This is a genomic window from Vibrio sp. AND4 (assembly GCF_000171815.1).
GTDB lineage: Bacteria > Pseudomonadota > Gammaproteobacteria > Enterobacterales > Vibrionaceae > Vibrio.
In genome coordinates, this window is sequence record NZ_ABGR01000003.1 from 57,672 (window position 1) to 115,342 (window position 57,671).

Consider the following 57,671-nt stretch of genomic DNA (forward strand, 5'->3'; position numbering starts at 1 on the left):
CCGAATTCATCAAGCAATAGCAAAACGATTGGTAGAGAGTTTAAGGATGAAAGGAAGAAACATTGCGGCATTTGCCATTGTGGTGGCAGCATTTGTGTTTGGTTATAGCTTTAAAGCTCACCAAGAAGCAAATGGTGTCATTTACCCAACTTTTAAGAAGGAGTTTAATCTCTAATGCCTAAGATTACCCTTCTTCTACTCACAACAACGGTAGCCATGGGCGTTACCGGCGCTGCCTTCTGCGTTGGTATTACGTATACATTTACGCAACTGCCAATCGAACAAATTTTATCGCACTTATAAAATAGTAGAGCATGTCTATGCTCTACTATTTGCTATTTGCTATTTGCTATTTGCTATTTGCTATTTGCTATTTGCTATTTGCAGCTCAGTATCTGAATTTAGAAACGAAAAGCTCAATCAAAATTCTTTGTTCATCTTCTGTAAACAGACAAACAATATTGCCTGATGTTCAGGGTCGATATTACGCGTTAAGTCTTGAACCAAATCTAAATGCAACTGATTGTGATGACGATGAATCTCCTCACCTGCTGGTGTAAGCTTAACGACGATAGCACGCCGATCCTCTGGATGTGGACAACGCTCAATAAGTTCTGCTTTCACCAGCTTTTCAATTTGTACGGTCAGGGTGCCTGTTGTAATACCGAGTTTTTCGGCCAGCTCTTTCATGCGCAACGCACCATGCCCACCTAATACTTCAATCGTGTGGATTTGGGCCAGTGAATAACCGGTGTCTTTTACTACAGATTGCTCCCAAGAAGACATTTTGTCATAGAACTCGGTAAGCGTTTGATTCAGCTTTTCTAATTCGCGCATCAGTCAGTCGTTTGAACTTCCAAAGTTAGGTGGTTAATCTTATCAAATTTACTCAATAATTGCTTAAATTCATCCAACGTTTTGTCGCTGTGGTTGTACAGCGCAATTGCCGCAGAGTAATGATGACCACTCACCTTCCAAATGTGTAAATCAACAATTTCAGCATAAGGGGCAAGGGTCTCAGCAATCTCATTTCGGTAGGACTTGTTGATACTCTCATCCAACAATACGGGAGCCGTTTGCTTCACTAAACCCAGAGTCCATTTACCGATGACCAAGGCACCAACAATCCCCATCATGGCATCCAACCAAACCCAACCGTAAAACTTACCGACAATCAACGCGACAATCGCCAGCAAAGACGTCAGCGTATCCGCCAACACATGCAAGTATGCTGCGGTTAAGTTGTGGTCATGATGGTGTTCGTGCCCATGAGCATGGTGATCGTGAGAATGATGATCGTGAGAATGATGATCGTGATGGTCATGACCATGATGATGGTGGTCATGCAGAAGTAACATACTTGCAAGGTTCACCACTAAACCAATCACCGCCACCATAATGGCTTCGTTAAACTGAATGCTTTCTGGGTTGAAGAGACGATGAATCGACTCGACCATCATCATCAATGCCACAATTCCCAAAGCAATCGCGCTAGTAAAACCCCCTAGGACACTAACCTTACCCGTTCCAAATGAGAAACGGTCATTACGAGCGTTTTGCTTCGCGTAGCGGTACGCAAACAAGGTAATACAAAATGCTGCTGCGTGGGTGCCCATATGCCAACCATCGGCCAGCAACGCCATTGAGCCAAACATGGTCCCTGCAGTAATCTCCACCACCATGGTGGTTACTGTGAGGATCAATACATAAAGCGTGCGTTTTTCACCCTTGTGGTTATGAGTTACGAAATCATGTGAATGTTGCGATACAGCCATTGCGACACTACCTTCTGGATTTAGTTTGATTGTCAAATTATTTGAACTTAATTTAGTTTGACTATCAAACAATGTCAATGCCGAACGTCATCATTACCAAAAGATGACGTTAGTGGCACTCAAGGAGATAAGAAGACAAACACAGAGGGAGATGAAAAAAGAAACGCGGGCATTAATGAGAACAATGCCCGCTTAGTCTTAAACCAATTCGCAAGAGAGAAGCTCTGTTTCAAATTGCTCATCGATGTTGTTTGCAATCAGTTCAATTCGGCTTTCAGCGCAATCATCCAACTCCACTTCCTGTAGCCCATCCGGCGTTAGGTTATAGCCATAAATGCCATCGCCAGTAATAAACACCGCTTTCATGCGCTCCACTTCCAACTCGACCAACAGAGGGATCAGCTTGCGGCGATCGAACACTTTATCGGGAGCAAAACGCCAACCGACACTCTGGAAACCTTCGCCTGAATTGGTCGCTTTGAGCATGCCACTCTCAGGCATTGGCATGTCTGAAGCCAACGGCTTATCACTCGCATGATGATGATGGTGATGGTGCGGCGGATGCTCATGAATGGTGGTCTCACCTTCAAATTCAGCAAACGGAATCACACCATGCTGAGCAAAAACCACCTTAGTATTCGGGCGCCCAACTTCCGCCACGTAAGCTTCTAGCTTTTGGGCATCACCCTCTTGATACAGGTCGAGCTTGTTGCCCACCACCGTATCGGCAATCGCAATTTGTTGGTTGAATGTGTCATGGTGTGTGTAGCGCTCATCTGCAAGCTTACGCGCGTCGACCAAAGTGATGTTCTTTTGTAGCGAAAGCACTTGGCGATAATGATCTGTCGACAACACTTGCAGTACTTCTTTCGGGTGACCAAGCCCAGTTGGCTCAATCAGCAGACGGTCTGGCTTCGCTTCATTGAGCAGTTGGTTTAGGGCGATTTGCATGGGCAACCCCGCAGCGCAGCACATGCAGCCGCCGGGTACTTCACGAATAAACACTTGCTGATCCTCGTTTTGTTGCCCTTGAACTAAGCTGCCATCAACACCGATTTCACCAAACTCATTCACTAATACCGCCCAGCGTTCGTTCTCTGGCTTATTCGCCAGTAAATTCAAAATCGCTGACGTTTTTCCTACGCCCAGAAACCCAGTAATGATGTTAGTAGGAACACCAAGTAAGGGTTGGTTCTCAGAGCTCATTGGCAATTCTCCTGTAGCCTTGCACCAGCTCATGGTTTGCTGAAACCACAGACTCTGAAAACGCCGAGTATTCCGGTGGCACTTTCGAGATACTGTTCAAATCAAAATCGACGCCAATATTGGTCATTGGCGGAACATGGAAATTCTCTGGCAAGTCTAGACCATCCACCACGCAGTTGTGACGAATAACGCATCTCTTGCCAATCACAGCATTAAACACCACCGAGTTAAAGCCAATGAACACATCATCGCTAACTTCACACGGACCATGAATAATCGATCGATGCGCAATGGATGAGCGCTCACCAATGGTCACGGCAGCGCCTTCTTTTGAGTGAATGACCACGCCATCTTGAATGTTAGTATCACGCTTGATGACGATGGCTTCCATATCGCCTTGCTCGTTCACTTCATCGGCGCGTATCACCGCGTAAGGACCAATAAAAACGTTATCTTCAATGATCACTTTGCCACAGATGATCGCCGTCGGGTCGATGAAGGCCGTTTCTGAAACGTCAGGCATGTGACCAGTAGGATTTCTTCTTAACATATTGATTTCTCTTAATTCGGTGTCATAAAGACACTCAAGCTACGACAAGATGATTTCTACAAATCGGACTTAAACAAAACGTCTATATTTAAGCTTCCGAAAAAACGCACTATCTATTTGTCGAACACCAACCGCATCGCCTTAGCTGCCTGTGCATTCACTTGCTGGTCGGCATACACCAAGCTGCCATTGACCCAAGTTTTCTTGATTTGTGCGCTAAACTGATGACCCGAAAATGGCGACCAACCACAGTGGTACAAGCAGTTTTCATTGGTCACTAAGGTCGGCGTATTTGTATCCACTAACACCAAATCCGCAAAATAGCCTTCACGAATAAAGCCACGTCGCTCAATACCGTAGCGAATAGCTGGGTTATGTGCCGTCTTTTGCACAACTTGTTCCATTGTCATACGCCCACGAGCAACGTGATCAAACAAAGATAGCAGTGCGTGCTGCACCAAAGGTAAGCCCGCTGGTGCTTGCTCGTAAGGCACCTGTTTTTCTTCCCATGTGTGAGGGGCGTGATCAGTGGCGATAATGTCAATTTGGCCAGCATTCAACGCTTTTAGAATGGCTTCGCGGTCACTTGGGTATTTCACCGCTGGATTACATTTGATTTGGTTACCACGCTCTGCATAATCTTCATTGCTAAACCACAGATGATGAACGCAAGCTTCTGCGGTAATGTTTTTGTTCTCGATAGCGCCAGCCTCAAACAGTGCCAACTCTTTTGCTGTTGTGATGTGCAGAACATGCAGCTGACTGTTATGCTTCTTAGCCAGTTCTACCGCATAAGAGGACGACGCATAGCATGCTTCGTCATCACGCAGAACCGGATGATCTTCAATGGTGAATGCCGACTTATCTTTTCGTAGTCGGTGTGTGTTTTGCGCAATCACAGGCCCACTCTCACAGTGCGTCACAATCAACACAGGTGAATCGCGGAAAATTTCATCTAAGGCTTGTGGCGCTTCGACCAACAAATCACCCGTAGAAGCACCCATAAACACTTTCACGCCGCAGTGCTTCTTCGGATCAAGCTGTTTGATTTGCTCAAGATTATCTTCTGTCGCACCTAGGTAGAAAGAGTAGTTAGCAAGCGAATTTTGCTCGGCAATCGCAAATTTGCGTTCCAACGCTTCTATAGTAGTGGTTGCGGGGCTGACATTTGGCATTTCCATATAACTTGTAATACCACCAGCAACCGCAGCCCGAGATTCTGAAGCGATTGAACCTTTGTGCGTCAGCCCCGGCTCACGAAAGTGCACTTGATCATCAATCATACCCGGAATCAGATAGCACCCTTTCGCATCAATCACCGTATCTTCCGGTTTAGCCGCGATGTTGGTTGAGATAGTTTCGATTCGCTGATCGACAATTCTCAAGTCAGTCTCAGTAATGGTTCCTTCGTTGACGACAAGAGCGTTTTTAATCAGTGTTGCAGGCATAGCGGTTCAGGGCTCCTTGCTGATGATGCTAGTAATTGGAAGGGATAAATGTTAACGACGTGGTGGTGAGTGCGTAGGTAAGAGGACATTCAAAAACAAACATATCTACTTGGGTTTCGCGCAGTCATCACAAACACCATTGATCTCTAGTTGAGGGCTGATAACGGTGAAACCTTTTTCTTTTGCATGGGATTGCAGACCATGAATCAAGGTTGGGTCGATGGCTTGCTCACTGATTTTGTTGCACTCAGAACAAATGAGGAATTGGGGCACTCCATGCTCGTGCTCGCAGAGAATATGAGAGCAAACGATGTATTTATTGGAGGCTTTAAGCTTATGAGCTAAGTGCTCGCCTTCAAGAAAATCCAAGATCCGATAAACTGACATAGCCGAAATATTCTTATTGAAATGGTTTTTGCAATAATCCACCAATTCATAAGCAGAAAGGGCATTATCAGCATGGAGCAAAGCTTGCAACACCAGTTTCCTTTGCGAAGTTAACTGCTTCCCTTGAGCTTTAAAACTAACCTCTACATGCTCAATAATGGCGTCAATATCGCTCATTCTCACCTCACACAAGACACACACCGCTGAATAACATTCATAATTGTTATGTTATAACATAAATACAAAATTCTTCAAGATAACAACCAAGCGAAGACAACTTGGGGAGTAGCATTAAATCCGTTACTCTAATGGGATAGTATTTAAATCAGAATAACCGAAACGGATGGCTAGGATGGAACAGGTTGGTTCTCGAGCGCTGATTGTCGAAGGAGGCGCAATGCGCGGGGTATTCTCCTGCGGCATACTCGATCACTTCATGGAACAAGACTTTTCCCCTTTTGACAGCTTTTGGGGCGTCTCGGCTGGCGCAAGTAACTTAGCGGCTTACCTCGCAAAAATGCCGGGCAGAAACCTCAAGATCTACCTAGATTACAGCCTACGCAAAGAGTTTATTTCACCCACTCAATGGATACGTGGTGGCGATATGATGGATTTAAATTGGATGTGGGAAGTCACACTCAAAGAGCTTGGCATTGATAGGTCAGCGCTTTCTGCCGATCCTCGGCCATTCTTTTTAGGTGTCACTCGCCAAGATAACGGGCAGGCAGAATATCTTACGCCTTCTGTAGACATGCTGGCAGAAACCATGAAAGCCAGCAGCGCGTTACCGATCATGTACCGCGATGGTGTGTCATTAGATGGCGTAAAATATGTAGACGGTGGTGTAGCGGATGCCATTCCTGTTGCCGAAGCCATCCAACGAGGCGCAACAAAAATCATGGTATTAAGAAGCCGCCCTGCCAGTTATCGTAAATCCAAACCCAAGTTTGCAAAACTCATTTCTCGTTTACTGAGAGATCATCCGGCGTTGGTCGAGCCAATGCTTACACGTCATATTCGTTACAACCAGACTTTGGAATTAATAGAGAATCCACCCGCTGGCATTGAAATCATGCAAGTCTGCCCACCAGAAGGCTTTAAGTTAAAGCGTTTAAGCCGCTCACCCGACCCTTTGCGTGAAGCTTATGAAATGGGGGTTAAGCAAAGCAAGCTCGCCATTGAACGCTGGAAGAAAACCGTCAAAGGTTAAGGTAGTCCTATTACCTCCATTTTTTAGCACGAGAAGAAATTGAAAATAAATGTAGCTATTTTCTAAAAAAGAGGTAATATTGAACGCGGCTCTAAAAAGAGTTGTTAATGCTACATTTAGTTTAAGTTCCTTCTCAGTAACACCTTGAATCTCTGATTCAGATACCTGCGTAAAACTTCCTCTTGATTGCACATTCAATAGCTTAAAAAAAGAACCAACCAAAAACGTATATTATTGTTTAAATTCAGAGGTTTTTATGTCTAAAGTAACTGGTTCAGTAAAATGGTTTAACGAATCTAAAGGTTTCGGTTTTCTAACTCAAGATGATGGCGGCAAAGATGTATTCGTACACTTCAACGCTATCGTTTCTGACGGTTTCAAAACGTTGGCTGAAGGTCAGAAAGTAAGCTTCAAAGTAGAAGAAGGCCAAAAAGGTCCTCAAGCTACTGAAGTGACTCCTTTATAAGAGTCCTTTCTTGGTGCAGTACTCCTTTGCTGCACCAAACACCCCTCTCTCCTTTCTAAAATTCCTCATTATTTAACTCAGCAAGTGTACTTTTGCGCGAGCTTTTGCTGCCTGAAATAAATAGGCCGCGAACCAATCTAGTCATTATTGGAATTATATTTACTTAACATCAGGAAAAATCATGCAGAAAAGAACAGGTCGTCAAAGACACTGGTATCAACTATTTATTAAAGAAAAAATCACTAAAAAACAGGAGAATAAATGATAGAGATTAAATTCCATTTAAACCACCCCGACATTTCTTGGAACGCTAAAATTCATCAGCTTAATGGTGATATATTAATGCGCCATATATTGCCAAAACTCCAATCCACTCGTTACCTCATAAACTTTAAATACTGTGAGAAAACCAACTCTGGCGACATTCTTTGTGACGCAGGTTCAAAGCTAGGAAGTTTTATTATTAAATAAATCAATTTCCATGCATTAATGCATGATTCAGAAATTTTAGAAGAAGTTCCTCAGGTAAAAACAATGGCAAAGAAATGTAAAAAACAGAGCGCACAAGAAAAAAAAGCCTCTGAACAAAGTGCAGCAATGATTAAGCAGCAAACTCGCCGCAGAATTGAGGATATCATAGATCAAAGAGAGTTCGACAAAATGTTCAACCTATAGTGGCATTTTCCTCCTACTCTTTTATTCCTCCTCCTCTCTATCTACAACATTGACATGCAAGGTATCGCTCACCCTTCCTCAGCTAAAAATGGGCAACGCACAATAACCTAGATAGAAATTCCATTATTGCTCGCATTGGGATATTTGCTCTCGGCTCCTCAGGTGTACGCTGACAGCATAATTGTCATACCATCGATACATTATAAAGTTCAAAGATACTAATAATCCCTAAGAACTTTCCATCTCCCCATCAACCTGACTACATCTCTAAAAGTTCGAAGATATTTGGGCGATCCAAACTCACGTTATTTACACCTACGTTGGGTAGATGAGAAACAGCCCTGTCGACACATCGCAAAGCTCTAAATCCTGTATCTTGAAGTCAGTTGGGTATGTTAACGCATGCGCACGACACTGGTTTCTTGCTTACGCTGCATTTCAGCGAAAGTCATAACAAATGGAGAAGATTGTTTAACCCGGCTTGGCAATGAGGACCGCGCATTGTAAGCATCCTGCTTCGTTTTAAAGTCTCCGACAGTGACGGTATACCAACGAGTGCCACGACTATTCTTCCAATTCACCCAAACTGGGTGTTTAGAATCGATGTAGCGAATGTACTCTTTCACGTCTTTTTCTTTCTTCAACGCCAACACCTGCATGGTGTAATGGTTTGGGTTTTGGTATCCATAAGCATCTTGAGATGACATCACCCCCATACACTGCCCAGTATTGACAGTTCCATGCTGTGGCATAACACAGCCAGTAAGTGACATGGCCAAGGTCAAAGATAGAATCTTGCGCACGCATAACTCCGTTTTTATTCTGAAGATTTCTCTTAATGAGTTTCAAAATAAAAGGGCGACCATTTCGCTCACCTTAGTAAATTTAATATCGGACAATTTTTAGTTCACTGGCTATGAATATTGAGCTAATACCATAAAAAAACCCCAAGCTCGTGTGAGTTGGGGCGATAAAAGCAAGGAGTTAATGGTTAAGGGATACTCGCTTACTGCTAAAACAGCGTTATCATCCCTTTGTTACGCAGTTCTCCTTAAAAGCGATCAAAAAGGTATACCGTGGCATCCCTTTTTTCTCTGAGAAGTATTATTGCGGTTTCTTCATAAGTGCCGCGTCAATGTCTGCTGCACTATGGCGCTCTGCGACTTGATCCCACTCTTCACCCCAAACACGGTTAACAATACGACCACGTTGCACGGCTTCACGTTGATCAATGACTTTTGCCCAACGAACAAGGTTCTTGTAACTGGCTACATTTAAAAATTCGGCTGCATCGTAAATTCGACCTAATACTAGGTTACCGTACCATGGCCATGTTGCGATGTCGGCTATACTGTAATCGTCACCCCCCAGAAATTCACTATTCGCAAGCCGCTTATCTAATACATCTAACTGGCGCTTGATCTCCATGGTAAAACGGTTGATTGGATACTCAAACTTCTCTGGGGCGTACGCATAAAAATGGCCAAAGCCGCCGCCTAAGTATGGCGCAGAACCCTGCAGCCAAAATAACCAGTTCATGACCTCAGCGCGCTTCGCGCCCTCTTTTGCCAAGAAGTGACCAAACTTCTCCGCGAGGTAGAACAAGATGTTGCCGGACTCGAAAACGTTCACGGGTTCAGCACCTGAACGGTCAACCAAAACAGGAATCTTCGAGTTCGGGTTTACAGATACAAAACCAGAACCAAATTGATCACCATCACCAATCTTAATCAGGTATGCGTCGTATTCTGCTTCTTGCACGCCGACGGCTAGTAGCTCCTCAAGCATGACCGTTACTTTCTGACCGTTTGGTGTACCCATTGAGTAAAGCTGGAACGGGTGATTACCAACAGGAAGCGCTTGCTCATGACGGGCGCCGGAATCCGGACGATTGATACTCGCCCACTGACCGCCACTTTCGTTATCGTTTGTCCAAACTTTTGGTGGAATGTATCCGTTAGCCATCGTTATCCCTTTTACGGTTGAATGCTTATTAACATTGACGCATCTAACACGCCAACAAGCATGCTGAAAATCTTCCCTCTACCATCGACTTTGGGCATGACCAAAATGTTAGATTACACCCTTTGTTGCCAATGAGGTGCTTACCTTTACGTCAAGTAACGAACACCAAAGCAGACGGTTATCCAACAACTCACTGGTGATGAATTTATCAACTGCTAAATATCAAGTTTATCTCTAATTAATTCTATAAGAATACATTAATTTGAGACTTTGTTCCGCACACTGAAACAAAAAAAAGCGGCTAAGTTTTATACAAATCTTGGTTGTTGATAAGTTAGTTCTTATAGGGTGAAGGCTCTATTAATGATAGAAATTAAAATAAGGACTTTTTATGAGAGCATCTTTTTCAATCTTCATAGCGCTTTCTGCAACAGTTGTTGGGTTCTATTCTCATGCAGACAGTATCAATACAACCGGCTCATCAGTGACTTCAACCAAAGCTATTGTACAAAAACAGTCATTAGCATCGCTTATCAGTGAAAACTACGCCGATCTTGAGTCTTCTTTAAGGAAGCAAATCACCGAGAATAGTTTATCTATACCGATAGACAAGTTGAACTCTATCCAGAACCGTTCCAATTTCTCTATTAAAATGCAGAGAGCCGATCTTAACTATCGTAAGATGAGAGGAATTAGCGACTTCGTTGATTCCGTCCTTGAAATACGCATCGCTGATGAAACCATGGTTGAAGCTTGGAAAGAGGGGGTAAGTCCGCTGTTTGCATACGAACCGCCTGGTGATGAGGCCAACTGGCAGTACATCGAGGCGTATGACGTTAATGGGCAAGTTCATGAATTAGACCTCTACCAAATGCCTAACGTCCCCGTATTTGTTATTGATAGCAATGGCAAAAAAGAGCTCAAAGCAAGCCTTATGGCCATGCAAGCAGAGATGAATCGGCTCGGTATCACGACCCAAATCAATGCTGATAATGCTTACGTTGACACCAGCTCCGCGCAAAAAAAGCCAATTAAAAGTAACACACATCACTCGCTATCCGAACAGGAAGAGCTCAATACGACTCAGCTTACGAAAATTCGTTTAGCGGTAGATAACGAGCCTTGGATCTCTGGTAGAGCAGAAATCTATGCGATTGTGACTGGTGTCGACGCGAGTCGCGTAGCGCCACAGATTGATCTGGTCGAAATGCCCTACTTGGATTACGATAAGCAAACCTACTACCCAAATCAAACCATCATATTTTGGCCTCGTTATCGCTGGGGGGCAGCCGACATCATTCTGATGGAGCATGATGATGGTACCAATTACAAAGATCTCGCAAAACTATTAGTCAACGGCGCTGAAGAAGTACTGAAAATGATTCCGGACCCAGAAGTACAGGGGTATGTCATCATTCCCCAGATCACCAGTAAAATCATTGAACTAATACCTGATCACATATTGACTAACGATGATGACTTCGTGGACGTGTACTACACCCTGTTACAGAAAAATTCTTATGATGATCGTCCAGGCGCGAGTGGAAACGCAGTAGCATCTTTTGAGTCAGTCACCATATTACCAACCGAGTAACTTTCTGATCCTTTAATCGGTCAATAGGTTCTCACTGTTTAAGCTTATGTCGCTACCTGATGAGATAGTTAGAACAAAAAAAGCGCCTTTCCTAGAAACAGGAAAGACGCTTTTTCTCTTCGAAATCTACGCTCGCTAGAGCTCGTTTTGGCTAGGAGTGATGATAAAAAACCGCTAGCTCGCACACATTAACTAGACCACAAACACGAGCATCGAATCTACATGGAATAGTCAGGCAATTGAACCGTCCGCTTCTTTTGGATCTGAGCCATATTCATTAGTACCTTTATCACCCTCTGTAGCTGCAAAGATAATAAGTACAATCAATCCGATAAGCGGGATAAAACTAATTAACACCCACCAACCAGTTCGACCAATATCATGTAACCGACGGACTGAGACCGCAATCCCAGGAATGAGAACAGCTAATCCATAAATAGTGCCAATAAATACCGTACCAAGTAACCCGTCGATAGCCCCAAGCACCAAAGAGAAAATAAGGTTAAACAGAAAAAACATCCAATATTCTTTTCGTCTCGCTCTTCCACTGAACAGCGCGTACTTTTTCAAAACAGTCAAATACCAATCCATTTTTATTTCCTCTTTATTAATAATCTTACTTAGCGCCCAATTAAAGCGTGCGCAATTCGTCCCAAACCATACCACCAAAAAACAAGTTCAATAATGGAATCATAATACTAAATAAAGGCCATCGCTTTTAAATATGTTTTATGCCAGTTTTAGGAAAACTCAACCTCGTGAGTTTTTTTTCGTGCTTTTTCACTAATAACGACTGTGTTAGCTAACTTGTCATGCCAACCTTGTTTACGCCTATCCCACGCAACCCACAAGATGCCAAGCCCAAGTGGCATCCCCGCTATAAAGTAGCCTAAATACCTTATGGTGCACTGTCTAAGTGTCGGCTTCTCTCCAGTTTTCGCATCCACTATTCTTGCAGAAATCGCTATTTTACCGGGTGTTGCCTGGCGATATAACCAAAACCCAATGATTGCAAGCAATGGGAAAATCCAACTTAACATCAGATCAGTAACACCTTGCACTAAGTCGTCGCTTTCAAAGTATGCCCAACCGTATACCGCCACCAAAATTGGGTACGTTAAGGTGCATATTATAACGGTATCAATAAGACTAGCACCAACTCGGGGCCAAAAGCCCGAATACTCATATAAATCGCTCATTTTGGTTGGAGCGTTATCATTCATATCATTTACCTTGTATATAACCAATGTAACCAAATGATACTTAATGCATTTATGATCTCAAGATGAATATGAAATAAATAACACTTCAACTCGGATAAAGGCGATATATTGCAGACCGTTCAATGTGCCACTGACAAAGTTTGCTATCGCTCTAGATTGGCACCTAGACTGCCTTTAACCAAACCTTAACAATATTATTTAGATGTATTTATCTCGTTCATCCAAGCATTCATCTGAGGCCATTTCGAACTCGCGGCATATCCAAGGGCGATTTTCATAGATAGTGCACATAAGGGTATCCCTGTCGAGAGCGGCGCACCATCCATCATACAAACGCTTCATTGTCTCACCACCATACTGATCTCGTTTTATAAATTGCTCTGGTACACCTGTATCAGAAATGATCATGACTTCCAGGCGGCAACAACATGCTTTACAGTTTGAGCAAGATACTTTGAAGGAGTCGTTCGGCTCAGTAGTGATGGGTATGTTCATAGGTAGCTACAGTTCGTTTAATTACACATAATACCGTAAATCAAGAACGATTGATCTTCATTTATGAGATTAACTATCTTGTCATTGGTTTCGCCATAAAAACAGGCAGGTAGAGTATGATGATACCAACACCGAGGAGAACAATGAAAAATAGTAATAGTGTGAGGTTTAGGGGCAGGATTAAATAAATCCAATCATTACCTTTAAAATCAGTAAGTTAATTAAAAATCAAAGTCGAGTGACGCTTGGTGTAAGCCAGATCTAAAAGGTAAAAGGTGACGTTTGACAGCAATCAAAAGTCGTTTGGCGTATCGTGAATAAATACGCAAACCTGATTAGTTTTGCGTAAAAGCTTCTGACACAGTTTAATTTGCTTCTCTGACAGGGCTTGTTTACGGTTAAGTTGGTCAAGAAAACCTGAAAGCATGTCTCTGTCAAAATTACTCAACTTCTCCGAGTATAGGAGCAGTGTCGTATTTATAAGTTCAGGGAGGTTTCTCGAACTCACAATCCCCACTCCTTATCCCATTCCCTTTGTTCCTCAATCTCTTCTATGCGTTTGCGAACCCCCATTGTTTTTAACTCTTCAGGTATCCGCTTAATCCCTTTTCCTTCGGGATTAATACTAAATTGCTTCTGCTTTTTTGTTGGTTTAGGTAGCTTACTCACATATCACTCTATTTTGGTTGTTAACTGAATTTAGCACCGCGCATGTGTTGACTGGAAAGGTATCAGACACCACACAAATGAGGATAGCAATGGATAACAATAATTCAATGACTTTCCGATGATTAGATAAGTACGGATTAGGTCAAGCATTGTAGATGACATAAAGACAGACTTCTAAGAACAAACAGCTTGCCTGTTATTTAGCAAACTATTTATTCTAATATCTTGAGAATGCTTTTTGCGCCATAAATTCTGATTATGGCATACACTCTTAATATACTACGCTTAATGTTTATCTTTATCCAAACCAAATATATCACTGACAACATTGATGCTTATCAATATATAAAATTAGCTATTCTACAAAGAATATTAGATGGCTTAAAGTAGGATAAAGCTTTTATTTTTTATTTATGTATCGCTCAGCATTTGCAAAAAGTCTATCGCATACTTTTTTCTGAACTAGATATTCTGGTGAACCTTCGGTCATTGAGTCAAGATTTTCTTTCGCTTCCTGATACTCTTTTACCATCAGAGCAAATCGCTCTTCAAAGTTGTTTTTTTGGGTTTTCTTACTCGATTTTCTTGCTGGTTTTCTCATGTAGCTTCTTACCTTACTAGAGCCCAAAGTTAATTTTTATTATTTTTCTGGTCTTTGGAGTCTTAATTAACACTATAGTAAAAAGGTCTCATCGATAGAAGAGACCTTTTTAAAAATTCTTACGCTGGAGTAACGTTGCCTGCTTGTGGGCCTTTATTACCTTGCTCAACATTAAAAGAAACCTTTTGGCCTTCAGTTAATGTTTTAAAACCTTCACTAGCAATTGATTTGAAATGAACAAATAGGTCAGAACCACCGTTATCAGGAGTGATGAATCCAAAACCTTTTGATTCGTTAAACCATTTTACTGAGCCAGTTGTTTTATTTGACATAATATATCTCGATACATTGATTAAATTAAATAGAAAGCTACCAAATAAGGAATGAAGAATAAGGTATCGCAGAATGGGTATGACGAATTTAATCGAAAAACTGAGAAGATCTTGAACTAAATATACTATTAATAACTCACCGTTTGAGCTTGCGTCACTATACACTAAGTGAAAATAATAGATATGTATTTCTTTTTTTATTTTTAATCCATTTAAAATCAACAGCTTAAAAAGTGGCATTCAGGTGGCTTTGAGGTGCCTAGTTCAGCAATCAACGAAACACCCTTACTGTGAAGGGTGTTTGTCATCTAAATTTTCTTGGTTAGCTATAGCACTAAACCCCCGTCGATTTTGAGCACTTGCCCTGTAATATAAGCGCTCTTGTCTGAAGTGAGGAAAGAGACACCATTGGCAATATCTTGCACCGACCCCATCCGACCTAATGGGGTTTTGTCCTCCATCATTTGAATGACTTTTTCTGGCAAGTTCTTAGTCATGTCGGTAACAATAAAGCCTGGTGCGACACAATTTACGCGAATCTGGGCACCCTTTCTTGATAGTTCTTTTGCCCAGCCTTTACTCATCGAGATAACACCGCCTTTACTTGCGCCGTAGTTACTCTGACCGATGTTGCCGTCTGTACCCACAATAGAGGAGATATTGACAATACTGCCAGCCCCATGCTCTAACATCACAGCGGCGACACGTTGAGTAAGTAAGAATACTGCTTTTAAATTGACGTCAATCACGCTATCCCAATCTTGCTCTAGCATATCTGGTAACAGCGCATCACGCGTAATACCCGCATTATTGACCAGTGCATCGATTCTTCCATGCTGCTTTACGATACTGCCTACGACTTCGCTGACGCCTGCGGCATCACATAAGTTAACTTGATAACTGCTTAGCTGAGCCGACTGGCTCCATTCTATCGGTGATACATCCAGCCCAACGACGTGGAATCCATCCTCTAGTAATTGCTCGCATATGGCTTGGCCAATACCGCGAGCCGCTCCAGTAACGACTGCTACCTTTTCCGCTTTCATCTTGGTCTTCCTTAAATGTTGAGATTACAAGTTGCTTTTCCCTGGCGTTTTTCATTTTTATGCCTAGCTGCACTTCCCATACTCAGAGGTTTGCATACTGACTTAAACCATAACAACAGTCTGGGAGCCAGATGTGAACTAATCAAGACAGCTTGATGATAATTTGCGAAATAACAAATTTCAGTTGTCGATCTAACAACGCAACAAAGACGCTTTTATTGCACTGCTCACCTTTTAATTTTGCCCGATGGAACTAGCGCCCAAATTGTGCAGCAAAGTCACAATAAAAATGTGGTTTTGTTGTTTTTGTTAGCAAAACTATCGATTACATTTAAAAAGTATGGCGTACTTTTAAATGTAATCGCAAAAATGGACGCCTTACTAATACAGATAACAAAAACTAACGAGAGCTAAAATGAATCAGAACTACACAGATGCAGCAAGAACATTGCTTCAATGCACGTTCGGGCCATCCCAACGCGACATTAATGATCTTGTTCAATCAGGGAATATCGAAAACTGGGTCAATCAACAAACGCTTATTGCCCCATCCTCTTGGTTGGCTCATTTTGAGCAAGATGAGCTCAAAGTTCCGAACTTATCACAAGGCTTGTATTACGCCAGCAGTTGGACGCGCATGACGGTAGAAGGACAGGATATCTTACGCCAGCGCATTGCGTATACCCTATCTCAACTGTTTGTCGTTAGTGTAAAAGATCCCGCGTTTCGCTCGGTTTCTAGACGTCGTTACATGTGTAATTACTTCGATGGGTTACTTGACAATGCCTTTGGAAACTTCCGTGATGTGATTCGTTTTGCATCGAAGTCGCCAATAATGGGTGAGTATCTAACGTTTGTGAATAACGTGTCTAACGAATTTACTGCGCCAGATGAGAACTATGCTCGTGAGCTGTTGCAGTTGTTTACGCTAGGCCCAGTTAAACTGCGTAATAACGGTGAAGTACGTTTGGACAAAGAAGGTAACGAAGAGCCTTCTTACACCCAAGAAGACATCGAACAACTAGCGCGTGTATTCACTGGTTGGAAGTTTATTGATATTCGCGGAGACGAAAAATACAGCCAGCCAATGTTGCCACGCGGTGAACACGACATGGGCGAAAAGCGTATTCTTGGTAAAACCTTTCCAGCAGGTGTGGGAGCAGAGGAAGAACTGGAAGCGGTGATCGAACATTTGATGAACCAAAATACGCTCTACACCTTTGTCACTAAATTCTTCATCAACAAGCTTGTAACCAGTAACCCAAGGGCTGGCTATATTCGCCGTGTACGCCGCAAGTTCAAACGCTCTGATGGCGACATGAAAACCCTAGTGATCGCAATTCTCACTGACAGAGACGCCCTTCAATCTGGCAGCACTGTCGGGAAGTTACGTGATCCGATGACTGTGTTTACGCATGCCATGCGTGCATTACAAGTGAAGCGCCGTGAGGGCGTGATGATGTGGCCAAAACAGTTCAACGGGTATAGCCGAATGTTACCGCTGTCTGCGCCTTCTGTCTTTTACTATTACCAACCAGATGATGCACCGAACCATCCTGATTTTAATCATCTGGTTGCGCCAGAACTTAACGTATACCAATGGCATGACATCTACCAATACGGCATTCAGTTTCGTGAGCTTATCGCTCGTTTCGAGGAGGAAGGCAAAGATTGGTACATGGATGAGACGCTGTTTAGCCGCTACTTAGCGTTTGATGACGAAGGCGTTGTGGATTACCTCAACGAACATTTGTTTGCTTACCAGATGAGCCTGCAAGCTCGTCAATGTTATCTCGATTACCTCGCTCAGTGTCCAAGCCGCCAATCTAAATGGCGCAAAGAGATTAAGAATCTCGTTATGAACGCACTGCTTTCACCAGAATTCATCATACAGGGATAATCATCATGAACTTAACACGACGTCGCTTTTTACAAACAGGTTCTGCTGGTGTAGGCGTATCTGCACTTAATCTTGCTGCCTTTCCTGCTTTTGCAACCTCATTCAATCAGTGCAAAAACGGCTATCGCGCCGTGGTAGGTATCGACCTTGCAGGTGGTAACGATGGCTACAATATGCTGATCCCAACCGCCGCCCCTGCGAACAGCCAATACCAAGCGCTGCGCGGCAACTTAGCTTTGGATGAGACGAGCTGTATACACTTAGATGCTGTTAATGATAAAGCCAAATTGGCATTAAACCCTGCCATGGCAGCACTAAAAACCTGTTGGGATAATGCTAGCCTTGTCCCCGTTGTGAACCTAGGTACGCTAACACAGCGCGTGAACAACGTGGTTTACAGCAAAAATACTCGCCCCGCTCACTTATTCAGCCACTCGCATCAATCGACCATGGTGCAATCTCATGCGACCCAGTCTCTGTCAAAAGAGGGGTTTGGTGCGAAGACATCGACAGAGCTCGGCACCATGCTGCGAAGTTTAAATGAGCTGTCACCTATGTTTGATATTGGCGGCACGCAAGTTTGGACCAACTGCATTGACGCACAATCTAACTCCGTCGGCTCACAACCACCTAGCGATATCTTTAATGATCAACGATCGCGAGGTCTGTTTGATCAGCTTCAAAGCACAGCCAGTTACGATAATGTTTTTCAGTCTCACTATGCCGGTGTCGCGGTGGACTCAACCAGAATGTATCAAGAGTTCAGCGCCATTTTGAATGCCGAGATTACCGACATTTTCCCAGAGACACGCATCGGTAAGCAGCTAAAAGCGGTATTTAAACTGCTACTGCACAAAGATCAGTTCCAGCATCCTGCTCAGTACTTTAGTTGTAAATTAGGCGGGTTTGATACCCACTCTGCGCAAATTAGTCGCCAAACGGTTTTGCTACAAGAGTTGGCAGAAGCCATGGCTGCGTTCCAATTAGCACTAGAAAACAACGGCCTTTATGACCAAGTGACAACCTTCACCCATTCCGAATTTGGTCGTACTTTGATTCCAAACGGTACCGATGGTACGGACCACGGTTGGGCAAGCCACGCATTGGTCATGGGTGGTGGTGTAGCAGGAAAGGCGATTGTGGGTGAATATCCAGATTTATCTGATACAAGTCCTTACTTGCTCTCGCGTGGTCGTGTCATTCCGACCATCTCTTCCGATCAGCTTCATGCAAGTCTAATGGCATGGTTAGGGCTATCTGAAACAGGCATTAATCAATTATTCCCTGCGCTAGATAACACTTTGGCTGATTCAATCAAGCCTCAGACCCTCCCTTTGTTCAAATCTTGCTAATATAGAAGAAGATAAACGAGTAACTAAGCAATTTATTAATAGTATGCATGGTTACTAATAAGAAAAAGCAGTGCTAACCAAAAGGCTCCGTTCTCGCGGGGCCTTTTTATCATTTTGCTTGTGGCCAGGCTGTCTTTCTTCAAAAGAAGCCTATCGGTAGATAAAAATCTAACTCAAATACTTCTTCATGATTAAGAAAATGGTTTTTGTGATAATGAACGTATGCTGGCGTTGAACGTTGCTTAAAGCCCGAGTGCGGTAACCATTTCTCCAATACCATGCTGATCTGCGGTAACAATTCACCATACACACCTGTCAGTCGAAATACCGCATGTAAACCACCCGGTATGGTCATTTGATTCACAACTCCGCGATACTGAAGCGGCTGGTCAATCGCCATGCACGCCACGTAACGGCATTTGTCCAAATCAACCCATGCAGGGTTAGAGTGATGCAAACCGTATTGAGTCGAGAAGTCACGGTGCTCTGAGTTAGCCCAAGCTTTTAACACCAGCCAAGCATTGCGGATAGAACGGTTGTAGCCCTCATGCCTTACATAAGCGGCGAGGCGTTGTGGCACTTCAATAATTTTGGGCTCTGGTAACGCTCGCCTAGCCACTCTGTGATAGCCCGCCGCGACCTCTGGGTCTTTTAAGTAAGGTTTCTCTGCCACTTGCAAATCATGTTTCCGCCAAGCACCAGGGGACAGGTTAAAAGACGCTTTAAACGCTCGACTGAAAGACGACACCGAGCTGAAACCACATTTATTGGCAATCTCCAGCACCGATGATTTGGTATCGAACATCAACTGGTTTGCGGCGTATTCCATTCGCGTTCGACGAACGTATTGATGGATTGATTCCCCGACGGTCTCTTTAAAGATACGATGAAAGTGCTGCTCAGAATATGCGGCTATATCAGCAAGTTTTTTAGCGGGCAACTCTCTACTAATGTCTTGATGAATGTACGACAACACATCATTGATTCTGGAAATCTGTTGCTGACTCATAAATTGATACTTTGATTAATTAGCATAAGTGGACATGTTTAACAGCATAAATGGACACACCAAGAATGGCAATTACCATATAATGTTAATTCAAACCCGACCAATCACAGGAAGTTGTAACCAAGCGTTCTAATAAGCGAGAGTTAACTGTTATTTACTTCGATTGGTACAGAACCAAAATAAAAAATACGAGAAGCACAACACATGGAAATCGCAAAGTCACTGCAAAAAGTAAAGTCATCATACATTCGAGAGATCCTCGCTGCTGCTAGCGATAAAAACGTCATATCACTTGCTGGCGGCTTGCCCGACGCAAAAACCTTTCCAATCGACTTAATGAAGCCAACCCTAGAAAACTTGGCAAACATGCCGGAGGTTTTCCAATATGGTTCCACCGCCGGTTACGCCCCACTGCTTGAATTCCTAAATGGTTATTTCACATTACCTGAAACGCATACTGCAATGGTCACCACTGGCTCACAGCAGGGTTTGGATCTTATCGCGCGCGCTTACGTAAACCCAGGCGACAAAATCGTAATGGAAGCACCGAGCTACCTCGGTGCGATGCAGGTCTTTGGCTTAGTTCAGGCAAACATAGTGACTGTCTCTCAAACAGAATTTGGTCCGAATCTTAAAGAGCTAGAACAGTGCTTCGCGGAACAAAAACCGAAAATGTTTTATGCCGTACCTGATTTCCATAACCCAACAGGGGTTTGCTGGGCACTAGAAACCCGTCAGAAAGTCGCAGCGCTTTGTATCCAATACAAGGTGACTTTTATTGAAGATGCGCCCTACCGCGAGTTGCGTTTCTCTGGTGAAGCACTGCCGCTTGTGTCGGATTTTTGCCCTCAGCATTCCATTGTATTGCGTTCATTCTCGAAAATCGCTTCTCCGGGCCTTCGCATCGGTGTGGTAACCGGTAAAAACTCTTATCTAGAGCCGCTGATCAAAATCAAACAGGGTGCGGATCTGCATTCCAGCGTACCAATGCAAGCACTGCTGCACGGCTTGCTGCAACACGATAATTTTGAAACCCACATCACCACCATTTGTCAGCTCTACAAGTCACGTTACGATGTGATGTACGCCGAGCTAGAAAAACAGCTTCCTAACTATTGTGTATTGAAACCTGTTGATGGTGGCATGTTCGTATGGGTGGAAATTCCAGAATGCGACACATTTGAACTCGCGAAATCACTGTTAGCGAATGGTGTTGCCGTCGTACCTAGCCCTGTGTTTTATCCAGAGGGGTCCAATGCGCGAGCAGCACTGCGCCTTAACTTCACGAATGCAACGCCTGATGAGCTTAAAATCGCCGTGACGCGTTTAGCCCATGTGCTGAACGCGCTGTAATATCAATCACACCTTAAAATATCTTCACCTGCCTTTGAGATGCGAATTAAGTCTCAAAGGCAAGGTTGCAAAAAGTTCCCCCGAAAATTTATTTTTTTCTCTCTAAATCAACTCTCTACGTTAAGTGCCTGTTTTCGTTTGATCCTCTTACCGTCGCAAAAAAGAGACCTTCATCACACATTTGATGCCTTGAAAAGTTACGTCTATCTTTCAGGAAAAGGCATCGACCTTGCGGCACTGTCAATTATTTCAAAGGTTTTTGGGCAAGAGGGCTAATCACTATCTAACATCCCTCGGGATCCGCCAACTCATCATTCTGTGAATGATGTGTACTGCAAGGACGCAATTACAACCATTCTGAATGTCGCCATGCCAACCCGTGATTGGACTGTCGCACGTCGGCTTAGCGCATCATATTACAGAGGGGTTTATCAGGATGAAGATTCGACCACCAAGAGGGCTTGTTATCACAGGCTTGACCACCATACTGTCTCTCGCAGGCGCCCAATCAGCACACGCGAGCAATTCACCAAACTGCAGCGACGTACTTGCAGGCAACAAAACCGCCGTGTCGCAGAAAATGACCGTGTTACTGGGTGAAGACATCACACAATCCAACCTTGTGACGACCGTTGTTCCAGCAAAGAACAATCCATTCGTCACAGAACAACTGGTTTCAGTTTCTAACGATGTGTCACCCAACGGTTTGCTACCGAAGAAGTCTCTACAGGAAATACAGCAGGTCCGCGAAAACATTAAACAAGCAAGCATTGAAGTGAGCAAGCTACAAAGTACCTTTGAAGTCGCGTTCGTCAGCCTTATCGACGGACATTGTCAGTTCTCAACCAATAGGCTCACCGCGAACGCTAAGATTGATTTTGACCACTTAGAAGGTCTATCTGCCTATTCTATTCCCGCACTTTTGACCATGGTCGATAAGTCTTACGCTATGGCCGAATCTCGCATAAAAGCTGAAAAAACAAATGCGGCAGAATTGGAGCGAGAGAAAGAGAGGCAACGTGAGAGGTTAGCTGCTGTGACGGCCGCGCGTTATCAGGATGCGAACGTATTGGTAAGAGTTGAGAAATTTGATGGTTCCAATGTGATCTTCTCTGTGACCAATCTTGCATCTGATGGCGAGTTACAACCGAGTTTCAATACCTTTAGAGCCTATCAAACCGATAAGGGTGAGTTGATTTACAAGTCGGAATCGCTGCTCAGTCTCATCGATCACCAAGGGAACGGCCTCAGCACCATTGGCATCGCGGAGCTCAGCCCTAGCAGCGGAACCGAGGTAACCATCTCCCCAGGAGAAACTCGCAAGTTCATTACCAGCATCAAATCCGAAGTGACGCCAGAAGCAAAATTGCACTTAAAGTTCCCAGCAAAAGTGCTTAACACCGATGAAGCCTTCACCCTATCCTTTACAGATTCTGTTGCGATGGCGACTGCAGGGTTAAATTAGATGGCAAAGACATAAGATCGCCAAGATGGTATCGCTGTATCGAACCCATTCTGTTTCTTTACAGCAAATATCAACACAAAAGCAGGCTTTATCGTCTGCTTTTCTTTTGGTTTTACACTGGTGAACATTAGCGAACAACAAAAGTCGTCATGCTTTCCATCGCCGTCTGTTCAACGATTTTTTTATTAATTTACCAGCGATCAATCGATGAAAAACTAGAACATTATTGGATTTCGTGATCAAATTAGAGTAACACTGAAGAGTAGACGAAAAGAGGACATAAATTTGGCCGCCAAAAATAAACTCATCCGTTATCAGTCCATTGAAGTCAGTGATGTCTTCAGTAAAGAAGATGAGTTAGTCAAACTCGTACAAGCGGATCAACTCTCCCAAGTATTGTTGTTATGGCAAGTAAAAAGCCCAACACTGGTTCTTCCAGCAGGAAAAAAGTGGCCTATTTCGGACGTGCTTGAGCAAGCTCTTGAGGACAAAAACTGGAAACTATTCTCAAGAAAAACAGGAGGCGCGCCTGTCCCACAAGTTCCGGGAATTATTAATCTCTCCCACATTTACCACTGGCCAGAAAACCAGCCGTACGATATTAAGAAGGCATATCTTGATTTGTGTGACGTTCTCACGTCCTTCTTTGAACAGCTTGGGGTCAAGGTCGACGTGCATGCGACACCAAACTCCTATTGTGATGGCGACTACAACCTAAACATTGGTGGTCAAAAAGTGGTGGGCACAGCGCAACGCGTATTACTGAAGAAAGGTGGCGGACAAGTGATACTTTCTCAAGCCTGTATCCTCATTGATGCCGATGTTGAAAAAATCGTCGAGCCGGTAAAACTTTGCAATCAAGTATGCGGCCATACCAATTCTATTCGCGGTGATGTCCATACAACTCTTTTTGACCACATTCCGCAAACGACTAGTGTGGATGGCTTGTTCCAACGTATCACTCAAGCTTTCTTAGATCGCGTAAAGCAAGATTAGTCACTCTTGAAAGCCCCATACCTTTTGGGATCAAAGCGCACGGATAAGCCCCTCCGGCATTGCTTATCGAGTATCGATTTTCCTTACATCACCATACGGGTTGAGCCCTATTCAGCACCAGCACCAGCACCATATTATAAGTATGTGATGTTATAACAGAGATTAATTTTAATTATTTCTCAACCATTATCTCTTAATTACTAAAACCTATATTAAGATCCTCTTCATTAAAGGTTGGTAATATATATTAAATAATATTCACCTTATTTTTATGCAACCAATAACTTGACAGTGTTTTTATGGTTAATTCGTAAAAATATTTTTAACTGCAATATAAGATTAGCTTAATTAGCAACCACTAATGGCTTATGTGACCGCTGTTTAAGTTATTTATATATAAACCATTTAATAACAGAAATATTTTTACAAATTATGCTTTATGTGTATTTTATTTACCTGACAAATACCATAACCCCAGTACCATTTGTCTCATGTATAGGAAATTTTTTATTCACGCTAAAACATAACAGGTAAATAAATGAATACATTTGTAAAAATTACTACGCTATCTGCTCTCACCCTTTCATCTATGAACACTTTTGCCGTGAGCGATACTTTTGACGCGACTCTAGAAGTAAAACAAGCAATCACTATGACCAGAACGTCGAATCTTGATTTCGGTATTATCACTTCAGACCGTACGGCAGATGTTGTGATTGCTCAAGGCGACGCGGGCGCTGCGACCTTTAATATCGACGGTGGTGCCGGTGAAGTCGTTGATGTTGCTATCGCTGGTACTAACCTTGTAAATGGTGCAAACAACGTTGCAGCGACCTTTGACTTTTCTCCTACACTAACGCTAACGGGCGGCACAGCAGAGCTTAAAATTGGCGGTACAGCACAAGTATCAACAGCAACACTTGTTGCTGGAACGTACTCTGCAAGCGTTCCAGTTGATGTTACTTACCAGTAATCAATAGTATCGTTTAATGAAATGGCGGCAATAATATAGTGCCGCCATTATTACTATTAGAATATCATGCTATTAAAAGTCAATTTTTATTTAGGGTTATTTTTATTTACCCACCAAAGTTGCTTGGCATTGACGATCGTACCAGAAAATATGGGTATCTCTTTTCCAGGAATATATTTATCTGGACGAGGACAAAATGCGATTTCTAATCCTGCCCACAATCAACTGTATGTTGTCCGTTTTTATGTTGAAGGTCAACCAGGTAAAAAAATTATCGTCACCGTACCTAATAACCAATATCTTAATCATAACAAGTCATCTCGAAAAATTAAGATACGTCGAATTTTTTACGGGTGTGGCTTATCTAAACGCGGGCGCACAAAAATAAACAGCAATGGAAGAAGCAAATTGCTATGTATCGGCGCAAAGATTCGGATAGGCGCAAAAATTCCAGCTGGCAACTACTCTGGCACCATTCCTTTTGAGGTTAATTATCGATGAAGCACTTAATTCTACTGCTGGCAACAGTGATCATCTCGCTACCTATTCATGCGCAACTTTTGATTGCTCCGACGCGCTTGGTGCTGAATGCAGATCAGTCGGTGACAGAGAAGATTATCGTCGAAAACAGCTCGGACAAACCCATTCGACTTGAAATCAAACCGGTTTATCGCCCTATTACTTTGAGAGGCGTCACCCGCACCGCTCAAAACATCGCGCAAACGGAAGATATTGCGGATTGGATTAAAGTCTCTCCACCTGTCATTCGTGAATTAAAGCCAAACCAACGACGCACCATTCGCTTGAGATTTAGCGCTTTGCCTGCAGATAAAGCCGATGGTGAATATAGAGCGTATTTGTGGTTCTCTCCGATCACGTTGGCCCAAGGCAAAACCACAGACGCTCAAAGCACAGGCCCCTCTTTCAATCTCGACTTCAGAGTGAACAGCTATATCCCGGTTTACGTACAACGCGGCGAGATAAAACAAGATGTGTCCTTCCAGTGCAACAGCGGCGAGTTACGCATTCAAAATAAAGGTAAACATCAGTTTAATGCCATATTAAACATTGAAAATATTCAAGAAAAGTTTGTACTACTTAGACAGTCAGAGCTTGTGAGAACGCTACCGGCTAAGACTAAAGTTCTTATCACACAAGACGAACAATCACTACACGAATGTACCTTGTAACCTGTCTTACATCGATTCACGCACCGAGCCCAATCTGACCAGAATGAGACTGCATTACATTGGGCTGTGCTTGTCGATGATCTTCGCCCTATCCTTTCCTTCATCCGCCAAAGAACCATCTCAATTGGCCTTGTACCCTGCACACATTGAAGTCCGGCTAGGCAATGTAGGAGACAGTTTTTATCGTGTCATGATGGACGATGAGGAAGAGCCCTACCTGCCTATCGAGAGCAGTATTGCTTACTTATTAGAAATGCATGGAGATTGTGTTCAACAGCGATGTGAAATTCACTTGCCACAGGACGTGGCACGAGAGACTCCGGCCTTCATTATCGACCTAGCACATGGTGTGTGTTACCGGTCTAACTCCTCACAACAGCCTATTCAGGTCCTCAATTATGAACAGGAATGGCTTATCCACTGGCGTAGCCTTAACGACTGCTTGCCCGTTAAAGCTCGTTGGTACATCGAAGACTATCAACTTATCATCGACAAGGGCTATAAGTCTCCCTCAGAGCTGGAAGAAGAAATTCAAAAGCTAAAACGCGACTCCCGAGAAAAGGCCAAACAACTTGAAAAACTGGCACGACAACCCGCAGTCAGGCCATTATCAACGCTGGGATTCTCCACACGCCTTTCCGCAACCGCGTCATATGAGAGCGATAACAAGGAGGGAGGCTACCTTCTCTCTGACTCGCTGATGAGCACCAAAAACTGGATAGGTCAGCTGTCTGTTGACTCACGGGAAGATCAACCTGTGGCTTACTACAACTTCACGCTCGCCCCACCAAACAATAGTAATCAAGTTCAACTCGGGCATGTGTTACTAGATGGTGGCCTCTACTCCAACCCTGTGATTCTAGAAAATGGTTTTCACTACACCAATCATGAAACAACACCTAAATTTGGCGATCTGCAACTTGAGCGAGCAACGCAGCCAAACATCAACATCGATGTGTTGGTCAACGGGATTTATCAAAGCTCGTATCGCTCTGATGATTTTGGGCGCTTTGTCATCGAAGAGAACAATATCGCACCAGGTGACACACTCACGTTTCGCTATTACTTGGCGAAAGGCGTTTGGCAACAAGAGGAAGTCGTTATCGCAGGCTTGGATGGAGGTTTCCTTCCGAAAGGAAAGTGGGGAGTAGATGCCATCGTCGACTTTGAAGACGCCAAAGTTGGAGCGGGTATCATAGAGTACGGCATAGATGACTATCTAACCTTTGGAACCACCGCGTTAATCGCGGAACACGACACGCTGTTGGCTTTCCAAACACGTTACCTTCTGAGCCACTGGCTAGCCATGCAAGTAGGTTGGATTCCTGAATTACAACACTTCCCTGTAGAGCTAGACATGCAGTTTGGCCGCGCCCAATCGTTAAGCTTAGAGCTCAACAAGTCTGTGAATCTCACACGGAATTCTGACTTGTATGACGCCTTAAAATACAGCTATTCAGGCGATTACTATAACGCCTATCTGGATCTAAGGCATGAAGACGGTGGCTATAAAATCTCACCTCAAGTCAGCATGAGAGTCGCTCGTAATCTTTTTCTCCGCTTTGAATCTAATTACACCCACGATAAGAAAGCGAGTGTCGACGACTTCTTACATACTATCGAACTCGCCAAAAATGGCTTTTCAAATACCTCATGGCGTGTGAAAGGGGCATGGGATAAATCCGGCTCTCTAGAGCAGACTGAAGCTTCATTACGAAATATTTGTACCGATTGCTGGCTCAACCACGGGCAGTACTTCGAGGAAGTCATGTCGAGCCTGTCTGCCACCTATAACAATAGCGATCTCGAATTGTCCGCAATGGTCGAAGTCCGAGTGAACTCAAACTTCAAAATCAAACTGTTTGGCAATCATGAACATTACGGTGTCGAGCTTACGACAGAAGCTGCGGCTCGCAGCCATTTCGACGACAACATTGCCGAGCTGTTAGATTGGAGCAAATACAGTTACGCAAAACTTGTCGGCACCGTCGTCGACCAACAAGGCAACGTAATCCCGAATGTGAGTCTGCGCGTACTTGACCAGTTCGCCATGAGCGATGAAAACGGTGAGTTTGTTTTTCACCAAGTCCCTGCTCACCATAATCTCTCCATCCACGTTGATGAGAGTGCACTTGACCTTAACTTAACTGCGCAGCGTAACCCCATTCTCGTCAATACGCGCCAAGCAGGGATCACACAAATATCCGTGGTTTTGATCGCCTCTTTTGGCGTTGATGGCTTGATAGAAGGCCATCTCGAAAGCAACAGTTACCTGCACTTTAAACACATGGCCAATGATATGGAGTTCTCAAGCAAGATTGAGGAGGATGGCTTTTATATGGTGGAAGGGCTAACGTCCGGCCTCTATCTCATTACTTTAGAAAACGGCCAAGAAAAAAGAATGATGCAAGCGCATCTAGACAATGAATTTTGGATAAGCGGACTTAACTACCAAGTATCCGACTTCTATTGAAGAGCTAACCATTAAGAATGCTGCTGATTTAAAAGACAAATATACAGAGCTCGGCATCACAGACCACTCCCCCTTTTTGAATGAAAAAGCAGTATGCCGAGCCCTAGCTCCGTTGTGCAATTTGAAAATGAGATCTGGCTCAAATATTTATCCATGACGGAAATGGTTGAAGACAGCGCCTAAAAGCCTCAGAATGGCGCACTTTTCGCGTCTAAAATAAATTAGGCGCATTTTATCCAATTCGACAATTGAGAATCATACATATGGGTTTTACCTCGTTAGGTCTATCTGTTCCAATCCTTAAAGCTATTCAAGAAAAAGGCTACGACACCCCTTCGCCAATTCAGGCTCAAGCAATTCCTGCGGTATTGGAAGGGAAAGACGTAATGGCAGCAGCGCAGACTGGTACAGGTAAAACAGCAGGCTTCACACTTCCGATCCTTGAGCTTTTGTCTAACGGCCCTCGCGTCCGCGCTAACCACGTTCGCGCACTTATTCTGACACCAACGCGTGAGCTTGCCGCTCAGGTGCAAGAAAGCGTGTTCACGTACAGCCAGCACCTTCCTCTAAACAGCGCTGTCGTGTTCGGTGGTGTGAAAATCAACCCACAAATGCAGCGTCTTCGCAAAGGTGCTGATGTATTGGTTGCAACGCCTGGTCGCTTGATGGACCTTTACAGCCAAAACGCTGTGAAATTCGACCAACTGGAAGTATTAGTCCTAGACGAAGCCGATCGCATGTTGGATATGGGCTTTATCCGCGACATTCGTAAGATACTTGATTTGCTGCCTAAGCAACGTCAAAACCTGCTTTTCTCTGCCACTTTCTCAGATGAGATTCGTGACCTAGCGAAAGGCCTAGTGAACAACCCAGTAGAGATTTCAGTCAACCCAGCAAACTCGACAGCACGCACGGTAGAGCAAAGTATTTACCCATCGGATGCAAAGAAAAAAGCGCCGATGTTGGTAAAACTGATCAAAGAAGGGGACTGGAGACAAGTACTGGTCTTCACTCGCACTAAACATGGGGCAAACCGTCTAGCGAAGTTCCTAATAGATGAAAAGCTACCCGCTGCTGCGATTCACGGTAATAAGAGCCAAAGCGCTCGTACTAAAGCGTTGGCTGATTTCAAATCTGGCGCGATTCGTGTACTGGTTGCCACGGACATTGCTGCACGTGGTATCGATATTCCTCAGCTTCCTCAAGTGGTTAACTTTGAGCTTCCTAAAGTAGCAGAAGATTACGTTCACCGTATTGGTCGTACAGGCCGTGCTGGTGAAATGGGTAAAGCGATCTCATTGGTGTCTGCACTGGAAGCGCCAGAGCTATTTGCTATTGAGCGTTTGATCCAACAGCTACTGCCTCGTAAAGAGCTAGCCGGCTTTGCACCAACCAATGTGGTACCAGAGTCTAAATTAGACACTCGTCCAATCAAACCTAAGAAACCGAAAAAGCCAAAGAGCCCATCAGCAGGCGGCGGCAGTGCACAAGCGAACGAAAGAAACGCAGCAAACAAACCTAAACGTCGTTTTAACAGTGACAACAAAAGCGGCCGAGGTGAAGCAGTTAAGAGTGGCAACGGTGGCAAGCCATCGGGTAATCGTAAGCCTAACAGCGGTAACTCAGGTGGCGCCAAGCCTTCAGGACAGCGTCGTAAGCCACGTCCACAAGCTGCAAAGTAATTTGATACCAGAATAAACCAATAAAGCCGCTGCTCCCCTCAGCGGCTTTGTTTTATCCCGCGCATGTACATCCCCCAATAACAAGAAAACACCGTCGTTATAACTAGTCATACCGTGGCTTTGAAACTGTTCTCTGCTTTTATTTTTGCGTAAAATATGCCCATAAAGTAAAAGGAATACCAAATGAAAAACAGATGGTTAGGTATGGCTTGTGTGCTTCCTTTACTGGTTGCGTGCAATAGCGACAGTTCAGCAATCGAGGTGTCTAGCGAGACCGTCTCTCAACAGCAAATCGATACGATTGTGTCGAACATCAATAAGCTTTATCCAGAAGCAACTCAAGAGCAGAAGCAGAAAGCGGCAGAAGTGGTAGTTCGCGCTATCGAGAACATGGTGTTCGTGGAGGGTGGCAGCTTCGATATGGGTGATTTCAAGATGGATTGTGATTTCCCAACAAAATCAGAAAACCGTTTAGATTGGTCTCCTAATGCGCAGTGCTTTAACTTTGCCACCAATCTCTCTGGTGCGCAACATTTACATAGAGTCACTCTCGACTCTTATTCGATGTCTAAATATGAGACCAGCTTTATGGATATGGAGTGGATGCGTCAAATAAATGAGCTCCCTGTCGCTGCTGGAATCATAACAAGTTATAAGCCATTAAAAGATAAACAGATGCTTAGAACAGATGAAGAATACAAAAGAATCGTTGATTCGGAGACAAAACATAACAAAGCGGCGTCAACTAAAAGCTGGCAAGAGGCTAAAGATTATTGCCTATGGCTAGGAAAGGTATCTACTTTATCTTTTGATCTCCCGACTGAGGCTCAGTGGGAATTCGCCGCTAGAAGTCGTGGACAGCACTATTATTATGCTACTAATGATGGCTATCGCTCCCTCTCAGAAGATCAATATTTCGATGTAAATCTTGATAAATATGTTCAAGTTTCTCCTTCAACTATTAACAGCAGTACAAAAGAAGAGAAGTATATTGGTTACTGGCCAGCAAACCCACTAGGTATCTTTGGGATGAACAACAGCATCAGTGAATGGGTCAATGATTGGTATGAAAAAGATTATTACCTTAAGTCACCTAAAAAAAACCCTCGAGGCCCCAAGGTTGGTCAACTAAAAGTTATTCGCGATGGCTCGGGAAATGTTATGACCTTTGACCGTTTCGGTGAGGAACCTGTTCTAGACCATTATTTTTCAAATGGAAGCTTTCGATGTGCTGTTCAACAAGACTCTCCACTTAGTTCATTATGAAACAAATAATATATAGACCAACACATCTCCCTCCGGTTGATTCAAACATTATCGCCTGTTCTCTCGTACCAAAATAAGTGCCCATATTTAAGCTTATCACTGCACTACTTCTTCTCCTTTCAAAGATCAAACCTGAACACCGTCGTTATAACTAGTCATACAGTGTCTTTGAAGTTGTTCTCTCCTGCTCTTTTTGCGTAAAATATGCGCATAACGTAAAAGGAATACCAAATGAAAAACAGATGGTTAGGTATGGCTTGTGTGCTTCCTTTATTGGTTGCGTGCAATAGCGAGAGTTCAGCAATCCCAGTGTCTAGCGAGACCGTCTCTCAACAGCAAATCGATACGATTGTGTCGAACATCAATAAGCTTTACCCAGAAGCAACTCAAGAGCAAAAATTGAGAGCTGCAAAAACCGTAGTTCGAGCGATTGAAGAACTTGTCTTTGTTGAAGGCGGTAGCTTTGAGATGGGGGACTTTGGTGCTCCATGCGAAATCCCAAGCGGCACACCAAATCGTATGGATTGGTCACCGGATGTACAATGTTTGAGTGATCCATCCAGCGGTGAAACAGGGGCTTATAACCTGCACAAGGTAACATTAGACTCGTATTCCATTGCAAAGTTTGAAACACGCTTTGTCGATATGGAGTGGATGCGATGGATCAATAAGCTGCCAGTGGCAGAAGATGACTCTAGAGATCGCACTCACGTCCCTCGAGACTCTGTTAAATATAAATACTTGCTAGAAGATAGACAAAAGGCTGCCGCTTCAGCAAAGCAGTGGCAAGAAGCGAAAGATTACTGTCAATGGCTGAGCAATGTCAGTGCACTGCCTTTTGACTTACCAACAGAAGCACAATGGGAATATGCGGCAAGAAGCCGCGGGGGAAAGGTATATTTCGCGACTAATAATGGCTATCGTCAAATGTACAACTCACATTATTTCGATCCAGAGGCCGGACATTACGTGGACTACAAAAAGGATGAGGTAAATAGCTCAACAGATATCGAAAATGTTGACTCATCCCCCCCGAACCCGTTAGGTGTCGCTGGCATGTCTAATCAAGTGAGCGAATGGGTGAATGATTGGTACTCACCGACATATTACCAGAATTCACCGGAAAAGAATCCGCAAGGCCCAGACTCTGGCACAGAAAAAGTGCTCCGTGATGCGGCGGGAAGGACGATGGTATTCTCACGCATTCATAAGACTACTAAGCTAAAAGGGTACTTCCCATCGGTGAGTTTTCGCTGCGCCCTTCAACAATCTATGCCAGCTAAATAATTACGCAAAGTAAGAGGCTATAACAACCTAGCCTCTTACTTTTGGTCGCGATTACCGATACGGCAAATACTCATCAGCATGAGCTGCTGTTTGAACTTTCTTACGTGCGGCTATTTGGTCTCTCTTACGTGCAAGCGCATCACCACTAAGTGGGGTATAAGGCTGACCAGTCGCATCACTCTTGCCTTTTTCTGCCAGTTGAGTGACCCACAAGTTGAAATCATGCTGTTGCGTGTTATCCAATATAGCGTTGATACGCGCAAGGTTATCAAACATCACTTTATCACCCAAGACAGCTTGACCCTTTGGATTCATACATTGCAAAATCTCTTCAAACTTATGCCAGCTGTAGGTACTCTTTCTCAGCAGCTTATATATCGCACTCTCTTGCTGCTCATTGAAACTAAACAAAAATTCTTCAATTAAGGTATCGAGCATAATGCCAATTGCTTCCGGTAGCAGCTGTTCAAACGATACTCCGGATAACGTCGACTCATCAAGAATGCGATCCGCCAGCACTAATGCTTTCTTTTGACGCTCTCCAATTCCATTAAAATCCTTCATCCACTCATTTACTTGGTCCTCTCCACTTAGTACTATCGTCTCAAATGTTTGACTTGGATCAGTAATCAAATCTCTAGTAAAAGTAATTAGTGTTGAGTTGAGCAGATACTTATATGCTTCTTCACTTATATTGCTCAAGTAACGATAATCGACATATTGCAATGCCTTTAAAATGACAGTGACGAGGTCCCACAGCTTTTCAGCATCGACAAGTACACCAAAACCACCACCACCACCACCGCCCCAGACAAGCTGGCCGGAACACATTAAGTAAAATTTACCACCAGTGAGTGCGAGTTGAAAGTCTGCATCAAAACCAGCGCCCACGCCGATATTTGCTGCTAAGCTGACCTTTGCAAGCGAATCAAAACGGGCGGACTTTCCCCCTCCCGGAGCTTGCCACTCTATTGCTCCGGCTAATTGGCCACTCACATTGCCTCCGGCAAAGCCTTGAACTTTGAATCCCACCTGTCCCTTTGTCGATGTGGCCATATTAATTCGAGGGGTAAATAGAACGCCTACACTTTCGCCGTTTTCGTCATCCCTAGAGCCCAGAGTCGTTTCCCCCTCCATTGCTAATCCAACAAAGCACCCAATGGTTAGCGCCCCATTGAGGCGAAAGCAACCAAATGAATAAGTGGCATCATCTCCATTAGCATCGCGATAATTTAACCGAGCAGCAAAACCACTTTCATAAGGTAGGAACAAATTCGCTTCTGCTTTGGCTTCAAAAAACGATATGCTTGCGTCAGCACCGATGCCTACATCTATTTTGCCTTTCGCAGGTTCAAAGTTACTAGCTGCGGTCGCCTGAGCTCCCCATCGAAAAAGCTGCGCCTCACCGCTGACGGCAAAAATGGCATTACCTTCATACTCCAATAAGTTGTGAGTCGTCTTCCACTCAGCCAATTTATTACCCTCGGCTTTCCACTGCGCTAACTTCGTCGCAATTTTAAGTTTATTTTTTCCCTCTTTAATATCTTCGGCAACGGCGTTACCAAAACCTTTGTAATCTTTTTGCTCAAGGGCCTTCATCGCATTTGTATGTTTGTAGGAGCGTTGCCAACGTTTTTCCTCGCGCTCATGAAAACGTGAGCGCATATATACATAACGACCTTGTTTTACAGAATAGACTTCAGCAACGTGCGTTTTGACCTTACGTGTTTTGAGTTTCTTTTTTTTCGAATTGCCTACGGGGTTAACTTTTGTAACCGCCTCCTCATTTTTTTTGCTTTCCGCCTGCTCCTCTAAAACGCGATAATAATTAATTTCATTTTGAATATTTTCTAAGACTTGTTTTCTTAACGCTTCTGTCGAGCCTTCAGAAATGAAAGTGGTCTTATGATACTTTTCAACAAACGCTTTACGATCCTCTAATGATTTCTTAGATGACCTCGCCCGCTGTAAATTGAAGTTAGTTGGAGGCTGAGTTTCTTTTATTTGTGCCACTCGTCGACTTGCAGGGTTATTCTGAACCTCTTCCGTCGCAAACATTTCGGCATAGTTTGCATCAGCAAGCCAAGCTTCTTTCTTTCGTGCATGTGCCTCCATCGCCTCCCGAGTGATGTTGCTCCCTTTTGGTGCAGATTCTAATAGTGTCTTGTAGTTATCCAAAAGAAGGTCTGTCTTTTGACTTTCTTGCTCAAGTTCCTTGGCTGCTTTCTCATCTAGTAACCAATATTCAAAGGGACTATCCCCAGTTAAGAAAATAACATCATGAACATCAATAGGTTGGCAAAGAGGGCCTGAGCATAAGGGGCTGTCTGAAACTAACTCTCGCATATCTGAAACAGGCTCTACTGGATGCTTAGGCTCGACAACTTCTGTTGGTGTATCGTCAGGTAGCGTAAGTACCTCTCCGACACGAATAAAATCAGGGTTCTCTTGGTATTGAGGGTTCAGCTCAAGCAGCGTCGTGAAGTCCACCTCTTGCTCAATCGCGATTTTAAGTAGAGTATCGCCGCCTTTGATGGTGTAAGTTTGGCTCATTAGGTGTTCACTCCTTGCCAGTGAGCTAAGATTGCGTTCATGGTTTGTGTTTGCGACTCGGTTAAATCCCAAATCATTGGAATGTTCTGGCGTTGATCTAACGTGTGCCATGAAGTGTCTAACCATTCACGATCAAACCATTGAATGCGATTTAGTAATGGAAAAAACTGCTGCCTTTGGTGCACATTCATGGACCCCATGAGAGTGACAAGTTTACGAGGTTCATAAAAACGCATCATAGCTTGTGCCTTTCCATACTGTACAATGAGTCGATCTCGTAAAGACGAAGCAAGACTTTCTGTATCTATTGAACTTACGGCAACAATAAGGCAACCAGAAGGCGTCACTTCTAAATGGCCTTTTACCGTATTTAGCTTCTGTTTATCGGTAACTTCCACCAATAGAGGGCCATTACTCACTGCTGCGAATCGAGTTTTGGCAAAGAGTGGAACAGCTTCACTTTCAGGAAACAAGTCCTCCCATTCTGGCCATAACATGGGCTCAAACAGCACATAAAGCTTTTCGTCAGACGACGGGAACAGTGGTGGTGTAAGTTGAATGTCCCATTCAGGGTTTAACTGTGCAATTGACATGTTCTTCCACTCCCACAATCACAAATTTCTTGAAGTAAACTGCCTTCTTCAACCAATCCGGCGTAAGACGCAGGTGACATCAAAGGCATAGGTTTCATTGCCAGCGATGGTTTCTTAGGCCTTCTTGTAGAAACGCTGTTGTTTCCGTTCGCAGCGCCACCCGGGTTGATGTCCACTTTGCCGCCCTTTACAGCGACACTACTTGCACCATCAATCATGATTGAAGTGCCGTTTAAATGGATGTTGCCACTGCTTTTGAGTACTAGACTGGAAGCACCAACTAAGACTCTGATTTCATCAGCTGAAATAACCGATGTCTCTCCGTCAGAACGAATGGAAGTATTGCCATTTACTTCAACACTGAGGTTATTACCTATGCTCTGTGTATCGTCTGCACCAACATCAATAGAGCGTGACGCCATAACGACAGTATTGTGCTCTTGTCCAATCTCCGTTGAGTCATCTTTGCCAATCAAGGTACGGCGATTTTCATCAATATATAAATCGCGGTTGTTGGTGATTTTCTCTGATTCATTCGCGTTGTAAGTAACGTGAACATCTTTCTCTACCTGCTCCATAAAGGTTTGCTTGGTAGTGGAGGTTTTATGCCCATCAATCACTTCTTTACGGTCGCCTAAGATGTTGTTTTCTTGATTGTTGCCGACCTTCAGCTCTTCATCATTGCCGATGTCTCGGTAACGGTTATTGAGCACTTTGGTTTTCATGTCTTTTTGAGCGCGGAAATGTACCTCTTCTTGGTCATTTTCATCCTCAAAATACATTTCGTTGTAACCCTCCGCCTTATGGCTTTGGGTTCTGAAAACCGTACGCGTTTTGTTTTCTGGTAATGGGTATGGCGGCGTGTGTAAACCGTTGTACACCGCGCCCGTCACTAGTGGACGGTCTGGGTCGCCTTCTAGGAAAGTCACAATCACTTCATGCCCAATACGAGGTAGATAGACGGCTCCCCAGTTGGGCGCTGCCATTGACTGACTGACGCGCAGCCAACATGAGCTGTGTTCATCGCTTTGCGCATAGCGGTCCCAATGGAACTGAACTTTGATGCGACCATATTCATCGGTGTAGATTTCTTCGCCCGCAGGACCAACCACAACCGCAGTTTGAGGACCATCAACGACAGGTGAAGCCATTTTAGGCGCCCGGAATGTTACGTCTCGTGGTAAGCAGACAAACTGATTGTGATAAGTCGTAGGCTCATCGCTCGATTCTTCTTCGTGTACACGAGGGTTAAAGCCCGTGTGCATCACAGTCAACATGAGATAATCACGGTTGATGTTTGAGCGAGGGTGCTGGCTGATATCAAAACTGAAACCGGCGGTGAGACGCATGATATCGCTTGCCGCTTCAACCTGATGGCTGTCCACCGTGTATTCAGACATCCACTCCGTTACACGCTGCTGGCCTAAATCCGGGGTGGTGTAGCGACCAAGATAGTCGTAACGCTGCAAATCAAAGTTTGGTCCTTGATCGGCGCACTTACCCTGCGGGATTTTCGGCGTGAGATAATTGTAATCACCGTAACTGACTAGGCCAGTGCGAGTTCGATTGATTTGCTCTAGGTCGAAAATGTGTTCTCGGTCTGACGTGCCGCCACCTTGGGCATGATACACCACCGGACCTAAGTAAGAGGCATTGATAGGCGAACTGACAAGCGCTGGTATCGCATCATTACTGTCGACAATCACCATGGTATGCCCAGCAGTGCCGTGCTCAAAGTAATACCAAAGGCCATGCTCTGCCATTAATCGCTGCACAAAATGCTGGTCATTCTCTCGGTATTGAAGAACGTACTCTTTCGCCTCATATTGCGCTGACAGCTCAAAGCGGTAATCGCTCATGCCTGCATCATCAAAAACCTGACGAATAATGTCAGGCGCCGCTTGCATCTGAAAGATACGACAGTCTTGGCGCTGAGTAAGAAACCAGAGATTTGGGACTAAGGTGATGTGATACCGCGAGAAACGACGACCAGTGCCTAAATAGCGCAGCTCAGAGATGCTTCCGTTAAACTGGCGAGCAGTGCCCATGCCTTGACCAAACAGGCTCAAGACGCCCATTTTTCGACTTAACGCATCAAACGAGATTGCATCGTTATCCGATAACACCGTCAGGTTCATTTCAAAGGGAGAAGAGACCGCTTCCGTTATGCGAAAGCTTTCTACTTTAAATGCACCGAGAAAACCAGGAACATAAAAAGTAAAGTTTACATCATTAACCATACTATTCGGCTCTTATGACAACGAGGAAGTGAACGGTATATCTGTCACCGCTGCACGCTAAATAGTCGAACTGTATCAAGTTATTAGAGGCTTATCACCGTGATGATTTAACAGAAATATCATGCATTAAGCTTGGTTTTTCACCAAACAAAACACCCAATTCATCTACAACATCAAAAATATGACTTTTTATCTAGTTATTTGGTCGAGTACATACCGACATTGGTTGTGTCAGTATGTGATATAACTCCGCAGAAAAGCGATAGAAGCTTACAAATAGGCTTGTTTCTACCCCTGAGCCGCATCTAGATCTACCTCTACAAGCGTCCAAATATAAAAAAACAGCCCCTGGCTCATTAGGGGCTGTTGTTCTGAGGTTATGGCTAGCGACAAACTGACATTAGTGCCATTTCATCTCACCACTTAGCACTTTTGCACCCAGCTCAAGATCCCCTTCGGTGGCGGTAAACGCTGGGTACTTGGCCTTCATCGTTTCTACGATTTCGCTTGATGTTGGCTTGCTTGATTTTTCTAGCGCCAACTCAATGTCTGCGATGTAATCTAAGGTGAACTGAATGCTTTCCATGCCCTTAGGTACGTCACCAAGGTAATGTCCCGGAATCACGGTTTCTGGTTGCAGCTTTTTCATGCGCTCTAATGATTGGGACCATTGAGTACGCTCTTGTTTCAACGCAGTGTCCGCCATCCATACGTGAACGCCACTATAAACCGACACACCACCAAATACGGTTTTCTCAGAAGGTACCCATAGGTAAGCGTCATGAGAGTTGATCTCTTTCACTTCGATGCGCTTTCCTTCCAGTGTCAGTGTTGTGTCGTTAAGTACGGTAGGCACAACGATGTTTGATGGTGCACCATCTTCCAGAATTGGACCCCAATACGCCAGTTTTGCATCTTTTGTTTTCTCGATATGCTTAACAACCGCTTCGCTGGCTACCACTTTGACATCAGGAAATGCGGCGACAATAGGCTCTAGACCAAAGTAGTAATCAGGATCACCACCACTGATATAAATCATCGACAGCGCTTTGCCGCTCTCTTTTATCTGCTCGACCAATTTTTGTCCGTCTTTGATGCTAAATTGTGCATCAAATAACATCAGCTCTTTTTCACCAGAAATAAGCACTGAGGTTGCAGGAAAGATCGCATCTTCAGCAGGGTTGTAGTGGGTAATCGTTAAATCCGCCGCTGACACGTAGTTCGATGCCGCTAATGCAGTAACCAATAAAGTAAGTGAACGCTTTTTCATCATGTTATTCCGTACTAGAGAACCAACTCATGTGGCTCGTTTAATGTTGAGCCCATCTTATTTGATTAGTTTTAGATAAAATAGACAGTAAATTAACTTTCACTATTGCGAAATCCGGACATATACTGGAGCCGTAATTTTATTAAGGTGAAATAACAGAATGGACAGACTTGAGGCAATGAACGTCTTTGTCACAATCGTGGAGCGAGGAAGCTTGAGCGCAGCAGCAGAACACCTCGACCTTTCACGCACCAAGGTGACGCGTTATCTAGGGGAGCTCGAAAAGTGGATGGACACTCGTTTACTGCACCGCACCACTCGCAGCCTCAGTTTAACCGATGCGGGGAGAGAAACGCTTGAGGTAGCACGGGAGTTACTTGCGCTTGAAGAATCCCTGAGTGGGATTCGAAACCAAAATCGCGTGAGCCTAAAGGGCCAGTTACGCATCACCGCAAGCTATTCCATTGTCAATAGCTTCCTAATTGATGCGATCACCAGTTTTGTTGAACAATGGCCTAATGTTGCGATTGATATCGTGTCGACAGATGAGGCCGTCAACCTCGTGGAATCTCGCATTGATCTTGCGATACGTGTTACTAACGCGCTGCCTTCCAATGTCGTCGCAAAACAGCTCGCCGAGTGCCGTTCCGTCGTATGTGCTTCGCCCAAATACATTGAGCAAAAAGGTACGCCGTTGAACGCTCAAGATTTAGCGGATCACAACTGCCTTTCTTTCAGCTATTTTGGTCGCTCTGAATGGGCCTTTCGTGGACCAAACGGTGATGAATCTGTGTCAATTAAAGGAAGCATCAGCGCCAATACCCCTGAAGTGCTGCTCGCAGCGGCTTTAAATGGGAGCGGGATAAGTTTGCAGCCTTTCCCATCCGTCAAGCACCTACTCGATGAAGGTAAGTTGATTCAACTGTTACCGGAATGGCACCCAAGAACGTTAGGCGTTCACGCCATCTACGGCACGCGCAAACAGGTGACGCCGTTATTAAGAGCCTTCATCGACCACCTATCAGACAGTATGAAGGATGCCGAAAACTGGTAATTTCACTACAAAACAGAACAGGCTTTATACCCAAAGGGGCAGTATAACAAACGCTCTACCGTGTCTCCCAATAAAAAATCACCCCCTACGACAAGGGAGTGATTTTTCGCTGGTTCAGTTTATAAGGTTTGTTTAAGCGCTTGTTTAAGTTCCGCTTCTGCCTTTTCAATCACTTGCTGAGCCTGCTCACGTTGCGCCCTGCCTTCCTTCACTCGCGAGAGTGTATTGTTCAGGGTTTCTATCGTCAGTTGATTTACGGTTTCAAGAGAATCAAGGTCAAGAATGCCACGCTGGTAGTTGGCGGCAATTTGCTCTTCTAATGCTTTTAGTTTCTCGGCATTTTGTACATATTGCTTGTTGGTGTAATCCTTGACCGCGCGCGTCACCTTCAGGGCTTTTTCTTTCTCGTAATTTGAAATCGCGATCAAGAATTGGCGCTTCCACAATGGGAAGGTGTTGTGGACGATATCTTGAATGTCTTCCATCAACATTTTATTGCCTTCTTGAGACAATCGAATCTGAGGCGCGGTTTGGATAGCAGCAAGGCGAGTGAGCTCAAGGTTGTGCACGCGCTTTTCTAAACGAGCAACGGCTTGAGTCGCATCACGGTATTTCTGGGCGTCCAACGCATCACCACTTTGCTCAGATTGTGCCAGTAAACTTGGCAGCACATTCTGAGTCAACTGATTCAACTTGTATTTGCCAGCCGCAATGTACTGCTCCAACCCACCAAGTAGTTCAAGATTATGATCGTAAAGCGTATCGAGCTGGGTAATATCATGAGCTAACTTCATTTCTTGTGCTTCTAAGCGTCCAGAAAGCTGCTCTAGCTGACTCTTCACAGAATCAAAGCTGGCTGAAAACTTTTTGAAGGAATCGAAAAGCTCTCCAACCAAAGGAAGTCTCGACAGCAAGCTGGTTTTGCCTAAATTAGAGAATTCTGCGCTGTCCATGGAAGATACCATCGCATGCAGAATATCACCCGCTTCACCGCTATCTCGAACACGTACTTGTTCCAACACTTCATCAGAGAAAGTGGTAATTTTTTCTAGCGCCTGTTTACCAAAAGTGATCGTCGCGACACTGTCAAAAGCATCAAATTGTTCTGCGAGTGCGACGATTTGAGGAGTCACTTCTACCTCAAGTAACTGATGTTCAGAATTCATCAATTCGGTCATGGGAACTCCCTATGTTTATGACGGCTTATGACAGGGAAACTTCTGCCATAACGTTTCAAATTGTCGTGAGAACGCAGAAACAAACCTACGATCATCGGTAAGCGTTATATCTTCTTGATTGTACTTTGACGCGCTGCGTGTCCAGTTAAAGCTGCCATTGATCAACCTTTGTTGATCGAATACCGCGAACTTATGGTGCATATGGTATCGCGTTGTATCAATTTTGACCGCAACGCCCTGTTTTGCAAGATATTCGATATCACTGCCTTTATCGTACATTTTGTCGTTGTCGGTGACGATCCGGACCGCCACGCCTCTTTTGTGCGCCGCAAGGATCTGATCGGTAAGGTCGTTATCCGCGATGGTGAAAACGCAAATATCCACCGAGCGACGAGCCAGTTTCAGCTGCTCAACGATACCGGATGCACAAGCCCTTCCCGGAGAAAACCAGCTCGAAGCATTATCCGAGAAGTTCTCACTCATCACATTGTCTAAGACTTTGACCACGCGCTCTAACCAGCGGACTAAAGCGGTAGCATCTCCCTGACTTTGTATTTCTTGCTGCACCAGTTTAAAGGCCAGATTACGCAGGAACGAGCGGTCTTCATGACTTAACACCGAATTTTGTAACTCCGATTTAAGTTCTCTGCGCTCGCTATCATCAAGACGGTAATCCTTTATCGAGGCCTCTAACCAAGCTGACCATTTTTGTCGATTCATCTAGTTTTTCTCCTGATCATGACGACCAAAACGAGCAACGTGTTGATTCAGCATGGCAAGTTGCTGCACCACCTGTCCTGCTCTATCGTCGGAATCACCCATCATTTGCTGACGCTGATAACCTTCTTTGATTTCAGACCAACGAGAGCTTTGCTCAGCGGTCATATCACCGCGTAACTCAGCGAGCTTGAGTAGGTTTTCCTCGGTACCCGCTGCCAGTGTCTGCGCTTCGCCCTGATAATGGTCTTGAAGCAGCGTGTTCATCTCTTGGTCAGTCATCACCGATGATATTTTTTCCGCCAGCTTGTTCATATTTCGATATGAGCCTTGCAGCTTAAATGGCGGCTCAACACGATATTGATCCGCGGTTGCAGCTGACTTGATGTACTGCTGATTCACTTTCAAGACGATTTGTTGCGCCATGATCAATTTTTGCAAGGTCGTCACGATCTCGCCAGACTCGATTGCAGAGTATGAGTGGCTCATCTCACTGAGTGCGATATTTTCCCCTTCTGCCATTCTGACAAAACGGTACAAATCGTTCAGATCGCGTGTTGCTAAGGGCGCGAGAACACTGTTGGATGTCAGCGAGTTTTCGATAAAGCTTAAATCGAAGATTGCTTTTTGATCAGACAGCATGTCACCGAGGTTGTATATGTCCGCTCGGTTAGACAACATATCTGGGATCCGGAACGCTTCGCCCGTTTCTGTGTAAGGGTTACCCGCCATCACGACCGCAAACTTTTTGCCGCGCATGTCGTAGGTTTTGGTTTTCCCTTTCCACGTACCTTCGATTCGACGCGTACCATCACACAGTGAAATGAACTTCTGTAAAAACTCAGGATGGGTATGCTGAATATCATCCAAGTAGAGCAACACGTTATTACCCATTTCAAAAGCGAGGTTGATCTTTTCAATTTCACGCGCAGCGTTTTGATCTGGTGCATCCGCAGGATCAAGGGATGTCGCTTGATGACCAATAGACGGACCATTGATCTTCATGAACACCAAACCTAATTTGTGGGCAACATACTCAATTAACGTCGTTTTACCGTAACCAGGAGGAGAGATGAGCAATAGCATCCCCATTAAGTCGGTGCGCTTTTTGTCGCCTAACGTGCCCATTTGCTTGGCAAAGTTGTCACCAATAAGAGGTAAATAACTCTCACTGATGAGTTTATTGCGCACAAATGACGTCAATGGACGAGGTTTAAACTCGCTCAGGCGGAACTCCTCTTTTGCTGAACTCAGCAACTGAGTACGTTGGGATAAATAGGCCTCAAAATTCGGAACCACCGAGCTGCGGTGATGTTCGTTCCTTTGGATAAAATCATCCAGAACGAGCTCTAAACTGCCCTTGTTAATTCGAGCATGCTCACCCAACAGCCCCTCGACATGACACAGCAATGAAAAGTCGACGCTGCTTAACCTTTGCTCGGACAGAGTATTCACCACAGCAACCGTTGCTGCCTCGTACGCGAATGCCTGACCATATTGCTTTTTCGCAGTGTACGCACTTAACCACTGCTGGTGATCGTTAAATGACTCAGCAAAACTGAGCGATTGCGGTTGCCACCCTAAGCTGCGTCTGAATTGCAAATAATCCTCGCAAAGGGAAAGCGAGTCCTGACTCACTTCGATTTGCCAATCACGCTGACCTAATAACTGTGCGAGGTAGTCAGCGGCTTCATGTTGCTCACCGCCAAGGGAATCAACCAACTGTTTTTGCAGTGCTTGATATGCTTGTGACGCATTTAAATGCTCTCGCAATAACTTTGCGTTTTGCGCCTGTTGTTGATAGTGCTCGATTTTCTGCGCATCTTGTTCCAATAACCATAAGATGGCTTTCGAGCGAGCGGTTTGGCTGTAACGCAATAACCCAGCTTGCTGATAAACGGGCAGCACTTTGCGCAATATGTTAACCGCATCATGGTCGTGGATGCCTTTGACGTACCCTTCTCGATAACGTGGCGCCGCAAAGCGTTGAACCAGTTCGTTCAATTTATCTTCTTTCAACGCTTCATAAAGCTTGTCTAAGCTGTGTCCATCTTGATTGATAGACGCTTGATGCAAGATTAAATATGCCAGATATTCTGCTCGATAAACGTCTTCACTTTCTGAGGCCACATCCAAACGAGAAACGGTTTGCAGGTCGAGAAATGCACTGTCTTCCACCGTTTGGTAAAAGTCCGTGCCTGAGATGTGCAGTGCCAGTTCACCACTTTGGTCGACCAAGCTGAGGTCAAGTGGCTGCTGGTTCACGCTAAACCTATGTTTGCCCAAGCGCAGAACCGTACCACCCTTTTCGAAGATGTCTTGGTTATCTCGTAATGCACGCATGGATTGGTCTTGAAGCGACTTCAATTTAGAGTCGACACTGTCAGCTTTCACACTGTCGCCAAGCTCACGAATGGTCTGAGACAACTGTTGCAGCTTAAGCACCATAGCGTCAGTCGCAAAGTAACTGTTTAGCCCAGCAACATCATCGAATCGCTCCACGCGCTTTTCTATGCTGCTCATGGTGACGTTCGCCGCTTGGAGCAAGTTTTGAACCCGGCGCTGTTGGCCCGCGATGAGCTGCTGCTTGTGGTTATCCAACGTTGATTGGATCTCATCACGCTTAGAATAAATCTCGCTTAAGAACTGGTCGAAATCCGCGAAGCGCGACTCTAACTTATCCAGTTGTCCAACGAGCTTCGCAAGCTGAGTATCACAATCATCTGGTGTTAACGCTTGCTCCATAGCACTGCTGACCGATTGGCTGAGCAGCTTAAATTGAGCACTAAATTCAGCTTGGGCCTCTTCACTTTGTAAGCCTTTAGATTTCGCTCTGAGTTTCGCTGAAGCAGTATTAAGCAGAGACGTGACCTCTGTGGTGAGATCTAAGATCCGAGTGGCTTGTGTCGGGTCTTCTGTTTCGATGTCCGTGACTTCTTCGGTGACTATTTGCAGCTCATGACGGAGCGTTTCCACCTCTTCGCTAAGCTTTTGAATCTCCGCCGTTTTACTCACACCTTCGAGCTGTAATTCAATTTTTTGAATTTGCTTCTTGAAGGGGGTGTAAGCTTTTTCGTCCTGAAGAAGGGTAAGCAAATGCAGGTTAAGTGACTCGCGCTGCGCCTGTAACTCTTCAAACAAGCGATCAACCTGTACCTCGTCAATGTAATGCTGCTGACGGAGCGACATGGTCACGCCAACTTGCCCCTTCACATCACTCAGTAAGCTCAATAGCGTGTTCGCTTGTTCTTTGGGAGCCAATTTGATTTTGCCAATGAGCTCGGAAACCGCCAACTTTTGCTCTTCAAGACTGCTTGCAGCCTGTTTCTGTAGCTGTTGTACCTTGGCAAACTCATCGATGATCTTATCGGCGGTATCCATGAGTTCATCAATCGCACTGCCTATCCCGCAAGCGTAATCGTGATTGAGCCAAGTATAGTGATCCAGCGTTGAACGACACTGCTTTATCAGTACTTCATAGGCTGCTTGAGTCACCTCTTCACTCTGCGCTAGTTGGCAAATTGAGAGAACCGAAGACAGCGCTCGCACCAACTCCGTATTACCAAGGTTGAACAGTGGACTGCTGCCTTGGGCTTGCGCATTAAGCTTGGCGTAGTGCTCTGGCGTAGAAAATGGCGTGTCCCAAATTCTCATTGGATGAATGGTCGACGCTTCTTCATTCTCCGACAGTTGAAACACTAACCAGCGGCCATCTGGGTACAAACTGTAACCGTGGCTTTCCATTGGTGCTTCAAACTTCTTTTCAATCAAGTTGTAGGTATACGCAATGTAATGACCTTCAACGGCGTTAAAAAAGATATAAAGAATGTCTTCACCATTCGGTGACGTAATCTGCTGGAAGAACTTGAGCTGGTGAGATTCAAACGCAAACTGTTTATCTTCACCATTGGATAGAACATAACCTTTGGCATAGAGCACACCATGGTCTTCAGGCAAGGTTTTGGCGCTTCGCTCTAGCGCATCTGCCCTCACCACGGACTGAGTCACTGAATTGTACAGGAAGTATCGAGCGTGTTTTTCGCGGTTTGGTTTTATTCGCAGGGCGATCAAATCTCCGACAAACGCGTAATCGATGTGCGCATCAGCAACACTTTGATGAGGATCTTCAACCTCTTCTCGGTAAATACCTTTCCCATCTTTGGTGTTGTCTTCCACCTTGATGGTTAAGTCCCCACCGACACATTCAACAAACAGTCTATCTTGAATAGACACGTGCGGATGATCGCCAAGCACGTGGTCATCTCGCGTTGTTGGGATCCAATCAAAGTCATGCTGAGGAACGCTGGTCAGTGCATTTTGCCCCAAAGAATCAATGTACTCGATCGAATGAGCGTTGATCTGAAAACGAAAGACTTTTCTGTCTTCAGGCCGCATACCAATTTGAAAGGCGATATACAGCGTGCTTTCTTGACGAGAGATTTGAGAAAGCTTTGCGTCTCGATAATAAGTAAACAGTTCCGTCAATTCATGGGTAAAACGGGAATCGGATAAAAAACTGGATTCGAGTGGAAGGCGCTCTACACGGAACGTACCATCATTTTCATGGAGATGATAAAGCCCGAAGACATCATCAAGTGAAGGGGTCGCTTTCATCCCAACCTGCACATGATAGCCGAACAATAAATGCTGGTTTACCTGAGCCATATCGATTGGAATGCACTTAGCATCAGTTTGAACGTTGACCTTACCGATCAACGTAAAGTCTTGGCCGCCGAACGTCTCTTGGCGTTGTTGATTGAAAGATTGGGAGAGAGACTTTAGCTGGCTGCCTTGCTGCAACAAACGCGTCTTTAAAACATCGTATGCACCAGCATCACTCACCGCTTTTTGAGTCATATCTGACATGCTAATACCTATAAATCCCGCTTACAAAGAAGCGGGATTTTTTAGAGAGAATGAAAAGTTAAGATTTATCGCTGGTTGTCGTATTTAGCGAGCTTTGAATTTTCTTCATCAGCTCCGCAGCACCACCTTGTGAATTGAGTAAACTCGCGAGCGCGACATTACTTAAATCACTGCTTTTCAGTTCTGTGCTCTCTAACACGTCTTTGATGTCTTGTGGCAGGCTTCGGTTGCCATTCACATACTCTGAAACCAATGGGTTGAGCACCTCTGATTCATTAAACTTCGCATCAACGAGGGCCGAATCCATGATGGTGCGACGGATTTGCTCCATGCCTTCACCACCGAAGAGACGAATATCCGCTTTAGATAAGGCTTCGCCAAGAGCCTGAGCATTCGCTCCAACCACAGTTTTCTGAGCATCAATACGCGCCAATTCCAGATCTTTGTCTTGTTGCAGCTGCATAACCCACTTATCGTGCTCGCGGGTATGGTCGTCGTATTGCTGAGCGGCCTCAAAGCGAGCGGTTTGTGCTTCTGCTTCTGCCAAGCCTTTCGCTCTTAGCGCTTGAGCTTCCGCTTCACCCGCACTTTGCAAGATGTAAGCTTCTGCTTCGCCCGTTTCTTTGATCGCCAATGCACGTTCGCGCTCGACTTCCACTTCAGCTAAGCCTGTCGCACTGATCATTTCTTTTTCTGCTTGTGCCATACGTTCTTTCGCTGCTGCTTCGCGGTCTTTCGCAACAAACTCAGCTTCCGCACGCTTAGTCGTCACCACCTGATCCGCTTCTGCTTGACGTGTCTTCACTGCTAGCTCGTTTTCTGCATCGCGCGTTTTGATTTTCAGCTCAGCTTCGTTCTCGATTAAGACGCGTTCAGAGCGTTCGCGAGCGGCCTCTTTTTCTGCTCGAGCGGCAACCAGAAGTTCGATTTGCGCAGATTCCGCTATCGCCTCTGCTTCAGTCAATTTGATGCGCTTGTCTCGGTTAACGCGCTCATTCACGCGCAAGTTTTCGGTCTCTTCTTCTTCTCGAGCGATCTTGCGTTCAATTTCAACACGTTGGGAGCGAGTTTCTGCGACAGTCTTCATCGCTTCTTCTACTGTCGTCTCTTTCTGCATTTCTCGCTCAGCAACTTCGGCGGAGGTGCGAACTCGCTCAGTCTCAACAGATCGGTTGAGCTCTTCTTGTTGAATTGCCACTTGGCGTTGGTTTGCGATGCGCGTCATCTCAACTTCCATCTCAACACTTTCGCGCTTCTTAGATACTTCTTCTTCAGTTTCAAGTTCCGCTAGCTTGGTGATTCGCTCATATTCTTCACGTTTCTCCGCAGCTAGGGCTTCCTCTTGCGCTTTAATAATATCGATTTCACGCTGAGTACGGGCAATACTCTCTTTTTCTTGCTTATCAAGCTGTAAGCGGTTTGCTTCCGCTTCAACGTTTTTCTTCTTGATCGTTGTGCGTTCATCCTGACGAATCGCGTTGGTTTCCGTATTCTTTTGCGCTGTGATGGCAGAGATCTTACGGATACCTTCTACGTCAAGAATGTTGCCCGGGCTATGAGCGTCCAGCGCGGTTTGGTCAACTTTATCGATTACCACGTCGTAGATTTTAAAGCCGTCCATTTCGCTACCGATGACTTCAACAACGGCATCACGGAAAGCACGACGATTCGTTAACAGCTCTTCAAATTCAAACTGTTTTACTGCCGTTTTAAGGGCTTCGGAGAACTTAGGCTGGAAGTGCTCCTTTAGGCGATCTAGGTTAGAAGCATCGTGAGCAGTAAAGAGTTTTGCCACTCGGACAATGTCTTCTTCTTCATGATTCACACCAATGTAGAAATCAACTTTAAGGTCAGCACGAATGTTGTCTCGGCAATGGAGACCCTCATACTCTTCACCCTCTTGGTCTTTTCGACCACTTCGAACAACAGAAATCTTTTTTCGAGTAATATCCATAAACTCAAATCTGTTGATTACTGGCCATACAAAGGTACCAGTTAAGGACGCGCGTGTGGCGTGCAATCCATTGACAATTAATGCATCGCCTTCCCCTCGAACCTTTTTATATCGGGTGGTAAGAAAGACAAGAAGAATCAAAAAAATCCCGATACCAATTCCAAGGAATATCAGACTTGGAGAAATCTGCATAGCTGCTCCTTAATTTTCTAGCTACTGATTAATAATGTAATATTTTTTTTGTTTATTGAGAGAAACGATCACAACGTCGCTTCCATATTCAATGGGAAGATCGGATTCCAAAACCCGAGCGTCTAATAGAAATTCACTGCTGTTATGCTGAACCATAATTTCACCGCGTTGACTGTTCACCTCACAACTATGAACTCTTGCTTTCATTCCAATAAAATCAACCTTAGCGAAAGCTTTACTTTTATCAAAAAGTGGCGCCAAAGGGCTCAGTAACTTAGCGCTTATATACAAGGATAAGTAAAAATTAACTGGAATAGAGACAAGCTCCGTTACCGTTAAAAGCACGGAACTGAGGTGTTGCCCTAGGAAAGATGACGAATAAAACGACAAAGTAGTGGCGAAAAAGAAACTGACACACAAACCTACGGCCAAAGGCACTTTAGATAATATCGGTGGCAGTAACAGTCCACCGCTAAATAAGCTGCCTGACTCGAATAAATCGATATCTGCAACAGCCACATCTACCACATTGAACACGAGATCGATGCACATAATTAGGAGAAGAAAAACAAAAGGAACAAAGAACACATTTGTCGGGAAAGACAGTAATATATCAGTCATTACTAGCTGCAATATAAAATGGTGAGAATCATCACGTTATGGTAATGGATCCTTAATTAAGTTTATTTGCTTACCTTTTCTTTTGTGACTGACATCGCCAAATTTAATACCACCTGCATCACCAATCACTAAATCAACCAATACTAATATTTACAGCATCACATTATTGATTGATTTAAAATACAAATTTATTAGTAAAATGCTCTTTAAGGGCAGTATCAATATTGAATTAGAATATGTAAGACGCCATTTAATATTATTTATTCTTATCGCACTCGTTTTTTATTTAACCTTTCCTTTTTTGCCATTAGTTCCCTTTCCTCAAACAATCTAATGTCGATGATAAGGGCGCTCCCCCCTTTCTTTGCGGCTGACGACTGGTTAAAATGGACAAAATTGCGCACAAACTGGATAGAACATGGCAAAACTTACCCTTCAAGAGCAAATGCTGAAAGCAGGCTTGGTTAACGAAAAGAAACTAAAGAAAGCTAAAAAAGGCTCTAAAAAATCACGCGTTCAAGCTCGCGAAGTCAAAGCGGCGGTTGAAGAAAAAAAACGCGAACAGCTCGAGCGTGACAAGCAATTGAGTGAGCAACAAAACGCTGAACGCTTGAACAAAGAAATCAATGCGCAGATCAACCAATTGATCGAAACGAACAAGATTGATCTGAAAGATGGCGACATCAAGTACAACTTCACTCACGGTACACTAGTGAAATCACTCTACGTCGATTCACTCATTCGTGATCAATTGATCAAAGGTATCTTAGCCATTGCCATCGTTGGTGAGAGCTACGTGGTCATTCCTCGCCCTGTCGCAACCAAAATTGCGCAACGCGATGAATCTGTGATCATTGAACAAAAAGAACCTGAAGCAGATATTCCCGCCGAAGATGACCCGTATGCAGATTTCGTCGTACCAGACGATTTGATGTGGTAAGTCGATTTAGCCGTAAAATTCTTGAGTAAGGTCAAGCCCCTAGGTGGTTTCGGTAGTAGTAAGCAATCACACTAAAAGTTGAGGTTGCTTGACCTTTACTAGAATTTGGTTTCACCATTGCCTAGTTAGTTTCAAACGTTTGGCATTGGTTTGGGTCACCGGTTTGAAAGCCCTTTTTGAACCATGCGACTCGCTGCTCTGAAGAACCATGAGTAAAACTGTCTGGCTGTACACTTTGCCCTGCCATGGATTGTAACCGATCATCACCCACAGCACTTGCCGCGGCAATCCCTTCTTCCATGTCGCCAGGTTCTAGCAGTTTCATCTGGTTATTAACGTAGGCCCCCCAAACGCCTGCATAGCAATCGGCTTGCAGTTCAAGCTTAACGCTCAAATCGTTTGCCTGAACTCTGGAAGATTTTTGCTGCAGTCGGCGCACTTCGTTGCTGGTACCAAGCAGAGTTTGCACATGGTGACCAACTTCATGAGCGATGACATATGCAAAGGCAAAATCACCCGGAGCGCCAAGCTTTTTCAGCTCATCCATAAAGCTCAAGTCTAAGTATATTTTTCGGTCTGCCGGACAGTAAAACGGCCCCGTCACCGCTCTACCAACGCCGCACCCTGTCATTGTAGAACCGCTGTATAGCACCAGAGCAGGCTCAGAATAACCATTGGGTAAGAGATCGCTCCAAACACTTTCCGTTGTCCCGAGTATCGCCGCAACAAACTGGGCGTTCTCATCCGTCAACTCTTGGTTATTTGTGGGGTTGTTTGGCTGTTGGGTCGATGGTGGTGTACCCGCAATTTGTCCAACAAGGTTGCCGTCTCCCATCAGCGCCTGATAGCCAAAAAACAGAACACCACCAAGCAAAACCACTCGACCAACCTTACTTTTTAAAAGAAATGGCAGAAAACGGACTAACTGAGCCACCAACAAACCAGTAGAAGCAGCACCTCTCGGCCCAGGCTGTCCTCGGCGATCCTCTACGTTTGAACTTTTTTTACTATTGCGCCATCGCATGTTTTCCTCCAAGCACTTTGCTTTTTGTACTCTACATTGTGGGTCATTTTTGATGCTTCTGCCGAAACCGTTCATCTTCTGCTAACCATAAATACTCGGCTCAAGTGTCTAGAATCACCTAGACACTTATTTTTTTCATTACCCAGTTTGAGTCTACTGAGTAACATCGACCCCAAAATGCTCAGTGCACGTTATTTGGCTAGGTTGACCACCCGAGTCGTAGCCACAATAATCTTCGGTAAGTATGCTGTATTCAGCACGCGCTTCGGCAAGCTGCTTGATAAATTCCTCTTCAGTGACTTTCTTTTCTCGGTAAAAACTTGCGTAAGTTGGTTGGTTCATAAAGAAGCCTTGAGCCGTTCGCACTCTTGTTTCGTTGGGTGGAAGCGTGGTCAATTGATTCTGCATAATGCTTCCATCAGGCAAATGAACTTGATACAAGACACTGTCTTCTCCCATCAATGTAGTAGCAGTGTTTACTGTCATTCCAAATGCTTCATACGCACCAGCTAAACCACCATCACAATCCGATGCACTTTGATCAGCACTGAAGATTTTTTCGTTACCATTCGTACCACAGATGCCCGAGCCAATCACATCTGAGTCATCGGTACAGTCCTGAGCTAACTTTGGCGGATAGAGGAAGACATTACGCTGTTTAATGCTGTTTCCGATGACTTCTAAATGGATGAACCCTTTATAATGATCATAGCGATACGGCCAACTTGACGAAACATTCGGGTTCCCGTCGGCTCCTAAGAAAGTGTATTCTCCAACCCACCAGCCCTCTTCTCTCTGCCAAGCTTCAAAATCAAGCAAGTTGACAGCTTCTAAATCACAAGAGGATTGGGGAGAGAAAGTGGTTTCTTCCGTCGTGTCACTGTTACATGCTACTACTAAACTGCACGCGATAATGGAAATAATGGTGCGTGGATGCATAAAACCTCCTTGACTGGCCTATATTTGTTATCCGAGAACGCCAATGCAGATTTTATGCCCTTAAACGCATAACATGACCAAAGTTCCCACTGCCATGCTAGTTAACTGGTAGATTTCAGGAAATAATATTCAACTAAATCAATATTTTTACAGGTTTTCCGCATCAAAACGTGCTGTCCTTGCTTGAACTAAAGAGCAGTTCGTTTCTGCCATTAACTCCGCTAAAGTAATCGCTGGATTTTCACAAACTAGGCGAATTAATTTAGTTTCGAGCGGTTCAAGTTTGTCGCTGTGTTTGGTAAGACCAATTTCCAAGCGTTGAATTACAAAATGCAAACCTTCGGCTTCTTGTAAGCGAACTAAGTCCAGAAATGCCTTTATATCTAATGCATTGCCTTCAATTTTCCAATTGCGAGAGCGTCGTATCCGCTTCAATTGACACTTACACTGTGCCGCAATAATTTTGGCTCGCTTGGCATGCTCGCCACCGATGCGATGAATTAAAGATGGTAGTGGAATCGAAATCAAAGAATCTGTCATTTTTATCCCTCAACCATTGCGACATTGTCACTCACCCACTTCAACAGCTGTTTGGCCGCTTTGGATAGCACCTGATTCTGACGCACTATGTAGCCAAAGTCAGTGTTGGGAAAGCGAGGCAACGATGTCACTTTGCGTGAGAGCTTTAATCTAGGGTCGAGTGAGAAATCTGGCACAATCGCAGTCCCAAAACCGGCTTCAGCCCAATCAATTTGAGCTTCAACACTGCCCACTTCCATGACTCTGTGATTCGGCAATTGCAATTCTGGCAGCGCAGCATCAATCAGCTCACGCGTTCGAGTATCATGCCCAAGTAGAATCAAGGTTTGGTTTTCTGACGTGTTCTCTTTCCACTCGAGCAGATCATCACCAAAGGCGCACCAATGAATTTGGGTCAAAGGCGTGAAGTGTAATGGTTGGCTTTCTTTCTGAGCAATAACAAACCCAATATCAGCACGGGCACTTTTTACCAACTCTACCGCTTGTGATGACGTGGTGTTGAACAGCGCTAAGTCGATACCGGGATATTCGTTTTTGAATTGTTGGAATGGCTTGATAAGTAACAGGCGCGAGACAATATCGCTCGCCGCAATCGAGAGTGTCCCTTGCGTCAAATCGTTAATCGCATTGAGATCAGATTGACAAATTTGCAGTTCATTCAACATGTGCTGTGCGGTGTCTAACAAACGCTTCCCGGCTTGGGTCAATTGTACTGGGTTCCGTTCAATCAACTTAGCCCGCGTTGCTTGCTCTAGCTGTTTGATATGAAGACTCACATTTGGCTGCGTCATGTGCAGTTCAATCGCTGTTTTACCAAAGTGCTTTACTTCAGCCAAGGTGACGAATGTTCGCAGCCAGTTCAAATCTAACATAGACAATTATCCGATATGATTTTCTTATCAAGCTAATGAGTATAATTAATTTCTCTTATTCAAGCGAGCATCTTAAGCTTTTCCGGTCTGTTTTTGGAGAATGAATTATGTCGTCTATCGTTGTTGTGGGTGCAAACTGGGGTGATGAAGGCAAAGGCCGCATCGTTGACTTTTTGGCAGAGCAAGCTTCTGCAAGCATTCGTTTCCAAGGTGGTAACAACGCGGGTCATACCGTGGTGAACGACCTAGGTACGTTCAAGCTGCACCAGTTACCAAGTGGCGTTTTCAACCCTGACTGTTTGGCAGTTTTAGGTCCGGGTATGGTTATCAGCCCTGCGTCGCTGTCTGAGGAGATTGCGGAAGTTGAAGAAGCGGGCGTTAAAGTGAACATGTGCATTTCTGATCGCGCAACACTGTGTCTGCCTCTACACGCACTAGAAGATACGCTAGAAGAGCAACGCTTGGGCGACAAAGCATACGGTTCAACTCGTCAAGGTATTGCACCTGCATACGGTGACCGTGTGATGAAAAAAGGCATCCTAGTCGGTTGGTTGAAGCAACCAGAAGTTCTAGTAGAACGCATCAAGTTCTGGATGGAGTGGAAACTTCCACAATTGCGTGCCCTTTACCCAAGCTTCGAATTTGAACAAACCGCTGAAGAGATGGCGAACTGGTTACTAGAAGTATCTGCACCTTGGCGTGATGCCATCTGCAACGTAACGCTGCCATTAAAAGAACTGCAAGCAAAAGACCAAACTCTACTATTCGAAGCGCAGCTAGGTGCGGGTCGTGACCTTGTTTACGGTGAATACCCATGGACAACCTCTTCAAACGTTGTGTCTATGTACGCAGGTATCGGTAGCGGTCTTCCTACTCTGCGTCCAGAGCGCGTTATTGCAGTCGCAAAAGCGTTCAGCTCATCAGTAGGTACTGGTACGCTAATCACTGCAATGGAAGAGCAAGATGCATTCCGTGAATTAGCGGGTGAGTTCGGCGCAACAACAGGTCGCCCACGTGACATGGGCTACTTTGATGCAGTAGCGACTAAGAACGGCGTTGAGCTTCAGGCTGCGACTGAAATCGCACTGACAAAAGTAGACTGTCTGACAGGTCTTAACGATCTTAAAATCTGTGTTGGTTACGAAGGCGAGCACAGTGAGAACCCAATTTGGCCTCAAACAGCATCGCTTGCGCCAATCTACGAGAAGATGGAAAGCTGGAGCGAAGACATTACTGGTTGTCGTAAATTTGAAGAACTACCAGTCGCGGCACAACAATACGTTCTGCGCATTGAAGAGCTGATGGGCGTACCAGTGAAGATGGTATCGGTTGGCCCTGGCCGTGAACAAATGATCATGCGCTAAGACGTTTAAAAATTGCCTACATCTATACCCGAGTAACCTCAAGGTGCTTGGGTATATAAATAAGTTGAAATTAAACAATTGTTAAACAAGCTACCGTAACCACTTACTTGTTAATCAAGCACACAGACCAAGTTAAATGGTTGATTTAATGTTCTTTAAATGATGAGTTGATCACGATTTACATCTGCGAATAGGTGAAGTTGTACTCAAAAAATTTATTGTTCTGTTTTTAGGATAGGTGATGCTTCCCCAACATCTAACCCAAAACAGGTGATACCTATGAGCAAAACGTTTCTCCGCATCAGCGCAATCGCACTCGGTTTGAGCATGAGTGCTTTATCCATGGCCAATACTGACCTGCCAAACATCAAGATCCTAGCAACTGGCGGCACTATCGCTGGCGCAGGGCAATCCGCAACTGAATCGAAATACACTGCAGGTCAGGTCGGAGTAGATTCACTGATCAACGCGGTGCCTAGCATGACCAAAATTGCAGACATCTCTGGTGAGCAAGTGGTGAGTATTGGCTCTCAAGACATGAACGATGAAGTCTGGTTGCAGTTAGCCAAACGCGTAAACGAATTACTCGCCCAAGATGATGTCGACGGCATTGTGATTACTCATGGAACAGACACACTCGAAGAGACCGCCTATTTCCTTGATTTGACGGTAAAAAGCGACAAGCCCGTTGTGATCGTTGGGGCAATGCGCCCTTCAACTGCAATGAGTGCTGATGGTCCAGTTAACCTTTACAACGCCATAGTGACCGCAACGGATGAAGATTCTCAAGGTCGAGGCGTTTTAGTCGCGATGAACGACACCATCTTTGATGCGCGAGACGTAACGAAAACCAACACAACCTCAGTTAGCACCTTCCAATCACCGAATTTTGGCCCGCTCGGTTACATCCACAACAGCGATGCGAAATATCAAAGAAACCCAGAACGCAAACACACTACTAGCACAACCTTCGACGTTTCCAAGCTCGATAAACTGCCACAAGTGGGCATCGTTTATAACTATGCCAATGCGTCGAGCTTACCTGTCAAAGCGTTCATCGATGCTAAATTTGATGGCATCATCAGCGCTGGGGTCGGCAATGGTAACTTGTACCACACAGTGTTTACTGAGTTAGCAAAGGCAAGTAAAGACGGTATTGTCGTCGTTCGTAGCGCTCGCACGCCATCAGGTGCGACTACCTTAGATGCCGAAATTGACGACGACAAATACGGTTTTGTTGCATCAGGTACCCTGAATCCGCAAAAAGCACGTATTTTGCTCATGCTGTCGCTAACACAAACTCAAAACTACAAAGACGTGCAGAAGATGTTTCAGCGCTACTAGTCCACCAGCTTTATGCCTATTCAGTAAGTAACTATTCTGTAAATAAATAACTATTCTATAAATAACTATCAACAGTAAAAATCTGAGGAGGCGCTGAAGCCTCCTCCTATCGTGACCTTTTAACTCTACTACTTAACCAAACAAACGGCGCTTCATTCCTGCTTTCTCAAGAATTCGTGTGGTGATTTCTTCCACCGATAAAGACGAGGTATTGATGTACGGAATCGCCTCTCGCCTAAATAACGCTTCGACTGTATTAAGCTCCAGTTTGCATTGCTCAGTGCTCGCATATTCACTGCCCGATAATCGGTTTTCACGTATCTCGTTCAAACGTTCAGGGTTAATGGTTAAACCAAACAACTTGTGGCGATGAATCTCAAACTCGGGCAACAAGCGCATCATCTTGACGTCTTCGGCAATAAATGGGTAATTGACCACACGTAAACCAAACTGCATGGCCATGTACAAGCTGGTTGGCGTTTTTCCACTGCGAGAAACACCAAGGAGGATGATATCGGCCTCATCTAAACCTTTTAGTGTGATGCCATCATCATGTGCCAATGTGTACTCTATCGCCGCAATACGATCAAAGTAAGTATCCGAATCTTTACTGACACTGCGAGAACGCTGCATCTTAGGTTGTGGTTCCATTTGAATATCATCTTGCACCTTCTGCACAATATTCTCTAACACGTCATAACTGAAGGCTGGGGCTTTAAGCAGCATTTCGCGTATCTCTGGCACCACAATGGATAAAAAGACCAAAGGCTTCACTCCACCCCGTTGGTAGGAGATCTCGATTTCTTTGATGACATCGGCAAC

General features: G+C 44.6%; 53 protein-coding genes (1 of these 53 only partly in view). 23 read left to right on the top strand and 30 right to left on the bottom strand.

The features are described 5' to 3' along the window. Window positions 1-46 precede the first annotated feature (46 nt). Window positions 47-175, top strand: coding sequence for a hypothetical protein (locus tag AND4_RS20510; protein ID WP_009841927.1), 129 nt, complete (start codon window positions 47-49; stop codon window positions 173-175). Then, window positions 175-303, top strand: a complete 129-nt coding sequence (locus tag AND4_RS20515) for a hypothetical protein (protein ID WP_009841928.1) — start codon at window positions 175-177, stop codon at window positions 301-303. Before AND4_RS20510 ends, AND4_RS20515 begins: the two co-directional genes overlap by 1 nt. 117 nt (window positions 304-420) lie before the next feature. Here the strand turns inward: AND4_RS20515 and AND4_RS05505 are convergent, their stop codons facing one another. From AND4_RS05505 to AND4_RS05530, 6 genes are all read right to left on the bottom strand, one after another. Continuing rightward, window positions 421-837 (bottom strand): MarR family transcriptional regulator, encoded by a 417-nt coding sequence (locus AND4_RS05505; RefSeq protein ID WP_009841929.1) that lies wholly within the window; start codon window positions 835-837, stop codon window positions 421-423. Then, complete coding sequence (dmeF, locus tag AND4_RS05510) at window positions 837-1,775, bottom strand: CDF family Co(II)/Ni(II) efflux transporter DmeF (RefSeq protein WP_009841930.1); 939 nt, start codon at window positions 1,773-1,775, stop codon at window positions 837-839. Before dmeF ends, AND4_RS05505 begins: the two co-directional genes overlap by 1 nt. 198 nt (window positions 1,776-1,973) lie before the next feature. Continuing rightward, window positions 1,974-2,981 carry a GTP-binding protein gene (locus AND4_RS05515; RefSeq protein WP_009841932.1) on the bottom strand — a complete coding sequence of 336 codons (1,008 nt, stop codon included), beginning with the start codon at window positions 2,979-2,981 and terminating at the stop codon, window positions 1,974-1,976. After that, window positions 2,971-3,531: a carbonate dehydratase gene (locus AND4_RS05520; RefSeq protein ID WP_009841933.1), complete on the bottom strand. Its 561-nt coding sequence runs from the start codon at window positions 3,529-3,531 to the stop codon at window positions 2,971-2,973. Before AND4_RS05520 ends, AND4_RS05515 begins: the two co-directional genes overlap by 11 nt. Before the next feature lie 113 nt (window positions 3,532-3,644). Then, entirely contained in the window at window positions 3,645-4,979 is a 1,335-nt protein-coding gene (locus tag AND4_RS05525) for a dihydroorotase (RefSeq protein ID WP_009841934.1), read from the bottom strand. Between the two features lie 105 nt (window positions 4,980-5,084). Then, complete coding sequence (locus AND4_RS05530; protein WP_009841935.1) at window positions 5,085-5,543, bottom strand: transcriptional repressor; 459 nt, start codon at window positions 5,541-5,543, stop codon at window positions 5,085-5,087. 175 nt (window positions 5,544-5,718) lie between these two features. Here AND4_RS05530 and AND4_RS05535 point away from each other — a divergent pair, with 175 nt between their 5' ends. The 4 genes from AND4_RS05535 to AND4_RS05550 all read left to right on the top strand — a co-directional run bounded on the left by AND4_RS05535 (window position 5,719) and on the right by AND4_RS05550 (window position 7,717). Continuing rightward, window positions 5,719-6,576, top strand: coding sequence for a patatin family protein (locus tag AND4_RS05535; RefSeq protein WP_009841936.1), 858 nt, complete (start codon window positions 5,719-5,721; stop codon window positions 6,574-6,576). A gap of 256 nt (window positions 6,577-6,832) precedes the next feature. Next, window positions 6,833-7,042 carry a cold-shock protein gene (locus tag AND4_RS05540; protein WP_009841937.1) on the top strand — a complete coding sequence of 70 codons (210 nt, stop codon included), beginning with the start codon at window positions 6,833-6,835 and terminating at the stop codon, window positions 7,040-7,042. Window positions 7,043-7,303: 261 nt separating this feature from the next. Beyond that, window positions 7,304-7,513, top strand: a complete 210-nt coding sequence (locus AND4_RS20575; RefSeq protein ID WP_009841939.1) for a hypothetical protein — start codon at window positions 7,304-7,306, stop codon at window positions 7,511-7,513. A gap of 63 nt (window positions 7,514-7,576) precedes the next feature. Continuing rightward, window positions 7,577-7,717: a hypothetical protein gene (locus tag AND4_RS05550; RefSeq protein WP_009841940.1), complete on the top strand. Its 141-nt coding sequence runs from the start codon at window positions 7,577-7,579 to the stop codon at window positions 7,715-7,717. Between the two features lie 395 nt (window positions 7,718-8,112). Here the strand turns inward: AND4_RS05550 and AND4_RS05555 are convergent, their stop codons facing one another. Further along, window positions 8,113-8,520, bottom strand: a complete 408-nt coding sequence (locus tag AND4_RS05555; RefSeq protein ID WP_009841941.1) for an SPOR domain-containing protein — start codon at window positions 8,518-8,520, stop codon at window positions 8,113-8,115. 301 nt (window positions 8,521-8,821) lie between these two features. Further along, the gene (yghU, locus tag AND4_RS05560; protein ID WP_009841942.1) at window positions 8,822-9,682 is read right to left on the bottom strand and encodes a glutathione-dependent disulfide-bond oxidoreductase; all 861 of its coding nucleotides are present in this window, start codon (window positions 9,680-9,682) and stop codon (window positions 8,822-8,824) included. 391 nt (window positions 9,683-10,073) lie between these two features. Here yghU and AND4_RS05565 point away from each other — a divergent pair, with 391 nt between their 5' ends. Beyond that, the gene (locus AND4_RS05565; RefSeq protein ID WP_009841943.1) at window positions 10,074-11,276 is read left to right on the top strand and encodes a DUF3103 domain-containing protein; all 1,203 of its coding nucleotides are present in this window, start codon (window positions 10,074-10,076) and stop codon (window positions 11,274-11,276) included. Window positions 11,277-11,507: 231 nt separating this feature from the next. Here AND4_RS05565 and AND4_RS05570 read toward each other — a convergent pair whose 3' ends face one another. The 7 genes from AND4_RS05570 to fabG form a co-directional block, all read right to left on the bottom strand. Further along, complete coding sequence (locus tag AND4_RS05570) at window positions 11,508-11,867, bottom strand: DUF805 domain-containing protein (RefSeq protein WP_009841944.1); 360 nt, start codon at window positions 11,865-11,867, stop codon at window positions 11,508-11,510. 149 nt (window positions 11,868-12,016) lie between these two features. Continuing rightward, window positions 12,017-12,499: an RDD family protein gene (locus tag AND4_RS05575; protein ID WP_009841945.1), complete on the bottom strand. Its 483-nt coding sequence runs from the start codon at window positions 12,497-12,499 to the stop codon at window positions 12,017-12,019. Window positions 12,500-12,697: 198 nt separating this feature from the next. Then, window positions 12,698-12,994: a YkgJ family cysteine cluster protein gene (locus tag AND4_RS05580; RefSeq protein ID WP_083796267.1), complete on the bottom strand. Its 297-nt coding sequence runs from the start codon at window positions 12,992-12,994 to the stop codon at window positions 12,698-12,700. 504 nt (window positions 12,995-13,498) lie between these two features. Further along, on the bottom strand, window positions 13,499-13,663 hold the full coding sequence (locus tag AND4_RS20230; protein WP_009841948.1) for a hypothetical protein: 165 nt from the start codon (window positions 13,661-13,663) through the stop codon (window positions 13,499-13,501). Between the two features lie 400 nt (window positions 13,664-14,063). Beyond that, entirely contained in the window at window positions 14,064-14,264 is a 201-nt protein-coding gene (locus AND4_RS05590) for a hypothetical protein (protein WP_009841949.1), read from the bottom strand. Between the two features lie 119 nt (window positions 14,265-14,383). Continuing rightward, complete coding sequence (locus AND4_RS05595; protein WP_009841950.1) at window positions 14,384-14,596, bottom strand: cold-shock protein; 213 nt, start codon at window positions 14,594-14,596, stop codon at window positions 14,384-14,386. A 326-nt stretch (window positions 14,597-14,922) separates the two neighbouring features. Continuing rightward, window positions 14,923-15,642, bottom strand: coding sequence for a 3-oxoacyl-ACP reductase FabG (gene fabG, locus AND4_RS05600; RefSeq protein WP_009841951.1), 720 nt, complete (start codon window positions 15,640-15,642; stop codon window positions 14,923-14,925). Window positions 15,643-16,057: 415 nt separating this feature from the next. On the opposite strand from fabG, the gene AND4_RS05605 reads away from it, so the two are divergent. Further along, window positions 16,058-17,542, top strand: coding sequence for a DUF1800 family protein (locus tag AND4_RS05605; protein ID WP_009841952.1), 1,485 nt, complete (start codon window positions 16,058-16,060; stop codon window positions 17,540-17,542). A gap of 5 nt (window positions 17,543-17,547) precedes the next feature. Continuing rightward, window positions 17,548-18,894 carry a DUF1501 domain-containing protein gene (locus AND4_RS05610; protein ID WP_009841953.1) on the top strand — a complete coding sequence of 449 codons (1,347 nt, stop codon included), beginning with the start codon at window positions 17,548-17,550 and terminating at the stop codon, window positions 18,892-18,894. Window positions 18,895-19,033: 139 nt separating this feature from the next. Here the strand turns inward: AND4_RS05610 and AND4_RS05615 are convergent, their stop codons facing one another. Continuing rightward, window positions 19,034-19,903, bottom strand: a complete 870-nt coding sequence (locus AND4_RS05615) for a helix-turn-helix domain-containing protein (RefSeq protein WP_009841954.1) — start codon at window positions 19,901-19,903, stop codon at window positions 19,034-19,036. Window positions 19,904-20,107: 204 nt separating this feature from the next. On the opposite strand from AND4_RS05615, the gene AND4_RS05620 reads away from it, so the two are divergent. From AND4_RS05620 to AND4_RS05665, 10 genes are all read left to right on the top strand, one after another. Beyond that, complete coding sequence (locus AND4_RS05620) at window positions 20,108-21,256, top strand: PLP-dependent aminotransferase family protein (protein ID WP_009841955.1); 1,149 nt, start codon at window positions 20,108-20,110, stop codon at window positions 21,254-21,256. A 436-nt stretch (window positions 21,257-21,692) separates the two neighbouring features. Next, complete coding sequence (locus AND4_RS05625) at window positions 21,693-22,721, top strand: hypothetical protein (RefSeq protein ID WP_009841956.1); 1,029 nt, start codon at window positions 21,693-21,695, stop codon at window positions 22,719-22,721. A 285-nt stretch (window positions 22,722-23,006) separates the two neighbouring features. Further along, window positions 23,007-23,717 (top strand): lipoate--protein ligase A, encoded by a 711-nt coding sequence (locus tag AND4_RS05630; protein ID WP_009841957.1) that lies wholly within the window; start codon window positions 23,007-23,009, stop codon window positions 23,715-23,717. Between the two features lie 538 nt (window positions 23,718-24,255). Next, complete coding sequence (locus tag AND4_RS05635; protein WP_009841958.1) at window positions 24,256-24,690, top strand: DUF4402 domain-containing protein; 435 nt, start codon at window positions 24,256-24,258, stop codon at window positions 24,688-24,690. 66 nt (window positions 24,691-24,756) lie between these two features. Next, on the top strand, window positions 24,757-25,191 hold the full coding sequence (locus AND4_RS05640; RefSeq protein WP_009841959.1) for a DUF4402 domain-containing protein: 435 nt from the start codon (window positions 24,757-24,759) through the stop codon (window positions 25,189-25,191). Continuing rightward, complete coding sequence (locus AND4_RS05645) at window positions 25,188-25,880, top strand: molecular chaperone (protein WP_009841960.1); 693 nt, start codon at window positions 25,188-25,190, stop codon at window positions 25,878-25,880. The genes AND4_RS05640 and AND4_RS05645 overlap by 4 nt, the downstream gene beginning before the upstream one ends. Before the next feature lie 43 nt (window positions 25,881-25,923). Beyond that, window positions 25,924-28,353 carry a carboxypeptidase regulatory-like domain-containing protein gene (locus AND4_RS05650; RefSeq protein WP_241210245.1) on the top strand — a complete coding sequence of 810 codons (2,430 nt, stop codon included), beginning with the start codon at window positions 25,924-25,926 and terminating at the stop codon, window positions 28,351-28,353. A gap of 263 nt (window positions 28,354-28,616) precedes the next feature. Further along, window positions 28,617-30,035, top strand: a complete 1,419-nt coding sequence (locus AND4_RS05655) for a DEAD/DEAH box helicase (protein ID WP_009841962.1) — start codon at window positions 28,617-28,619, stop codon at window positions 30,033-30,035. A 183-nt stretch (window positions 30,036-30,218) separates the two neighbouring features. Further along, window positions 30,219-31,301, top strand: a complete 1,083-nt coding sequence (locus tag AND4_RS05660; protein ID WP_009841963.1) for an SUMF1/EgtB/PvdO family nonheme iron enzyme — start codon at window positions 30,219-30,221, stop codon at window positions 31,299-31,301. A gap of 231 nt (window positions 31,302-31,532) precedes the next feature. After that, window positions 31,533-32,588 carry an SUMF1/EgtB/PvdO family nonheme iron enzyme gene (locus AND4_RS05665; protein WP_009841964.1) on the top strand — a complete coding sequence of 352 codons (1,056 nt, stop codon included), beginning with the start codon at window positions 31,533-31,535 and terminating at the stop codon, window positions 32,586-32,588. 51 nt (window positions 32,589-32,639) lie between these two features. Here the strand turns inward: AND4_RS05665 and AND4_RS05670 are convergent, their stop codons facing one another. From AND4_RS05670 to AND4_RS05685, 4 genes are all read right to left on the bottom strand, one after another. Further along, the gene (locus AND4_RS05670; protein ID WP_009841965.1) at window positions 32,640-35,141 is read right to left on the bottom strand and encodes a LysM domain-containing protein; all 2,502 of its coding nucleotides are present in this window, start codon (window positions 35,139-35,141) and stop codon (window positions 32,640-32,642) included. After that, window positions 35,141-35,734 carry a DUF4123 domain-containing protein gene (locus tag AND4_RS05675; RefSeq protein ID WP_009841966.1) on the bottom strand — a complete coding sequence of 198 codons (594 nt, stop codon included), beginning with the start codon at window positions 35,732-35,734 and terminating at the stop codon, window positions 35,141-35,143. Before AND4_RS05675 ends, AND4_RS05670 begins: the two co-directional genes overlap by 1 nt. Beyond that, complete coding sequence (gene tssI, locus AND4_RS05680) at window positions 35,716-37,974, bottom strand: type VI secretion system tip protein VgrG (protein ID WP_009841967.1); 2,259 nt, start codon at window positions 37,972-37,974, stop codon at window positions 35,716-35,718. Before tssI ends, AND4_RS05675 begins: the two co-directional genes overlap by 19 nt. Window positions 37,975-38,374: 400 nt before the next feature. After that, window positions 38,375-39,244, bottom strand: coding sequence for a Vmh family MBL fold metallo-hydrolase (locus tag AND4_RS05685; protein ID WP_009841968.1), 870 nt, complete (start codon window positions 39,242-39,244; stop codon window positions 38,375-38,377). Between the two features lie 160 nt (window positions 39,245-39,404). Between AND4_RS05685 and AND4_RS05690 the strand changes: the two genes are divergently transcribed. After that, window positions 39,405-40,298 (top strand): LysR family transcriptional regulator, encoded by an 894-nt coding sequence (locus AND4_RS05690; RefSeq protein ID WP_009841969.1) that lies wholly within the window; start codon window positions 39,405-39,407, stop codon window positions 40,296-40,298. 119 nt (window positions 40,299-40,417) lie between these two features. Here AND4_RS05690 and AND4_RS05695 read toward each other — a convergent pair whose 3' ends face one another. From AND4_RS05695 to AND4_RS05715, 5 genes are read right to left on the bottom strand one after another with little or no spacing between them, the layout of a single operon-like run. Further along, on the bottom strand, window positions 40,418-41,476 hold the full coding sequence (locus AND4_RS05695) for a toxic anion resistance protein (protein ID WP_009841970.1): 1,059 nt from the start codon (window positions 41,474-41,476) through the stop codon (window positions 40,418-40,420). A gap of 15 nt (window positions 41,477-41,491) precedes the next feature. Next, on the bottom strand, window positions 41,492-42,196 hold the full coding sequence (locus AND4_RS05700; RefSeq protein WP_009841971.1) for a phospholipase D-like domain-containing protein: 705 nt from the start codon (window positions 42,194-42,196) through the stop codon (window positions 41,492-41,494). After that, complete coding sequence (locus AND4_RS05705; protein WP_009841972.1) at window positions 42,197-47,059, bottom strand: DNA repair ATPase; 4,863 nt, start codon at window positions 47,057-47,059, stop codon at window positions 42,197-42,199. Between the two features lie 58 nt (window positions 47,060-47,117). Beyond that, window positions 47,118-49,205, bottom strand: a complete 2,088-nt coding sequence (locus tag AND4_RS05710; protein WP_009841973.1) for a peptidase — start codon at window positions 49,203-49,205, stop codon at window positions 47,118-47,120. Window positions 49,206-49,226: 21 nt separating this feature from the next. Then, a complete protein-coding gene (locus tag AND4_RS05715) occupies window positions 49,227-49,826 on the bottom strand; it encodes a hypothetical protein (protein WP_009841974.1) in 600 nt (199 codons plus the stop codon). 418 nt (window positions 49,827-50,244) lie between these two features. On the opposite strand from AND4_RS05715, the gene AND4_RS05720 reads away from it, so the two are divergent. Next, window positions 50,245-50,766, top strand: coding sequence for a DUF2058 domain-containing protein (locus tag AND4_RS05720; protein WP_009841975.1), 522 nt, complete (start codon window positions 50,245-50,247; stop codon window positions 50,764-50,766). Between the two features lie 121 nt (window positions 50,767-50,887). Here AND4_RS05720 and AND4_RS05725 read toward each other — a convergent pair whose 3' ends face one another. The 4 genes from AND4_RS05725 to AND4_RS05740 all read right to left on the bottom strand — a co-directional run bounded on the left by AND4_RS05725 (window position 50,888) and on the right by AND4_RS05740 (window position 54,141). Continuing rightward, entirely contained in the window at window positions 50,888-51,790 is a 903-nt protein-coding gene (locus AND4_RS05725; RefSeq protein ID WP_009841976.1) for a neutral zinc metallopeptidase, read from the bottom strand. Window positions 51,791-51,943: 153 nt separating this feature from the next. Further along, a complete protein-coding gene (locus AND4_RS05730; RefSeq protein ID WP_009841977.1) occupies window positions 51,944-52,729 on the bottom strand; it encodes a hypothetical protein in 786 nt (261 codons plus the stop codon). A 147-nt stretch (window positions 52,730-52,876) separates the two neighbouring features. After that, complete coding sequence (locus tag AND4_RS05735; protein ID WP_009841978.1) at window positions 52,877-53,269, bottom strand: ribosome recycling factor family protein; 393 nt, start codon at window positions 53,267-53,269, stop codon at window positions 52,877-52,879. A 2-nt stretch (window positions 53,270-53,271) separates the two neighbouring features. After that, a complete protein-coding gene (locus AND4_RS05740; RefSeq protein WP_009841979.1) occupies window positions 53,272-54,141 on the bottom strand; it encodes a LysR family transcriptional regulator in 870 nt (289 codons plus the stop codon). A 107-nt stretch (window positions 54,142-54,248) separates the two neighbouring features. Between AND4_RS05740 and AND4_RS05745 the strand changes: the two genes are divergently transcribed. After that, window positions 54,249-55,505 (top strand): adenylosuccinate synthase, encoded by a 1,257-nt coding sequence (locus tag AND4_RS05745; protein WP_009841980.1) that lies wholly within the window; start codon window positions 54,249-54,251, stop codon window positions 55,503-55,505. A 279-nt stretch (window positions 55,506-55,784) separates the two neighbouring features. Then, window positions 55,785-56,849 (top strand): L-asparaginase 2, encoded by a 1,065-nt coding sequence (ansB, locus tag AND4_RS05750; protein WP_009841981.1) that lies wholly within the window; start codon window positions 55,785-55,787, stop codon window positions 56,847-56,849. Window positions 56,850-56,981: 132 nt separating this feature from the next. On the opposite strand, the gene AND4_RS05755 is transcribed toward ansB, so the two are convergent. Beyond that, window positions 56,982-57,671: the 3' portion of a pyruvate, water dikinase regulatory protein gene (locus AND4_RS05755; protein ID WP_009841982.1), read on the bottom strand. Its footprint extends 147 nt past the window's final position; 690 of the gene's 837 nt are visible here — the last part of the coding sequence; its start codon lies beyond the right edge, outside the window; the stop codon is at window positions 56,982-56,984.

What these genes read in the sequence shown, in the direction of transcription:
- AND4_RS05690 (WP_009841969.1), top strand. Translation starts at nt 39,405, where the DNA reads ATGGACAGACTTGAGGCAATGAACGTCTTTGTCACAATCGTGGAGCGA.
- AND4_RS05700 (WP_009841971.1), bottom strand. Translation starts at nt 42,196, where the DNA reads ATGAATCGACAAAAATGGTCAGCTTGGTTAGAGGCCTCGATAAAGGAT.
- yghU (WP_009841942.1), bottom strand. Translation starts at nt 9,682, where the DNA reads ATGGCTAACGGATACATTCCACCAAAAGTTTGGACAAACGATAACGAA.
- AND4_RS05575 (WP_009841945.1), bottom strand. Translation starts at nt 12,499, where the DNA reads ATGAATGATAACGCTCCAACCAAAATGAGCGATTTATATGAGTATTCG.
- AND4_RS05580 (WP_083796267.1), bottom strand. Translation starts at nt 12,994, where the DNA reads ATGAACATACCCATCACTACTGAGCCGAACGACTCCTTCAAAGTATCT.
- AND4_RS05720 (WP_009841975.1), top strand. Translation starts at nt 50,245, where the DNA reads ATGGCAAAACTTACCCTTCAAGAGCAAATGCTGAAAGCAGGCTTGGTT.
- AND4_RS05625 (WP_009841956.1), top strand. Translation starts at nt 21,693, where the DNA reads ATGAAGATTCGACCACCAAGAGGGCTTGTTATCACAGGCTTGACCACC.
- ansB (WP_009841981.1), top strand. Translation starts at nt 55,785, where the DNA reads ATGAGCAAAACGTTTCTCCGCATCAGCGCAATCGCACTCGGTTTGAGC.
- AND4_RS05670 (WP_009841965.1), bottom strand. Translation starts at nt 35,141, where the DNA reads ATGAGCCAAACTTACACCATCAAAGGCGGCGATACTCTACTTAAAATC.
- AND4_RS05745 (WP_009841980.1), top strand. Translation starts at nt 54,249, where the DNA reads ATGTCGTCTATCGTTGTTGTGGGTGCAAACTGGGGTGATGAAGGCAAA.
- AND4_RS20575 (WP_009841939.1), top strand. Translation starts at nt 7,304, where the DNA reads ATGATAGAGATTAAATTCCATTTAAACCACCCCGACATTTCTTGGAAC.
- AND4_RS05715 (WP_009841974.1), bottom strand. Translation starts at nt 49,826, where the DNA reads ATGACTGATATATTACTGTCTTTCCCGACAAATGTGTTCTTTGTTCCT.
- AND4_RS05520 (WP_009841933.1), bottom strand. Translation starts at nt 3,531, where the DNA reads ATGTTAAGAAGAAATCCTACTGGTCACATGCCTGACGTTTCAGAAACG.
- AND4_RS05685 (WP_009841968.1), bottom strand. Translation starts at nt 39,244, where the DNA reads ATGAAAAAGCGTTCACTTACTTTATTGGTTACTGCATTAGCGGCATCG.
- AND4_RS05650 (WP_241210245.1), top strand. Translation starts at nt 25,924, where the DNA reads ATGAGACTGCATTACATTGGGCTGTGCTTGTCGATGATCTTCGCCCTA.
- AND4_RS05730 (WP_009841977.1), bottom strand. Translation starts at nt 52,729, where the DNA reads ATGCATCCACGCACCATTATTTCCATTATCGCGTGCAGTTTAGTAGTA.
- AND4_RS05505 (WP_009841929.1), bottom strand. Translation starts at nt 837, where the DNA reads ATGCGCGAATTAGAAAAGCTGAATCAAACGCTTACCGAGTTCTATGAC.
- AND4_RS05565 (WP_009841943.1), top strand. Translation starts at nt 10,074, where the DNA reads ATGAGAGCATCTTTTTCAATCTTCATAGCGCTTTCTGCAACAGTTGTT.
- AND4_RS05635 (WP_009841958.1), top strand. Translation starts at nt 24,256, where the DNA reads ATGAATACATTTGTAAAAATTACTACGCTATCTGCTCTCACCCTTTCA.
- AND4_RS05535 (WP_009841936.1), top strand. Translation starts at nt 5,719, where the DNA reads ATGGAACAGGTTGGTTCTCGAGCGCTGATTGTCGAAGGAGGCGCAATG.
- AND4_RS05525 (WP_009841934.1), bottom strand. Translation starts at nt 4,979, where the DNA reads ATGCCTGCAACACTGATTAAAAACGCTCTTGTCGTCAACGAAGGAACC.
- AND4_RS05725 (WP_009841976.1), bottom strand. Translation starts at nt 51,790, where the DNA reads ATGCGATGGCGCAATAGTAAAAAAAGTTCAAACGTAGAGGATCGCCGA.
- AND4_RS05695 (WP_009841970.1), bottom strand. Translation starts at nt 41,476, where the DNA reads ATGACCGAATTGATGAATTCTGAACATCAGTTACTTGAGGTAGAAGTG.
- AND4_RS05590 (WP_009841949.1), bottom strand. Translation starts at nt 14,264, where the DNA reads ATGAGAAAACCAGCAAGAAAATCGAGTAAGAAAACCCAAAAAAACAAC.
- dmeF (WP_009841930.1), bottom strand. Translation starts at nt 1,775, where the DNA reads ATGGCTGTATCGCAACATTCACATGATTTCGTAACTCATAACCACAAG.
- AND4_RS05540 (WP_009841937.1), top strand. Translation starts at nt 6,833, where the DNA reads ATGTCTAAAGTAACTGGTTCAGTAAAATGGTTTAACGAATCTAAAGGT.
- AND4_RS05615 (WP_009841954.1), bottom strand. Translation starts at nt 19,903, where the DNA reads ATGAGTCAGCAACAGATTTCCAGAATCAATGATGTGTTGTCGTACATT.
- AND4_RS05710 (WP_009841973.1), bottom strand. Translation starts at nt 49,205, where the DNA reads ATGCAGATTTCTCCAAGTCTGATATTCCTTGGAATTGGTATCGGGATT.
- AND4_RS05515 (WP_009841932.1), bottom strand. Translation starts at nt 2,981, where the DNA reads ATGAGCTCTGAGAACCAACCCTTACTTGGTGTTCCTACTAACATCATT.
- AND4_RS05655 (WP_009841962.1), top strand. Translation starts at nt 28,617, where the DNA reads ATGGGTTTTACCTCGTTAGGTCTATCTGTTCCAATCCTTAAAGCTATT.
- AND4_RS05610 (WP_009841953.1), top strand. Translation starts at nt 17,548, where the DNA reads ATGAACTTAACACGACGTCGCTTTTTACAAACAGGTTCTGCTGGTGTA.
- AND4_RS05645 (WP_009841960.1), top strand. Translation starts at nt 25,188, where the DNA reads ATGAAGCACTTAATTCTACTGCTGGCAACAGTGATCATCTCGCTACCT.
- AND4_RS05570 (WP_009841944.1), bottom strand. Translation starts at nt 11,867, where the DNA reads ATGGATTGGTATTTGACTGTTTTGAAAAAGTACGCGCTGTTCAGTGGA.
- AND4_RS05605 (WP_009841952.1), top strand. Translation starts at nt 16,058, where the DNA reads ATGAATCAGAACTACACAGATGCAGCAAGAACATTGCTTCAATGCACG.
- AND4_RS05660 (WP_009841963.1), top strand. Translation starts at nt 30,219, where the DNA reads ATGAAAAACAGATGGTTAGGTATGGCTTGTGTGCTTCCTTTACTGGTT.
- AND4_RS05530 (WP_009841935.1), bottom strand. Translation starts at nt 5,543, where the DNA reads ATGAGCGATATTGACGCCATTATTGAGCATGTAGAGGTTAGTTTTAAA.
- fabG (WP_009841951.1), bottom strand. Translation starts at nt 15,642, where the DNA reads ATGAAAGCGGAAAAGGTAGCAGTCGTTACTGGAGCGGCTCGCGGTATT.
- AND4_RS05740 (WP_009841979.1), bottom strand. Translation starts at nt 54,141, where the DNA reads ATGTTAGATTTGAACTGGCTGCGAACATTCGTCACCTTGGCTGAAGTA.
- AND4_RS05705 (WP_009841972.1), bottom strand. Translation starts at nt 47,059, where the DNA reads ATGTCAGATATGACTCAAAAAGCGGTGAGTGATGCTGGTGCATACGAT.
- AND4_RS20515 (WP_009841928.1), top strand. Translation starts at nt 175, where the DNA reads ATGCCTAAGATTACCCTTCTTCTACTCACAACAACGGTAGCCATGGGC.
- tssI (WP_009841967.1), bottom strand. Translation starts at nt 37,974, where the DNA reads ATGGTTAATGATGTAAACTTTACTTTTTATGTTCCTGGTTTTCTCGGT.
- AND4_RS05620 (WP_009841955.1), top strand. Translation starts at nt 20,108, where the DNA reads ATGGAAATCGCAAAGTCACTGCAAAAAGTAAAGTCATCATACATTCGA.
- AND4_RS05665 (WP_009841964.1), top strand. Translation starts at nt 31,533, where the DNA reads ATGAAAAACAGATGGTTAGGTATGGCTTGTGTGCTTCCTTTATTGGTT.
- AND4_RS05675 (WP_009841966.1), bottom strand. Translation starts at nt 35,734, where the DNA reads ATGTCAATTGCACAGTTAAACCCTGAATGGGACATTCAACTTACACCA.
- AND4_RS05550 (WP_009841940.1), top strand. Translation starts at nt 7,577, where the DNA reads ATGGCAAAGAAATGTAAAAAACAGAGCGCACAAGAAAAAAAAGCCTCT.
- AND4_RS20510 (WP_009841927.1), top strand. Translation starts at nt 47, where the DNA reads ATGAAAGGAAGAAACATTGCGGCATTTGCCATTGTGGTGGCAGCATTT.
- AND4_RS05640 (WP_009841959.1), top strand. Translation starts at nt 24,757, where the DNA reads ATGCTATTAAAAGTCAATTTTTATTTAGGGTTATTTTTATTTACCCAC.
- AND4_RS05595 (WP_009841950.1), bottom strand. Translation starts at nt 14,596, where the DNA reads ATGTCAAATAAAACAACTGGCTCAGTAAAATGGTTTAACGAATCAAAA.
- AND4_RS05735 (WP_009841978.1), bottom strand. Translation starts at nt 53,269, where the DNA reads ATGACAGATTCTTTGATTTCGATTCCACTACCATCTTTAATTCATCGC.